This window comes from Streptomyces sp. NPDC090741, from assembly GCF_044769045.1.
Lineage (GTDB): Bacteria > Actinomycetota > Actinomycetes > Streptomycetales > Streptomycetaceae > Streptomyces.
In genome coordinates, this window is record NZ_JBIVXF010000009.1 from 169,755 (window position 1) to 225,177 (window position 55,423).

At 73.3% G+C, this 55,423-nt stretch carries 51 protein-coding genes and 4 pseudogenes (2 of these 55 only partly in view); 34 read left to right on the forward strand and 21 right to left on the reverse strand.

Annotated elements, in window-relative coordinates; all coding sequences use genetic code 11:
- The 10 genes and pseudogenes from ACIQU4_RS24445 to lgt form a co-directional block, all read left to right on the forward strand.
- Positions 1-68, forward strand: the final stretch of a protein-coding gene (locus ACIQU4_RS24445; protein WP_403734427.1) for an anthranilate synthase component I. Its footprint begins 1,438 nt before the window's first position; the window shows 68 of its 1,506 coding nt (coding positions 1,439-1,506); its start codon lies beyond the left edge, outside the window; its stop codon occupies positions 66-68.
- 22 nt (positions 69-90) lie between these two features.
- Complete coding sequence (locus ACIQU4_RS24450; RefSeq protein WP_403734430.1) at positions 91-738, forward strand: TIGR02234 family membrane protein; 648 nt, start codon at positions 91-93, stop codon at positions 736-738.
- Between the two features lie 98 nt (positions 739-836).
- The gene (locus tag ACIQU4_RS24455) at positions 837-1,088 is read left to right on the forward strand and encodes an HGxxPAAW family protein (protein WP_403734433.1); all 252 of its coding nucleotides are present in this window, start codon (positions 837-839) and stop codon (positions 1,086-1,088) included.
- 61 nt (positions 1,089-1,149) lie between these two features.
- Positions 1,150-1,635 (forward strand): DUF2752 domain-containing protein, encoded by a 486-nt coding sequence (locus ACIQU4_RS24460; protein WP_403734436.1) that lies wholly within the window; start codon positions 1,150-1,152, stop codon positions 1,633-1,635.
- Positions 1,636-1,807: 172 nt separating this feature from the next.
- The gene (trpC, locus tag ACIQU4_RS24465; RefSeq protein ID WP_134075034.1) at positions 1,808-2,617 is read left to right on the forward strand and encodes an indole-3-glycerol phosphate synthase TrpC; all 810 of its coding nucleotides are present in this window, start codon (positions 1,808-1,810) and stop codon (positions 2,615-2,617) included.
- Between the two features lie 8 nt (positions 2,618-2,625).
- Positions 2,626-2,850, forward strand: a complete 225-nt coding sequence (gene trpM, locus ACIQU4_RS24470) for a tryptophan biosynthesis modulator TrpM (protein WP_403734440.1) — start codon at positions 2,626-2,628, stop codon at positions 2,848-2,850.
- Between the two features lie 220 nt (positions 2,851-3,070).
- A complete protein-coding gene (trpB, locus tag ACIQU4_RS24475) occupies positions 3,071-4,324 on the forward strand; it encodes a tryptophan synthase subunit beta (protein ID WP_403734443.1) in 1,254 nt (417 codons plus the stop codon).
- Positions 4,321-5,133, forward strand: a complete 813-nt coding sequence (gene trpA / locus ACIQU4_RS24480) for a tryptophan synthase subunit alpha (protein ID WP_385591310.1) — start codon at positions 4,321-4,323, stop codon at positions 5,131-5,133. Before trpB ends, trpA begins: the two co-directional genes overlap by 4 nt.
- 142 nt (positions 5,134-5,275) lie before the next feature.
- Positions 5,276-6,067, forward strand: a pseudogene (locus ACIQU4_RS24485) (thioredoxin domain-containing protein); the annotation flags it as partial.
- 294 nt (positions 6,068-6,361) lie between these two features.
- Positions 6,362-7,378: a prolipoprotein diacylglyceryl transferase gene (lgt, locus tag ACIQU4_RS24490; RefSeq protein ID WP_403734447.1), complete on the forward strand. Its 1,017-nt coding sequence runs from the start codon at positions 6,362-6,364 to the stop codon at positions 7,376-7,378.
- Positions 7,379-7,451: 73 nt separating this feature from the next.
- On the opposite strand, the gene ACIQU4_RS24495 is transcribed toward lgt, so the two are convergent.
- The 7 genes and pseudogenes from ACIQU4_RS24495 to ACIQU4_RS24525 form a co-directional block, all read right to left on the reverse strand.
- Complete coding sequence (locus tag ACIQU4_RS24495) at positions 7,452-8,273, reverse strand: HpcH/HpaI aldolase/citrate lyase family protein (protein ID WP_403734450.1); 822 nt, start codon at positions 8,271-8,273, stop codon at positions 7,452-7,454.
- Positions 8,270-9,460 (reverse strand): annotated as a pseudogene (locus tag ACIQU4_RS24500) (CaiB/BaiF CoA transferase family protein); the annotation flags it as partial. The pseudogene ACIQU4_RS24500 and the gene ACIQU4_RS24495, both read right to left, overlap by 4 nt.
- 2 nt (positions 9,461-9,462) lie before the next feature.
- A complete protein-coding gene (gene rbsK / locus ACIQU4_RS24505; protein WP_403734452.1) occupies positions 9,463-10,398 on the reverse strand; it encodes a ribokinase in 936 nt (311 codons plus the stop codon).
- Complete coding sequence (locus ACIQU4_RS24510) at positions 10,395-12,059, reverse strand: ADP-ribosylglycohydrolase family protein (RefSeq protein WP_403734454.1); 1,665 nt, start codon at positions 12,057-12,059, stop codon at positions 10,395-10,397. Before ACIQU4_RS24510 ends, rbsK begins: the two co-directional genes overlap by 4 nt.
- The gene (locus tag ACIQU4_RS24515; RefSeq protein WP_403734457.1) at positions 12,056-13,201 is read right to left on the reverse strand and encodes an ADP-ribosylglycohydrolase family protein; all 1,146 of its coding nucleotides are present in this window, start codon (positions 13,199-13,201) and stop codon (positions 12,056-12,058) included. The genes ACIQU4_RS24510 and ACIQU4_RS24515 overlap by 4 nt, the downstream gene beginning before the upstream one ends.
- Before the next feature lie 7 nt (positions 13,202-13,208).
- Positions 13,209-14,471: an ADP-ribosylglycohydrolase family protein gene (locus tag ACIQU4_RS24520; protein ID WP_403734460.1), complete on the reverse strand. Its 1,263-nt coding sequence runs from the start codon at positions 14,469-14,471 to the stop codon at positions 13,209-13,211.
- Positions 14,468-15,454 carry an ADP-ribosylglycohydrolase family protein gene (locus ACIQU4_RS24525; protein WP_030155889.1) on the reverse strand — a complete coding sequence of 329 codons (987 nt, stop codon included), beginning with the start codon at positions 15,452-15,454 and terminating at the stop codon, positions 14,468-14,470. The genes ACIQU4_RS24520 and ACIQU4_RS24525 overlap by 4 nt, the downstream gene beginning before the upstream one ends.
- Before the next feature lie 280 nt (positions 15,455-15,734).
- Here ACIQU4_RS24525 and ACIQU4_RS24530 point away from each other — a divergent pair, with 280 nt between their 5' ends.
- The 3 genes from ACIQU4_RS24530 to ACIQU4_RS24540 all read left to right on the forward strand — a co-directional run bounded on the left by ACIQU4_RS24530 (position 15,735) and on the right by ACIQU4_RS24540 (position 22,801).
- On the forward strand, positions 15,735-16,466 hold the full coding sequence (locus tag ACIQU4_RS24530) for a VIT1/CCC1 transporter family protein (RefSeq protein WP_403734464.1): 732 nt from the start codon (positions 15,735-15,737) through the stop codon (positions 16,464-16,466).
- A gap of 343 nt (positions 16,467-16,809) precedes the next feature.
- Positions 16,810-21,348, forward strand: a complete 4,539-nt coding sequence (gltB, locus tag ACIQU4_RS24535) for a glutamate synthase large subunit (protein ID WP_403734947.1) — start codon at positions 16,810-16,812, stop codon at positions 21,346-21,348.
- Entirely contained in the window at positions 21,341-22,801 is a 1,461-nt protein-coding gene (locus ACIQU4_RS24540) for a glutamate synthase subunit beta (protein WP_403734467.1), read from the forward strand. The genes gltB and ACIQU4_RS24540 overlap by 8 nt, the downstream gene beginning before the upstream one ends.
- Before the next feature lie 289 nt (positions 22,802-23,090).
- Here ACIQU4_RS24540 and ACIQU4_RS24545 read toward each other — a convergent pair whose 3' ends face one another.
- On the reverse strand, positions 23,091-23,939 hold the full coding sequence (locus tag ACIQU4_RS24545) for a DUF2182 domain-containing protein (RefSeq protein ID WP_403734470.1): 849 nt from the start codon (positions 23,937-23,939) through the stop codon (positions 23,091-23,093).
- A 128-nt stretch (positions 23,940-24,067) separates the two neighbouring features.
- Here ACIQU4_RS24545 and ACIQU4_RS24550 point away from each other — a divergent pair, with 128 nt between their 5' ends.
- Complete coding sequence (locus ACIQU4_RS24550) at positions 24,068-24,724, forward strand: DUF1326 domain-containing protein (protein WP_403734473.1); 657 nt, start codon at positions 24,068-24,070, stop codon at positions 24,722-24,724.
- A gap of 325 nt (positions 24,725-25,049) precedes the next feature.
- On the forward strand, positions 25,050-26,348 hold the full coding sequence (locus tag ACIQU4_RS24555; protein ID WP_403734475.1) for a DUF1906 domain-containing protein: 1,299 nt from the start codon (positions 25,050-25,052) through the stop codon (positions 26,346-26,348).
- On the opposite strand, the gene ACIQU4_RS24560 is transcribed toward ACIQU4_RS24555, so the two are convergent.
- The 3 genes from ACIQU4_RS24560 to ACIQU4_RS24570 are packed head-to-tail and all read right to left on the reverse strand — an operon-like array spanning position 26,341 to position 28,192.
- Positions 26,341-26,853 carry a pyridoxamine 5'-phosphate oxidase family protein gene (locus tag ACIQU4_RS24560; protein WP_403734477.1) on the reverse strand — a complete coding sequence of 171 codons (513 nt, stop codon included), beginning with the start codon at positions 26,851-26,853 and terminating at the stop codon, positions 26,341-26,343. The genes ACIQU4_RS24555 and ACIQU4_RS24560 overlap by 8 nt on opposite strands.
- Before the next feature lie 20 nt (positions 26,854-26,873).
- On the reverse strand, positions 26,874-27,602 hold the full coding sequence (locus ACIQU4_RS24565; RefSeq protein WP_403734480.1) for a VWA domain-containing protein: 729 nt from the start codon (positions 27,600-27,602) through the stop codon (positions 26,874-26,876).
- Between the two features lie 14 nt (positions 27,603-27,616).
- On the reverse strand, positions 27,617-28,192 hold the full coding sequence (locus ACIQU4_RS24570; RefSeq protein ID WP_403734483.1) for a PadR family transcriptional regulator: 576 nt from the start codon (positions 28,190-28,192) through the stop codon (positions 27,617-27,619).
- 98 nt (positions 28,193-28,290) lie between these two features.
- Here ACIQU4_RS24570 and ACIQU4_RS24575 point away from each other — a divergent pair, with 98 nt between their 5' ends.
- Both ACIQU4_RS24575 and ACIQU4_RS24580 read left to right on the forward strand, forming a co-directional pair.
- The gene (locus ACIQU4_RS24575) at positions 28,291-29,016 is read left to right on the forward strand and encodes an SDR family NAD(P)-dependent oxidoreductase (protein ID WP_403734486.1); all 726 of its coding nucleotides are present in this window, start codon (positions 28,291-28,293) and stop codon (positions 29,014-29,016) included.
- A complete protein-coding gene (locus ACIQU4_RS24580) occupies positions 29,013-29,999 on the forward strand; it encodes an alpha/beta hydrolase (RefSeq protein ID WP_403734489.1) in 987 nt (328 codons plus the stop codon). Before ACIQU4_RS24575 ends, ACIQU4_RS24580 begins: the two co-directional genes overlap by 4 nt.
- Before the next feature lie 36 nt (positions 30,000-30,035).
- On the opposite strand, the pseudogene ACIQU4_RS24585 reads toward ACIQU4_RS24580, so the two are convergent.
- Positions 30,036-30,257: pseudogene (locus ACIQU4_RS24585) on the reverse strand (hypothetical protein); the annotation flags it as partial.
- Between the two features lie 55 nt (positions 30,258-30,312).
- Here ACIQU4_RS24585 and ACIQU4_RS24590 point away from each other — a divergent pair.
- The 3 genes from ACIQU4_RS24590 to ACIQU4_RS24600 all read left to right on the forward strand — a co-directional run bounded on the left by ACIQU4_RS24590 (position 30,313) and on the right by ACIQU4_RS24600 (position 31,795).
- Positions 30,313-30,639 carry a hypothetical protein gene (locus tag ACIQU4_RS24590; protein WP_403734490.1) on the forward strand — a complete coding sequence of 109 codons (327 nt, stop codon included), beginning with the start codon at positions 30,313-30,315 and terminating at the stop codon, positions 30,637-30,639.
- Positions 30,640-30,701: 62 nt separating this feature from the next.
- Positions 30,702-31,436 carry a class I SAM-dependent methyltransferase gene (locus ACIQU4_RS24595; protein ID WP_403734492.1) on the forward strand — a complete coding sequence of 245 codons (735 nt, stop codon included), beginning with the start codon at positions 30,702-30,704 and terminating at the stop codon, positions 31,434-31,436.
- Positions 31,433-31,795, forward strand: coding sequence for a DUF2568 domain-containing protein (locus ACIQU4_RS24600; RefSeq protein WP_403734494.1), 363 nt, complete (start codon positions 31,433-31,435; stop codon positions 31,793-31,795). Before ACIQU4_RS24595 ends, ACIQU4_RS24600 begins: the two co-directional genes overlap by 4 nt.
- On the opposite strand, the gene ACIQU4_RS24605 is transcribed toward ACIQU4_RS24600, so the two are convergent.
- A complete protein-coding gene (locus ACIQU4_RS24605) occupies positions 31,765-32,808 on the reverse strand; it encodes an acyl-CoA dehydrogenase family protein (RefSeq protein ID WP_403734496.1) in 1,044 nt (347 codons plus the stop codon). The two genes, ACIQU4_RS24600 and ACIQU4_RS24605, sit on opposite strands and share 31 nt — an antisense overlap.
- A complete protein-coding gene (locus ACIQU4_RS24610; RefSeq protein WP_403734497.1) occupies positions 32,808-33,953 on the reverse strand; it encodes an acyl-CoA dehydrogenase family protein in 1,146 nt (381 codons plus the stop codon). The genes ACIQU4_RS24605 and ACIQU4_RS24610 overlap by 1 nt, the downstream gene beginning before the upstream one ends.
- Before the next feature lie 112 nt (positions 33,954-34,065).
- Here ACIQU4_RS24610 and ACIQU4_RS24615 point away from each other — a divergent pair, with 112 nt between their 5' ends.
- From ACIQU4_RS24615 to ACIQU4_RS24635, 5 genes are all read left to right on the forward strand, one after another.
- Positions 34,066-34,848, forward strand: a complete 783-nt coding sequence (locus ACIQU4_RS24615) for an SDR family oxidoreductase (RefSeq protein ID WP_403734950.1) — start codon at positions 34,066-34,068, stop codon at positions 34,846-34,848.
- Between the two features lie 15 nt (positions 34,849-34,863).
- The gene (locus tag ACIQU4_RS24620; RefSeq protein ID WP_403734500.1) at positions 34,864-35,502 is read left to right on the forward strand and encodes a TetR/AcrR family transcriptional regulator; all 639 of its coding nucleotides are present in this window, start codon (positions 34,864-34,866) and stop codon (positions 35,500-35,502) included.
- 20 nt (positions 35,503-35,522) lie between these two features.
- Positions 35,523-36,680 carry an acetyl-CoA C-acetyltransferase gene (locus ACIQU4_RS24625; protein ID WP_403734503.1) on the forward strand — a complete coding sequence of 386 codons (1,158 nt, stop codon included), beginning with the start codon at positions 35,523-35,525 and terminating at the stop codon, positions 36,678-36,680.
- Positions 36,681-36,905: 225 nt separating this feature from the next.
- A complete protein-coding gene (locus ACIQU4_RS24630; protein WP_030707191.1) occupies positions 36,906-37,112 on the forward strand; it encodes a cold-shock protein in 207 nt (68 codons plus the stop codon).
- A 102-nt stretch (positions 37,113-37,214) separates the two neighbouring features.
- Entirely contained in the window at positions 37,215-38,894 is a 1,680-nt protein-coding gene (locus ACIQU4_RS24635; protein ID WP_403734506.1) for a DEAD/DEAH box helicase, read from the forward strand.
- A gap of 131 nt (positions 38,895-39,025) precedes the next feature.
- Here the strand turns inward: ACIQU4_RS24635 and ACIQU4_RS24640 are convergent, their stop codons facing one another.
- The 5 genes from ACIQU4_RS24640 to ACIQU4_RS24660 form a co-directional block, all read right to left on the reverse strand.
- Entirely contained in the window at positions 39,026-39,964 is a 939-nt protein-coding gene (locus ACIQU4_RS24640) for a tyrosine-protein phosphatase (protein ID WP_403734509.1), read from the reverse strand.
- Between the two features lie 29 nt (positions 39,965-39,993).
- A complete protein-coding gene (locus ACIQU4_RS24645) occupies positions 39,994-41,067 on the reverse strand; it encodes an NAD(P)H-dependent flavin oxidoreductase (protein WP_403734511.1) in 1,074 nt (357 codons plus the stop codon).
- Positions 41,068-41,083: 16 nt separating this feature from the next.
- Positions 41,084-41,782, reverse strand: a complete 699-nt coding sequence (locus ACIQU4_RS24650; protein ID WP_403734952.1) for a CoA-transferase subunit beta — start codon at positions 41,780-41,782, stop codon at positions 41,084-41,086.
- Between the two features lie 98 nt (positions 41,783-41,880).
- Entirely contained in the window at positions 41,881-42,732 is an 852-nt protein-coding gene (locus ACIQU4_RS24655; protein ID WP_403734514.1) for a CoA transferase subunit A, read from the reverse strand.
- A complete protein-coding gene (locus ACIQU4_RS24660) occupies positions 42,729-43,502 on the reverse strand; it encodes an enoyl-CoA hydratase family protein (RefSeq protein ID WP_403734516.1) in 774 nt (257 codons plus the stop codon). Before ACIQU4_RS24660 ends, ACIQU4_RS24655 begins: the two co-directional genes overlap by 4 nt.
- A 56-nt stretch (positions 43,503-43,558) precedes the next feature.
- On the opposite strand from ACIQU4_RS24660, the gene ACIQU4_RS24665 reads away from it, so the two are divergent.
- Together ACIQU4_RS24665 and ACIQU4_RS24670 are read left to right on the forward strand one after the other, a co-directional pair.
- Complete coding sequence (locus tag ACIQU4_RS24665; protein ID WP_403734519.1) at positions 43,559-44,323, forward strand: SDR family oxidoreductase; 765 nt, start codon at positions 43,559-43,561, stop codon at positions 44,321-44,323.
- A 1-nt stretch (position 44,324) separates the two neighbouring features.
- On the forward strand, positions 44,325-45,233 hold the full coding sequence (locus tag ACIQU4_RS24670) for an SDR family oxidoreductase (protein ID WP_403734522.1): 909 nt from the start codon (positions 44,325-44,327) through the stop codon (positions 45,231-45,233).
- 57 nt (positions 45,234-45,290) lie between these two features.
- On the opposite strand, the gene ACIQU4_RS24675 is transcribed toward ACIQU4_RS24670, so the two are convergent.
- Complete coding sequence (locus tag ACIQU4_RS24675; protein ID WP_403734524.1) at positions 45,291-45,773, reverse strand: MarR family winged helix-turn-helix transcriptional regulator; 483 nt, start codon at positions 45,771-45,773, stop codon at positions 45,291-45,293.
- A gap of 109 nt (positions 45,774-45,882) precedes the next feature.
- Between ACIQU4_RS24675 and ACIQU4_RS24680 the strand changes: the two genes are divergently transcribed.
- A complete protein-coding gene (locus ACIQU4_RS24680) occupies positions 45,883-47,319 on the forward strand; it encodes an MFS transporter (protein ID WP_403734528.1) in 1,437 nt (478 codons plus the stop codon).
- 186 nt (positions 47,320-47,505) lie between these two features.
- Here ACIQU4_RS24680 and ACIQU4_RS24685 read toward each other — a convergent pair whose 3' ends face one another.
- Positions 47,506-48,411: a hypothetical protein gene (locus ACIQU4_RS24685; protein ID WP_403734955.1), complete on the reverse strand. Its 906-nt coding sequence runs from the start codon at positions 48,409-48,411 to the stop codon at positions 47,506-47,508.
- Positions 48,412-48,542: 131 nt separating this feature from the next.
- Here ACIQU4_RS24685 and ACIQU4_RS24690 point away from each other — a divergent pair, with 131 nt between their 5' ends.
- The 6 genes and pseudogenes from ACIQU4_RS24690 to ACIQU4_RS24715 all read left to right on the forward strand — a co-directional run.
- Complete coding sequence (locus tag ACIQU4_RS24690; protein ID WP_403734530.1) at positions 48,543-49,316, forward strand: S1 family peptidase; 774 nt, start codon at positions 48,543-48,545, stop codon at positions 49,314-49,316.
- 250 nt (positions 49,317-49,566) lie between these two features.
- Positions 49,567-50,222 (forward strand): annotated as a pseudogene (locus ACIQU4_RS24695) (response regulator).
- The gene (locus tag ACIQU4_RS24700; RefSeq protein WP_403734533.1) at positions 50,219-51,385 is read left to right on the forward strand and encodes a sensor histidine kinase; all 1,167 of its coding nucleotides are present in this window, start codon (positions 50,219-50,221) and stop codon (positions 51,383-51,385) included. The pseudogene ACIQU4_RS24695 and the gene ACIQU4_RS24700 overlap by 4 nt, the downstream one beginning before the upstream one ends.
- A 68-nt stretch (positions 51,386-51,453) precedes the next feature.
- The gene (locus ACIQU4_RS24705) at positions 51,454-51,807 is read left to right on the forward strand and encodes a chorismate mutase (protein WP_403734536.1); all 354 of its coding nucleotides are present in this window, start codon (positions 51,454-51,456) and stop codon (positions 51,805-51,807) included.
- Positions 51,808-51,853: 46 nt separating this feature from the next.
- Positions 51,854-54,367, forward strand: coding sequence for an aminopeptidase N (gene pepN, locus ACIQU4_RS24710; protein WP_403734538.1), 2,514 nt, complete (start codon positions 51,854-51,856; stop codon positions 54,365-54,367).
- A 253-nt stretch (positions 54,368-54,620) separates the two neighbouring features.
- Positions 54,621-55,423 carry the 5' portion of a pyridoxal phosphate-dependent decarboxylase family protein gene (locus tag ACIQU4_RS24715; protein WP_403734540.1) on the forward strand. The gene runs 610 nt beyond the window's last position, so the window shows 803 of its 1,413 coding nt (coding positions 1-803); the start codon lies at positions 54,621-54,623; its stop codon lies beyond the right edge, outside the window.

A 55,423-nucleotide genomic window follows, 5' to 3' on the forward strand; every position in this document is an offset into this window, starting at 1 on the left:
AGTGCCGCAACAAGGCGGCCGCCGTGCTGCGCGCGGTGGGAGCGGCGAACCGGCTGAACGGCGCGTGACCCGGTAGGGGATAGTGGGTACGTGAGTGCCGTACCCCCACCCCGAACCGACGCCGACGCCTCCGCCGCTCCCGAGGCCCCGGACGGTCGCGGCGGCCGCCGCAGCGTGGCCGCCGCCCTGCTGCTCGGCGCGCTCGGAGCCACCGTCGTCCTGCTCGCCTCCGGCCGCGTCTGGGCCCGGGGCACCGCCGCCGTCGGGGGCGGCTCGCTGCCGCTCACCGCGGACGGGCGGGCCGTCACCGGGCTGCCGGCGGCTCTGGCCATCGTGGGCCTGGCGGCCCTGGTCGCCGTGTTCGCCGTACGCGGCAGGAGCCGGCTGCTGGTCTCCGGGCTGCTCGCGCTGAGCGGCCTGGGCGCGGCGCTGGCCGCCGTACTGGCCGCCGACGACCGGCAGGCGCTGGACGCGCAGGCCGCCCGTACGACGGCGGACACCGCGGCGCAGGTGGGGGCGCTGACCCATACGGCGTGGCCGTACGTCACGGCCGCCGGCGCGGCCCTGATCCTGGTCGCCGGACTGCTGGCGCTGCGGTTCGGCAGCGGCTGGCCCGCGATGGGCGGCCGCTACGAGCGGGACGGCAGCCCCCGTACCCGCAAACCGGCGGCGGTGGACCCCGACCGGCCCGAGGACCTGTGGAAGGCCCTGGACCGCGGCGAGGACCCGACCCGCTGACCATGCACCGCGCCCGGTGCGGGACAATGAGCACCGCGCATTCGACACGGACCGCGATTTCTGATCAGCACTGAGACAGAGCAAACGAGGAGCAACTCATGGCGGGCACTAACCACGGACACACCCCGGCCGCCTGGACCGGTGTCATCATCGCCTTCATCGGTTTCTGCATCTCCGGCGCCTTCATGGTGATCGCCAACCCGATCGGGTTCTGGGCCGGTCTCGTCGTCGTCGCGCTCGGCGGTGTGGTCGGCATGGCGATGAAGGCCGCGGGCATGGGTGCGCCGAAGGCCGCCCACCAGGACCTGGCCGTGGTCATCGCCGCCAACAGGGCCGCCGCCAAGGCCTGACCGGGCCGGTGCCGGTGAACGGTTTCGAAAGGCGCGGCCCCGTTGGGCTGCGCCTTTTGTCATGAGCGGAGAGAATCAGCGCGTGGACGCCCCTCGCAGCCCCTATGCCGTGCCCGCGCAGCCGCCGGTGCCGCCCGCGCCCGCGCAGAGCCGCGTCCGGCGGCTGGCCTCGCCGGGGCTCACGCTCGCCGCTGCGGCCCTGGCGTTTGCGTACGTGGGCACCGTGGATCCCAATGAACCCGGCCACTATCCGGTCTGCCCGCTATTTCGCCTGACCGGAATCCTGTGCCCCGGATGCGGTGGTCTGCGCAGCGCGCACGCGTTCGCCCAGGGCGACCTGATCACCGCTTTGGGGGCTAATGCCCTGGCCGTCGCCGGCTACTTCGTCTTCGCCGGCTTCATGATCCTTTGGCTGGTTCGCGCCTGTCGCGGCGGTCCGACCCCGCGTTTTGCCCTGCGGCGGCCGTACTGGTGGGCCATCGGGGTGCTCGCCCTGGTCTTCGTGGTGGTCCGAAACCTGCCGTTCGGAGCCGCGCTGGCCCCGTGAGAACCGGGAGATTCCCTTATGAATCCCGGATTCCGAATGTCCATTCCATGGGACGCCGTCAACCGCGTGCGGAGGGCAAGGCCTCCTGCGGATACCATTTGATTGCTGACCTTGCAGTTGTACGTGTCTGCAAGGCGGCCGACCGTCATCGACCCGGAAGGGGGCCGCTCGCGTGAGTGTGCTCGACGAGATCATCGAAGGGGTCCGCGAAGACCTTGCCGAACGGCAGGCCCGCGTGAGCCTCGACGAGCTCAAGGAGCGTGCCGCCAAGGCGCCCCAGGCCAAGGACGGCGTCGCGGCCCTGCGCGGCGACGGCGTCAAGGTGATCTGCGAGGTCAAGCGCTCCAGCCCCTCCAAGGGCGCGCTGGCCGCGATCGCGGATCCGGCCGGACTCGCCGCCGACTACGAGGCGGGCGGTGCGGCGGTCATCTCCGTCCTCACCGAGCAGCGCCGTTTCGGCGGCTCGCTGGCCGACCTGGAGGCCGTCCGCGCCCGCGTGGACATCCCGATCCTGCGCAAGGACTTCATCGTCACGGCGTACCAGCTGTGGGAGGCCCGCGCCTACGGCGCCGACCTCGTGCTGCTGATCGTCGCGGCCCTGGAGCAGGAGGCCCTCGTCTCCCTGATCGAGCGGGCCGAGTCCATCGGCCTCACCCCGCTCGTCGAGGTCCACGACGAGGACGAGGTCGAGCGCGCGGTTGCGGCCGGCGCCAAGATCATCGGCGTCAACGCCCGCAACCTCAAGGACCTCAAGGTCGACCGCTCCACCTTCGAGCGCGTCGTCGGCGAGATCCCGGCCCACATCGTCAAGGTTGCCGAGTCCGGCATCCGCGGGCCGCACGACCTGATCGCCTACGCCAACGAGGGCGCCGACGCCGTCCTCGTCGGGGAGTCCCTGGTCACCGGACGCGACCCGAAGGCGGCCGTGGCCGACCTCGTCGCCGCCGGCGCCCACCCCGCCCTGCGCCACGGACGGAGCTGACCCGTCCCATGGCCCTCAACCGCCCCTCCGTCCACACGCCGCACGTGCCGCAGGCAGCTCGCCGCGGCCCGGTCGGCGTGCCGACGGCGTACGCGCCCCTGGCGCGCGGCTGCCGCCCCCGCGGCTGCCGCGCCCCGGCCCGGCGGGTGCACGGGCGGCGGGTCCGGTACGTGATCGGCTCCGAGCCCGGTCAGGTCAACGGCATGCGATGGCGCACCGCAGGCGCGCTGTAACGAGGGCCGCCCGGGCCCGGTACGTCTGACGCCACCGTTTCGACGGTGACGGCGTACCTCCCCGCGGTACTCGCTTACGGTCCGTCGCCCCGGGCCGCCGGCTCCGGGCGCGGGCCGCTGCGCCCGTACGCATCCCCACCCCCGCAGCGGGGTGCGCGTGCGGCGGGCCCGCGGCGCAATACGGTGCACCCATCCCATCGCACCCGTAGGAGTACTGGCCATGTCCAGCAGCTCGTTCTTCATTCCGGACCCGGAGGGTCACGTCCCGAACGCCGAGGGTTACTTCGGCGACTTCGGCGGCAAGTTCATCCCGGAGGCGCTCGTCGCCGCCGTGGACGAGGTCGCCGTCGAGTACGAGAAGGCCAAGGGCGACCCGGCCTTCGCGGCCGAGCTCAACGACCTGATGGTCAACTACACCGGCCGGCCCAGCGCCCTCACCGAGGTGCCGCGGTTCGCCGAGCACGCCGGCGGCGCCCGGATCTTCCTCAAGCGCGAGGACCTCAACCACACCGGCTCGCACAAGATCAACAACGTACTGGGCCAGGCGCTGCTCACCAAGCGCATGGGCAAGACCCGCGTCATCGCCGAGACCGGAGCCGGACAGCACGGCGTGGCCACCGCCACCGCCTGCGCCCTCTTCGGCCTTGAGTGCACCGTTTACATGGGCGAGATCGACACCCAGCGCCAGGCCCTGAACGTGGCCCGGATGCGGATGCTGGGCGCCGAGGTCATCGCGGTGAAGTCCGGCTCCCGGACCCTCAAGGACGCCATCAACGAGGCGTTCCGCGACTGGGTCGCCAACGTGGACCGCACCCACTACCTCTTCGGCACCGTCGCGGGCCCGCACCCGTTCCCGGCCATGGTCCGCGACTTCCACCGGGTCATCGGCGTCGAGGCCCGCCGCCAGATCCTGGAGCGCGCCGGCCGGCTGCCCGACGCCGTCGCGGCCTGCGTCGGCGGCGGCTCCAACGCCATCGGCCTCTTCCACGCCTTCATCCCGGACGCCGGGGTCCGCCTGGTCGGTTTCGAGCCCGCCGGGCACGGCATCGAGACCGGCGAGCACGCGGCCACGCTGACCGCCGGCGAGCCCGGGATCCTGCACGGCTCCCGCTCCTACGTCCTCCAGGACGAGGAGGGCCAGATCACCGAGCCGTACTCGATCTCGGCCGGCCTGGACTACCCGGGCATCGGCCCGGAGCACTCCTACCTCAAGGACAGCGGGCGCGGCGAGTACCGCGCGGTCACCGACGACGCCGCGATGCAGGCCCTGCGCCTGCTCTCCCGTACGGAGGGCATCATCCCGGCGATCGAGTCGGCGCACGCGCTGGCGGGCGCCCTCGACCTGGGCAAGGAGCTCGGCAAGGACGGGCTGATCGTGGTCAACCTGTCCGGCCGCGGCGACAAGGACATGGACACGGCGGCCCGCTACTTCAACCTGTACGACGCCGACGCCTCCGAGGGGGAGACCAAGTGAGCGGCAACATCGAACTCCTCTCGGCCACCCTCGCCAAGGCGAAGTCCGAGGACCGGGCGGCCCTCGTCGCCTACCTGCCGGCCGGCTTCCCGACCGTCGACGGCGGCATCGAGGCCGTCAAGGCGGTCATCGCGGGCGGCGCGGACGTGGTCGAGGTCGGCCTCCCGCACAGCGACCCGGTCCTGGACGGCGCGGTCATCCAGACCGCCGACGACATCGCCCTGCGCGGCGGGGTAAAGATCGCCGACGTGCTGCGCACCGTGCGCGAGGCCCACGCGGCGACCGGGGCGCCGGTCCTGGTGATGACGTACTGGAACCCGATCGACCGCTACGGAGTGGAGCGGTTCGCCACCGAGCTGGCCGCGGCGGGCGGCGCGGGCTGCATCCTGCCCGACCTGCCGGTCCAGGAGTCCGCGCTGTGGCGCGAGCACGCCGACAAGCACGGTCTGGCGACCGTCTTCGTCGTCGCTCCGAGCAGCAAGGACGAGCGCCTGGCGACCATCACGGCCGCCGGTTCCGGTTTCGTCTACGCCGCCTCGCTGATGGGCGTCACCGGCACCCGCGAATCGGTCGGCAACGAGGCCCAGGAGCTGGTCCGCCGTACGCGTGCCACCACCGAGATCCCGGTCTGTGTCGGCCTCGGCGTCTCCAACGCCGTGCAGGCCAAGGAGGTCGCGGGCTTCGCGGACGGGGTGATCGTCGGCTCGGCCTTCGTGAAGCTGCTGCTGGACGCGCCGGACCTGCCGGCCGGGCTGGCCGCCGTACGGGCGCTGGCGGGCGAGCTCGCGGAAGGCGTCCGCAGGGGCTGACGGGCTGACGGGCTGACGAGCCCGTCGGGCGCCTTGCGCGTTCGATCGGCGGCGCGAACCCCTGAGCGGGTTCCGTAGCCCGATCGGGTGGAAGTGGGAGCGGGGAGGCACGCGAGTGCCTCCCCGCTTCGTTTGGCCGAACGTGAGCGAGAAGAACGACGGTGCGAACCGCGATGCGAAACGATCGGCCCGCGAGCGGCTCCAGGTGGAGCGCGAGCGCGAGAAGAAGAGGGAGAAGCGGCGGCGGACCATCGTCGTGGCCTCGGCCGTGGTCGGCGTCCTCGGCCTGGCGGCCGTCGTCGGCCTGATCGCGGCCAACACCGGCAAGGGCGACAAGTCCGCGGCCGGGGGCCCGGTGACCGCCCCCTCCGGGGCCACCGGCAAGGACGCGCTCGCCATCCAGGCCGGCAAGCCCGAGGCCAAGTCCACGCTGACGGTGTGGGAGGACTTCCGCTGCCCGGCGTGCAAGTCCTTCGAGACCAGCTACCGGGACACGATCCACGAGCTGGAGGCCAAGGGCCTGCTCAAGGTCGACTACCACCTGGTCACCCTGATCGACGGGAACATGGGCGGCAGCGGCTCGCTGAAGGGCGCCAACGCGGCCGCCTGCGCGCAGGACGCCGGGAAGTTCCCCGCGTACCACGACGTCCTGTTCGAGAACCAGCCGCAGGAGACGGACGACGCGTACGGGAACAACGCCAAGCTGCTGGAGCTGGCCGGCAAGGTGGACGGGCTGGTCACCCCGGAGTTCCGCAAGTGCGTCGAGGACGGGACGCACAACAGCTGGGTGAACAAGTCCAACGAGGCCTTCCGCGCCGGGAAGTTCCGGGGTACCCCGAGCGTGCTGCTGAACGGCAAGGACATCTTCGCCGACCAGGCCAACCCGGTGACCCCGCAGAAGCTCAAGGAGCAGGTGGAGGCCGCCGCCAAGGGCACCGGGGGCGCGAACGCCTCGCCTTCGCCGTCTCCGTCCCCGTCGCTCTCGTCCTCGCACTCCGCCTCGCCGAGCGCCTCCGCGAAGGGGGCGAAGACCGCGGGATCCGGATCGCCGTCGGCCTCTTCCTCGGCCGTGGCGAAGTCATCCTCCACCGGGACGGGATCGCGGGCCGGCTCGGCCGGGGCAGCGAAGGGGGCCGGCGAGGACTGATCCCCTCCCGTCTCGATTTGGCGCCAGGTTGCCGGGCGGGTTGCGGTCCGTACCGCCCGGCAGGGTAGCGTCGGCTCTGCCATGAACCTTGCCTATATCCCCAGCCCGTCGACCGGCGTGATCCATCTCGGACCGATCCCGCTGCGCGGCTACGCGTTCTGCATCATCATCGGCGTCTTCGTCGCCGTCTGGCTCGGCAACAAGCGGTGGATCGCGCGCGGCGGAAAGCCGGGCACCGTCGCGGACATCGCCGTGTGGGCGGTGCCGTTCGGCCTGGTCGGCGGTCGCCTCTACCACGTGATCACCGACTACCAGCTGTACTTCGGCGAGGGCCGCAACTGGGTCGACGCCTTCAAGATCTGGGAGGGCGGCCTCGGCATCTGGGGCGCGATCGCGCTGGGCGCGGTGGGCGCCTGGATCGGCTGCCGCCTGCGCGGCATCCCGCTGCCGGCCTGGGCCGACGCCCTGGCCCCCGGTATCGCGCTGGCCCAGGCCTGCGGCCGCTGGGGCAACTGGTTCAACCAGGAGCTGTACGGGCGGGCCACCGACCTGCCCTGGGCCGTCGAGATCAGCGACGGCCCCAACCGGGTCGCCGGCACCTACCACCCGACCTTCCTGTACGAGTCGCTGTGGTGCCTCGGCGTCGCCGCGCTCGTGATCTGGGCCGACCGCCGCTTCAAGCTCGGCCACGGCCGGGCGTTCGCCCTGTACGTCGCCGCGTACTGCGTGGGCCGCGGCTGGATCGAGTACATGCGGGTCGACGAGGCCCACCACATCCTCGGCGTCCGGCTGAACGTGTGGACCTCGATCGTGGTCTTCATCCTGGCGGTGGTCTACCTCGTGCTGTCGGCGAAGCTGCGGCCGGGCCGCGAGGAGGTCGTGGAGCCGGACCGCGGGCCTGCGGCATCCGACCCCGCGACCAAGGACGAGGCGGACGGCGAGACGAAGGACGAGCCGAAGGACGGCGCCGCCGAGGCGAAGGACTCCGGGGACGGGGAATCCGAGCCGAAGACGGACGCCGAGGCCGCTTCCGCCGAGGCGACCGAGGACGCCGGGACGGCGGACGCCGAGGCTCCGAAGACCGCAAAGAAGCTCTGACCGGGACTCCCGGACCACACGGGAGGGGCGCCGCGCACACCGCGCGGCGCCCCTCCCGTTCGTGCGTCCGGGGTCAGGAAAGGACGGGCGATTCCCGGCGCGCGAGGGCGACGACCCGTTCCGCGCCCGCCAGCACCGCCGGGTCGACGAAACGGCCGTCCGGCAGGGCCACCGCCCCCGGGGTGCGGCGGGCGGCCGCGACGATCTCCTCGGCGGCGGTGACCTCCGCGGGGCCGGGCAGGTAGGCCCGCTCGATCACCGGCAGCTGGCGCGGGTGGATCGCCGCCCGGCCCAGAAGACCCAGCGCCCGCCCGCGCGCACAGGAGACGGCCAGCGCCTCCAGGTCCCGGATGTCGGGGAAGACCGACTGCGCGGGCGGGGCCAGCCCCGCCGCCCGGGCCGCGATCACCACCCGGGAGCGCGGCCAGTCCAGCCCCGACTCGGCGCTGATGCCCAGATCGGCCCCGAGGTCGGCCTCGCCGAGGGAGAGCCCGCGCAGGGCGGGGTGCGCGCGGGCGATCTCGTACGCGCGCTCCACGCCCAGCGCCGACTCCAGCATGGCGTGGAGCGCCACCCCGCCGGTGCGGTGGGCGACGGCGGCGATCTGCTCCGGGGCCGTGATCTTCGGCAGCCGCAGCCCCGCCAGGCCGCGCAGCCCGGTCAGGGCGGTGAGATCGGCGCCGGCCCAGGGGGAGTCCAGGGCGTTGACGCGGACGAACACCGGGACCGGGGGCCGCTCGGCCAGCCGTTCCGCGGTGGCGGCGCGGGCGTACTCCTTGCGGGAGGCCGACACCGCGTCCTCCAGGTCGACGATGACGGCGTCGGCCCCGGAGTGCAGGGCCTTGGCGACCACCTCCGGGCGGTCGCCGGGTACGTAGAGCCAGGTCAGGATCACAGGGCCCCCTCCATCCGGAGTGCGCTGATCTCGGCCTCGGACAGGCCGAGTTCGGTGAGTACGGCGTCGGTGTCCGCGCCGTGCGGACGGCCGGCCCAGCGGATCCCGCCGGGGGTCTCGGACAGCCGGAACAGGACGTTCTGCATCCGGAGCGGGCCGAGTTCGGGGTCCTCGACCTCGGTGACGCTGTCCAGGGCCGCGAACTGCGGATCGGCCATGACGTCACGTACGTCGTAGACCAGGGCCACGGCGGCCTCGGCCTCCTCGAAGGCGGCGACCACGTCATCGGCCTTGTGGCGGCCGATCCAGCCGCCGACCGCCTCGTCGAGTACGGGCGCGTGCGCGGCCCGGCCGGAGCCGGTCGCGAACCACGGCTCGGCGATCAGCTCGGGCCGGCCGACGAGCCGCATGACGCGCTCCGCGATGGACTGCGCGGAGGTGGAGACCGCCAGCCAGCGGCCGTCGGCGCTGCGGTAGGTGTTCCGGGGGGCGTTGTTGGTGGAGCGGTTGCCGGTGCGCGGCTGGACGTAGCCGAGCTGGTCGTACCAGAGCGGGTGCGGGCCCAGCACGGTCAGGATCGGCTCGATGATGGCCAGGTCCACCACCTGCCCGTGTCCGGTGCTCTCGCGCCCGGCGAGCGCGGTCATCACGGCGTACGCGGTGGTCAGCGCGGCGATCGAGTCGGCGAGGCCGAAGGGCGGCAGGGTCGGCGGCCCGTCGGGCTCCCCGGTGATCGCGGCGAAGCCGCTCATCGCCTCCGCGAGGGTGCCGAAGCCGGGGCGGTGGGCGTACGGGCCCTGCTGGCCGAAGGCGGTGACGCGGGCCAGGACCAGCCGCGGGTTGGCGGCGGACAGCTCGGGCCAGCCCAGGCCCCACTTCTCCAGGGTGCCCGGGCGGAAGTTCTCGATGACCACGTCGGCGGTGGCGGCCAGCCGCAGCAGGGTCTCGCGCCCGCCGGGGGTGGACAGGTCGAGGGTCATCGTCCGCTTGTTCCGGCCGAGCATCTTCCACCACAGGCCGATGCCGTCCTTGGCGGGGCCGTGGCCGCGCGAGGGGTCGGGGCGCACGGGGTGCTCGACCTTGACGACGTCGGCGCCGAAGTCGCCGAGCAGGGTGGCGGCGAGGGGCCCGGCGAAGAGGGTGGCGAGGTCCAGCACCCGCACTCCCTGCAGGGGCCCCTGGCCGGGGGTCACGAGGAGGCTCCGGGGGCGGGTGCGGGTGCGGCCGCGGGGTCTGCCGCGGCGAAGGCGTCCGTCTCGGCGCGGGTCGGCATCGAGTCCTGGGCTCCCGGGCGCTGGACGGAGAGCGCGGCCGCCGCCGAGGCCCAGCGCAGCGCCTCCGGCATCGGGCGCCGCTCCCCGAGGGCCACCGCCAGCGCGCCGACGAAGGTGTCCCCGGCGGAGGTGGTGTCCACGGCCCGGACCCGGGGCGCGGGCACGGTCAGCGGCTCCCGCCCGCGGGCGGCGTAGAGGGAACCGGCCGCGCCGAGGGTGATGACGACCTCCGGGACCTGGTGGAGCAGGGCCTCGGCGGCCTGGTACGGGTCGGTGAGCCCGGTCAGGGCGGCGGCCTCGTGCTCGTTGGGGACCAGCAGGTCGGTGGCGGCGAGGAGCTGCGCGGGCAGCGGCTGGGCGGGGGCCGGGGTGAGGACCGTACGGACGCCGTGGGCGCGGGCGGCGAGCGCGCCGGCGAGGACGGCGGACAGCGGGAGTTCGAGCTGGAGGAGGAGGGAGTCGGCGGCGCCGATGCGGGATTCGTCACCGGCCTCCAGGCCGGTGACGTGGGCGTTGGCCCCGGGGATGACGATGATGCTGTTGCCGCCCTCGTCGTCGACGGTGATGTGCGCGGTGCCGCTGGCGCCCTCGACGGTGCGCAGGGCCGTCGTCTCGACCCCGGCAGCGGTGAGCGCGGAGCGCAGCCGTACGCCGAACCCGTCGGCGCCGACCGCGCCGATCATCACCACCTCCCCGCCGCTGCGGGCGGCGGCGACGGCCTGGTTGGCGCCTTTGCCGCCGGGGACGGTGCGGAACTCGTGGCCGGTGACGGTCTCCCCGAGGCGGGGGGCCTTGGGGACGTAGGCGACGAGGTCCATGTTGGTACTGCCGAGCACGGCGATGGCCGTCATGGGCGGGCTGCCTCCTGTGCGGTGAGGTGGGCGAGGGCGTCGAAGCCGATGCCGTCGAAGCCGGGGACGGTGGTGGCGAGGCGGTTCTTGAGGGGGGCGGACCAGCGGTGCGGGACGCCGCCCGGGTCGACGAGCGCGGCGAGGGAGCCGGCGGTGGCGCCGTTGGAGTCGGTGTCCCAACCACCGGACACGGCGCGGCAGACGGAGTGGGTGAAGTCCCCGTCGGCATGGGTGAGGGCGGCGGCGATGAGGGCGGTGTTGGGGACGGCGTGGACCCAGTGGTAGCGGCCGTACCGCTCGTGGAGGTGGTCGACGACGCGGTCGAAATCGGCGTACCGGTGCGCGGTGGCGATGGCGTGGCGGACGGCCTCGGCCAGGCGCGAGCGGGGCGGTACGACGGCCAGCCCGGCCCGGAGCGCGGTGTGGACGTCGGCCCGGCCGCCGGCGGCCTCGGCGACGGCGGCGGCGGTGAACAGGGCGGCGTACAGGCCGTTGCCGGTGTGGGTGAGGGCGGCGTCCCGGTACGCCTGGGCCGCGGCGGCGGCCGGGTCGCCGGGGTTGGTCCAGCCGTGGACGTCGGCCCGGACGAGGGCGCCGATCCACTCGCGGAAGGGGTTGTGGTGGGTGGCGGTGGCCGGGGGCTCCACCCCTTGGAGGAGGTTGCGGTACGCGAGGCGCTCGGCGGTGAAGGTCCGCCCGGCGGGCAGTTCGTCGAGCCAGAGCCGGCCGACGTCGGCGGTGGTGAAGCGCTTGCCGTGGCGCTGGAGCAGCCGGAGCCCGAGCAGGGGGTGGTCGAGGTCGTCGTCCTCGGGCATGCCGTCGATGTTCTCGGCGAGGGAGGTGGCGGCGGAACGCCGGTTCCAGGGATGGGCGGCCAGCAGCTCCGCGGGGACGCCGCGCGCGGTGAACCAGTCGTCCAGCGGCCAGTTGCCCGCGGCGCGCGCGAGGGCCCGGATGCCGGCGAGGGGCAGCTTCTCGACGGGTTTGCCCAGCAGACACCCGACGGCCCGCCCGGTCCAGGCCGCCTCCAGCATCCGGCACAAGTCCTGGCCGGCGGGTCCGGGGGCTGCGGCGCAGGCCGGTGCGGAGCCCGGGGGACCCGGCGGCGGGGCCGGGCCGTCCGGCCCGGCGCTCGCCCCCGTGGCCTGCGCGGGACCGGTGCGCTCCGGGGCCGGGTGGTCCGGGCGGCGGGGTCCGGCGTGGCCGGGCACCGTGTCCGGCGGCTGCGTGGTGGGCCCGGGCCAGGTCGCCCGGATGTCGGGCCAGAGGGTGGGCTCGTCCGGGGACAGGGGGGACGGGAGCTCCGCGAGCTCGTCCAGCAGGCGGGAGGCCAGCGTGCGCAGCTCCGGCGTGGCCGGGGCGGGGGAGGCGCCGGCCCGGTCGGGCGCCGGGGGCCCGCCGGCCGCGAGCCAGACGCGCAGCAGCGGCCCCGCGTCCCGCCCGTCCTCGGCGGCCTGGCGCAGCTCGTGCCCGACCAGGTCCTCCGGCTGGACCCAGGTGAGCCGTACGGCCGCGGCCCCCGGGGTTCCCGTGCCGGGGCACGGGGCCGGACGGGGAGCCGCCCGGCCCCGCCCGGCGCAGGGCGCGGGGTCCGGGCCGCCGCCCCGGGGCGGCTCGGTGGGTGGCGGCGCCGGCGCGGTGGCGGGGTCGCAGGCGGTCATCGCAGGTCCGCGAGGGCGAGGAAGGCCGATTCGTGGGCCCGGCGGCGGGCCCGGTCCTGCGTGAAGATCTCGTGGGTCACCGCCGCCAAGGCCGTCGCCGGGGCGACCAGGTCGAGGCGGCTGGCCTCGGCCACCTCCTTGGCCCAGGCCGGCGGGACCGCCGAGACGCCCGACAGGGCTCCGGCGATCGCCCCCGCCATCGTGGCGATGGAGTCGCAGTCCCGGCCGTAGTTGACGGCGCCGAGCACCGAGCCCTCGTACACCCCGTCGCAGACGACCAGCATGCCGAGCGCGATCGGCAGTTCCTCGATCGCGTGGAGGCGGGAGGGGCGGCGGGCGCCGAGCGAGGGGGCGCGGTAGTCCGGGCCGACCGAGTCGTACGGGGCCACCGCCGCGCGGAGCGGGGCCAGGGCCGATTCGAAGTCCCGGTGGCGCGAGGCCGCTTCGCACACCGCCGCGATCGCGGCCCGCGTGCCGTCCTTGGCCAGCGCGAGGGCCGTGTCCACCACCGAGGAGGCCGTCGCCCCCGGCACGCACGCCGCCGCCACCGCCGCCGCGAAGACGCCCGCCGCCTCCCGCCCGTACGAGGACTGGTGCGCCCCGGCGATGTCCAGCGCCTCCGCGTACGCGCCCGCCGGATTCCCCGCGTTGACGATGCCGACCGGCGCCATGTACATCGCCGCCCCGCAGTTGACGATGTTGCCGCTGCCCGCCTCGCGGGGGTCGACGTGCCCGTAGTGCAGGCGGCTCACGATCCACTTCTCCGCGAGGAAGATCCGCTGCAAGGGCAGCGCCTCCGCCTCCAGTTCGGGGATCCAGCGCGGGTTCGTCATCAGGTCGGGGACCAGGTGCTCGGCGATCGCGTACGCGTCCAGGTGGTCCCGTACGGTCTCGTAGACCCGTACCAGCGCATGCGTCATGAGGGTGTCGTCGGTGACGTGGCCGTCGCCCTTGTGGTACGGGGCGATGGGGCGGGCCGTACGCCAGTCCTCGTGCCACGGGCCGACGATGCCGTGGACGCGGCCGCCGTGCCGTTCCACGATCTGGTCCGGGGACCAGCCCTCCACCGGGCCGCCGAGCGCGTCGCCGACGGCGGCTCCGACGAGGCAGCCGGCCGCCCGGTCTTCGAGAGTGAGCGTCATGTCCGAATCATCCCTTGGGTGAGGTGAGTTCCGTACGAGCGAGCAGCGCGGCGAGTTCGACGAGATCGGTGCCGGCGAGGCGGGGGAGGGAGCAGCCGGAGAGGGTGCGGCAGGCCTCGCGCCAGGCGGCCGGGATCGAGTCGCCGCCGCCGAGGGCGCCGGTGAGCGCCCCGGCGAGGGCGGGTGCGGAGTCCGCGACGCGGGACAGGCAGGCGGCGGCCGGTACGGCCTCGGCGGCGCGGCCGCGGGCGGCGGTGGTGAGGGCGAGGGCGACGGGGACGGTCTCGGCGGCGGCGATGCCGTAGCTGTAGACGTGGTCCACGATCTCGTGTTCGAGGGTGGGGACGATGGCGAAGGCGCCGCCCTCGGCGTGGACGCGGGCGAGCTTGACGGCGTGGCGGGCGTTGCGGCCGATCTCGGTGGCCTCGGGGAGCTGGCGGAGGGCGGCGTCGACGGCGGTGTCGGTGTCGGCGCCGGCGAGGGCGGCCGCGATGGCGGCGGCCATGGCGCGGGCGCCGTGGACCCCGTCGCCGTCCTGGGTGTAGCGGGCGTCGAACTCGGCGAGGTCCGCGGCCGCGGCCGGGTCGCCGGGGTGGACGACGGCGAGGACGCAGGCGCGGACGCAGGCGGCGTCGTCGAAGTAGTGCGGGTTGTCGTGGCCGGTGGCGGGCGGGCGCAGGCCGGCGGCGAGGTTGCCGAGGCCGGCCCGGACGGAGATGCGGGCGCGCAGGGGCAGGACGGCGGACTCCACCTCGGGGGCGCGCTCCGCCGCCGCGGCGATCTCGCTGGCCAGGGCGTTCCAGGCGAGGTCGATGGCGGCCCGCATACGGCGGGACCGGCTGAGGTCGCTGAGCAGCACGCCGGCCGCGGTGAGTACGGATTCGGCGGCGAAGGCGGCCCATTCGGCGTCGTCGGAGGGGCCGAGGCGCAGGGGTTCAGGGGGCTGGTTGAGGGCGATGGGGACGGGGAGGGTGGTGGTCTGGTTGTGCTCGGCGAAGGTGTCGAGCTCGCGGGTGAGGCGGCGGGTCCACTCGGGCATGCGGCTGGCGCGGTGCCGGGCGGCGGGCCACCCGGCGGCGTCTCCCGCGGCGAGCCCGAGCAGCACCCCCTCGATCCGCCGGACCCCGGCGGGGGGCTGGGGAACGCGGGCCTCCCCGGCCCCGGGCCGGGGGCTGCGGGTCGGCGCGGCCCCGGCGGGGGCGGTACGCACCTCCGCGCCCGGTGCGGCGTCGATCGCCGGCGGGTTCGGGGGGACGGCGGGGGGCGTCATCGGGGGGTCTCGGATTCCGGGGTGAGGAGGTCCGCGATGTCCAGGACGTGGTAGCCGCGCATCGAGGGGAGGCAGGAGCCGCGGACCGGGCCGATGGCCTTGGCCCACTCCTCCGGGATCGCGGTGACGCCCGACAGGGCGCCGGAGAGGGCGCCCGCCACCGCCGCCGTGGTGTCCGCGTCCCGGCCCATGTTCACGGCCGTGAGGACCGAGGAGGCGAAGTCGCCGCCGCAGGTGGCGAAGGCGCCGAAGGCCAGGCCGACCGCCTCCGGGGCCAGGTCGGTCCAGGGGTAGCCGCCGATCACCACGGCGGAGCGCACGGCCCGCTCGCCGCGCGGGGCCGCCGTCACCGCCCGGCGCAGGGAGCGGGCCGTCCAGGAGTCGGACGGGATCACGGACAGGGCCGCGGAGATGACGGAGGCGGGCGAGCCGCCCGCCATGGCCGCCGCGACACCGGCCGCGACCGCCTGGCCGCCGTAGATGCCCTCCCCGTCGTGGCTGACCGAGCCGTCGATGGCGACGAGCCGGGCCGCTTCCGCCGGGCGGCCGGCCGCGAAGACGCCGAAGGGGGCCGCCCGCATGGCCAGGCCGTCCGACCAGGCGTGGCGGTGCTGGGCGGAGATGGGGGCGGCCAGGCCCCGGCGGAGGTTCTCCAGCGTGCCGCGCTCGCTGAAGCCCGCGCCCCGGAACGGCCCCTCGTCGAGGTCGGCGATCCAGTGGTGCCAGGCCCGCTCGACGTGCGAGACGGTCAGCGCCGACCCGTGGCGGGCCAGCAGCAGCCCCGAGAAGATCGCGTACTCGGTGTCGTCGGTGCCCGCGGGATCGTCCGACACGAAGCCCTCGATGCGGCCCCATTTCGCGCGGATCTCCGAGGGCTTCATGTTCTCGGCGGGGGCGCCGAGCGCGTCCCCCGCCGCGAGGCCGAGAAGAGCGCCCCTGGCCCGTTCGAGGAGGACCTGCGGATTGCATGCAATCAGCTTCATCGGCTCCATGGCGCGCCTCTCCCACTGTGGATGGGGCTCATCATGAGCCCTTGGGGGATTTGTGCCATGGCATGTGGTTTGTCGCTCGCCGCGAAACACCCCGCCCAGGCTCCCGTCACCCGGTCGCCGACCCGCGAAACCCCAGGTAAGTACGGCCTTCCTTGCTGGCGGGCGGCAGAAATCGTGCGTAGTTTCGAGGTGTTCCGGGGGAGTGGGTGCCCGCGCGTCGCGCAGGGCGTGGTTCCGCGTACCCGCTCGTACAAAAGGGGAGGAATCCGTCATGTCCATCATCGACATCGAAGCACCGCTGCACACCGCGCACCGCGACAACCACACCCACCGCGACGTCAACGGCGGATGGCTGCGACCTGCGGTGTTCGGTGCGATGGACGGGCTCGTCTCCAACCTCGCGCTGATGACCGGCGTGGCCGGCGGCGCCGTCGCCCCGCAGACCATCGTGATCACCGGGCTGGCGGGCCTCGCGGCCGGAGCCTTCTCGATGGCGGCCGGCGAGTACACCTCCGTCGCCTCGCAGCGCGAGCTGGTCCTCGCCGAACTTGACATAGAACGACAGCAGTTGCGCAAGCACCCCGTCGACGAGATGGAGGAGCTGGCCGAGCTGTACGTATCTCGCGGCGTCGAGCCGTCGCTCGCCCGCGAGGTCGCCATGCAGCTGTCCCGGGACCCCGAGCAGGCGCTGGAGATCCACGCCCGCGAGGAGCTCGGGATCGACCCCGACGACCTGCCGTCGCCGATGGTCGCCGCGGTCTCGTCCTTCGGCTCCTTCGCGCTGGGCGCGCTGCTTCCCGTACTGCCGTACCTGCTCGGCGCCACGTCCCTGTGGCCGGCGGTGCTGCTCGCGCTGGCCGGACTCCTCGCCTGCGGCGCGGTCGTCTCCCGGGTCACCGCGCGGAGCTGGTGGTACAGCGGCCTGCGGCAGCTGCTGCTGGGCGGCGCGGCCGCGGGTGTGACGTACGTCCTGGGAACCTGGATCGGCGGAGCCGTAGGCTGACCGCGCAGGCAGTGAGACACTATGCAGCCTGTGACATAAGTAGTCCGTTACTCGGCGGTTTCGATCCCGTGTCCGCCGGGCATCAGACCAGGGCGCCGCGCGCCGGGCAATGATGCCCGCCCCGCTGCGGAAGTCTTCATTTCTTTTGCGTGCAGTGTCCGCATGGTGAAACGCCGTATCCGCTTCTCGGGATTGCCGTCATCATGTAACCTGCACGAAATTTCGCAGAGGGCCAACGTCGTCCCTCGGCTATGACACATATGCCGCTACGACGACGGGAGAGCCGATGCGTTCCGCATCCACGCACTCCGCGACCGGCCTCAGCACCACCGCCTGGTCGCCCATGGACGGTCGCCCCGCCCAGCAGGGCATGTACGACCCGCGCAACGAGCACGACGCCTGCGGCGTCGGCTTTGTGGCCAACCTCAGCGGCGAGGCCAGCCACACGCTGGTCGAGCAGGCGCTGACCGTATTGCGGAACCTCGAGCACCGAGGCGCCACCGGATCCGAGCCCGACTCGGGCGACGGCGCCGGAATCCTGTCCCAGGTCCCGGACGCGTTCCTGCGCGAGGCGGCCGGATTCGAGCTCCCCGAGGCCGGCGCGTACGCCGTCGGCATCGCCTTCCTCCCCGCCGACGGCACCGCACAGGCCGTCGCCGTGGAGCAGATCGAGGCCATCGCCGCCGAGGAGAACCTGACGGTTCTCGGCTGGCGCGAGGTCCCGGTCACCCCTGACCTGCTCGGCAACGGCGCCCGCGCCACCATGCCGGCCTTCTCGCAGCTCTTCGTCAGCAACGGCAGCACGGGCATCGAGCTGGACCGCAAGGCGTTCGTGCTGCGCAAGCGCGCCGAGCGCGAGGCCGGGGTCTACTTCCCGTCGCTCTCCGCCCGCACCATCGTCTACAAGGGCATGCTGACCACCGGCCAGCTGGAGCCCTTCTTCCCGGACCTCTCCGACCGCCGCTTCGCCTCGACGCTGGCGCTGGTCCACTCGCGGTTCTCGACCAACACCTTCCCGTCCTGGCCGCTGGCCCACCCGTACCGCTTCGTCGCGCACAACGGCGAGATCAACACGGTCAAGGGCAACCGCAACTGGATGAAGGCCCGCGAGTCCCAGCTGGCCTCCGAGGTCTTCGGTGACGGCGCCCTGGAGCGGATCTTCCCGATCTGCACCCCGGACGCCTCCGACTCGGCCTCCTTCGACGAGGTCCTGGAGCTCCTGCACCTCGGCGGCCGCTCGCTGCCCCACGCGGTGCTGATGATGATCCCGGAGGCCTGGGAGAACCACACCTCCATGGACCCGGCCCGCCGCGCGTTCTACCAGTACCACTCCACGCTGATGGAGCCCTGGGACGGCCCGGCCTGCGTCACCTTCACCGACGGCACCCAGGTCGGCGCGGTCCTCGACCGCAACGGTCTGCGCCCCGGCCGCTACTGGGTCACCGACGACGGCCTCGTCGTCCTCTCCTCCGAGGTCGGCGTCCTCGACATAGACCCGGCCAAGGTCGTCCGCAAGGGCCGCCTCCAGCCCGGCAAGATGTTCCTCGTCGACACCGCCCAGAAGCGGATCATCGAGGACGACGAGATCAAGGCCGGTCTGGCCGCCGCCGCGCCGTACGCGGACTGGCTGGAGTCCGGCGAGATCGAGCTGACGGACCTGCCCGAGCGCGAGCACATCGTCCACACCCACGCCTCGGTCACCCGCCGCCAGCAGACCTTCGGCTACACCGAGGAAGAGCTGCGCGTCATCCTCGCGCCGATGGCCCGTACCGGCGGCGAGCCGCTCGGCTCCATGGGTACGGACTCCCCGATCGCGGCCCTGTCCGAGCGCCCCCGGCTGCTCTTCGACTACTTCACGCAGCTCTTCGCGCAGGTCACCAACCCGCCGCTGGACGCCATCCGCGAGGAGCTCGTCACCTCGCTGCTGTCCTCGCTGGGCCCGCAGGGCAACCTGCTGGACCCGACCGCCGCGTCCTGCCGCAGCGTCACCCTGCCCTTCCCGGTGATCGACAACGACGAGCTGGCCAAGCTCATCCACGTCAACGCCGACGGCGACATGCCCGGCATGAAGGCCGCCACCCTCTCCGGCCTCTACCGGGTCTCCGGCGGCGGCGAGTCGCTGGCCGCCCGCCTGGAGGAGATCCGCGGCGAGGTCGACGCGGCCATCGCCAACGGGGCCCACCTGATCGTCCTCTCGGACCGCCACTCGGACGCCGAGCACGCGCCGATCCCCTCGCTGCTGCTCACCTCCGCCGTGCACCACCACCTCATCGCCACCAAGCAGCGCACCCAGGTGGGGCTGCTGGTCGAGGCCGGTGACGTCCGCGAGGTCCACCACGTCGCGCTGCTCATCGGCTACGGCGCCGCCGCCGTGAACCCGTACCTCGCCATGGAGTCCGTCGAGGACCTGCTGCGCGCCGGTACGTTCCTGTCCGGCCTGGAGCCGGAGCAGGCCATCAAGAACCTGATCTACGCGCTCGGCAAGGGCGTCCTGAAGGTCATGTCCAAGATGGGCATCTCCACCGTCGCCTCCTACCGAGGCGCCCAGGTCTTCGAGGCCGTCGGCCTGAACGAGGAGTTCGTCGGGGCGTACTTCCAGGGCACCGCCACCAAGATCGGCGGCGCCGGCCTGGACGTCATCGCCCAGGAGGTGGCCGCCCGCCACGCCAAGGCGTACCCGGCCTCCGGCATCGCGGCCACGCACCGCGCGCTGGAGATCGGCGGCGAGTACCAGTGGCGCCGCGAGGGCGAGCCGCACCTGTTCGACCCGGAGACGGTCTTCCGCCTCCAGCACGCCACCCGCAACCGCCGGTACGACATCTTCAAGAAGTACACGGACCGGGTGAACGAGCAGTCCGAGCGCCTCATGACGCTCCGCGGGCTCTTCGGCTTCACGTCGGACCGCGAAGCCGTCTCCATCGACGAGGTCGAGTCGGTCGCCGACATCGTCAGGCGCTTCTCCACCGGCGCCATGTCGTACGGCTCCATCTCGCGCGAGGCGCACGAGACCCTCGCCATCGCCATGAACCAGCTGGGCGGCAAGTCCAACACGGGTGAGGGCGGCGAGGACCCGGACCGCCTGTACGACCCGGCGCGGCGTTCGTCGATCAAGCAGGTCGCCTCCGGCCGCTTCGGCGTGACGAGCGAGTACCTGGTCAACGCGGACGACATCCAGATCAAGATGGCGCAGGGCGCCAAGCCCGGCGAGGGCGGCCAGCTGCCCGGCCACAAGGTCTACCCGTGGGTCGCCAAGACCCGGCACTCCACCCCGGGCGTCGGCCTGATCTCCCCGCCGCCGCACCACGACATCTACTCCATCGAGGACCTGGCTCAGCTGATCCACGACCTCAAGAACGCCAACCCGGCCGCGCGCATCCACGTCAAGCTGGTGTCGGAGGTCGGTGTCGGCACCGTCGCCGCGGGTGTCTCCAAGGCCCACGCGGACGTCGTCCTCATCTCCGGCCACGACGGCGGTACGGGCGCCTCCCCGCTGACCTCGCTCAAGCACGCGGGCGGCCCCTGGGAGCTCGGCCTCGCCGAGACCCAGCAGACCCTGCTGCTCAACGGGCTGCGCGACCGCATCGTGGTCCAGACGGACGGCCAGCTCAAGACCGGTCGCGACGTGGTCATCGCCGCGCTGCTCGGCGCCGAGGAGTTCGGTTTCGCGACCGCGCCGCTCGTCGTCTCCGGCTGCGTCATGATGCGCGTCTGCCACCTGGACACCTGCCCGGTCGGCATCGCCACGCAGAACCCGGTCCTGCGCGACCGCTTCGCCGGCAAGCCCGAGTTCGTCGTGAACTTCTTCGAGTTCATCGCCGAGGAGGTGCGCGAGATCCTGGCCGAGCTGGGCTTCCGTACGATCGAGGAGGCCGTCGGCCACGCCGAGCTCCTCGACACCAGCAAGGCCGTCACGCACTGGAAGGCGCAGGGCCTCGACCTGGAGCCCCTCTTCCACGTGCCGGCGCTGCCCGAGGGCGCGGTCCGCCACGCCCTGATCGAGCAGGACCACGGTCTGGAGAAGGCCCTCGACAACGAGCTGATCAAGCTCGCGGCCGACGCGCTGAACGCCGAGACCGCCGAAGCCGCCCAGCCGGTCCGCGCGCAGGTCGCCATACGGAACATCAACCGGACCGTCGGCACCATGCTCGGCCACGAGGTCACCAAGAAGTTCGGCGGTGCGGGCCTGCCCGACAACACCATCGACCTGACCTTCACGGGCAGCGCGGGCCAGTCCTTCGGCGCCTTCCTGCCGCGCGGTGTGACACTGCGCCTGGAGGGCGACGCCAACGACTACGTCGGCAAGGGCCTGTCGGGCGGCCGGGTCGTGGTCCGCCCGGACCGCGGCGCCGACCACCTCGCCGAGTACTCGACCATCGCCGGCAACACCATCGGCTACGGCGCCACCGGCGGCGAGATGTTCCTGCGCGGCCGCACCGGCGAGCGCTTCTGCGTACGCAACTCCGGCGCCCTGGTCGTCTCGGAGGGCGTGGGCGACCACGGCTGCGAGTACATGACCGGCGGCAGCGCCGTCGTCCTCGGCGAGACGGGCCGCAACTTCGCGGCCGGCATGTCGGGCGGCGTCGCATACGTCGTCGACCTCGACCCGAACAACGTCAACGCCGGCAACGCGGGCGCCGTGGAGGTCCTCTCCGACACCGACAAGCAGTGGCTGCACGATGTGGTGCGCCGCCACGAGGAGGAGTCCGGCTCGACCGTGGCCGCGAAGCTCCTGGCTGACTGGGACGCCGCGGCGGCCCGCTTCAGCAAGATCATCCCAACCACGTACAAGGCAGTGCTCGCCGCCAAGGACGCCGCTGAGCTGGCCGGACTCTCGGAATCCGAGACCACGGAGAAGATGATGGAGGCGGCGACCCATGGCTGACCCGAAGGGCTTCCTCACCACCCCGCGCGAGACCGCCTGTTCCCGTCCGGTCGCCGACCGGCTGAAGGACTGGAACGAGGTCTACGTCCCGGGCTCGCTGCTCCCGATCATCAGCAAGCAGGCCGGCCGCTGCATGGACTGCGGCATCCCGTTCTGCCACAACGGGTGCCCGCTCGGGAACCTGATCCCGGAGTGGAACGACTTCGCGTACCGCGAGGACTGGTCGGGGGCGAGCGAACGCCTGCACGCCACGAACAACTTCCCCGAGTTCACCGGGCGTCTCTGCCCGGCCCCGTGCGAGTCGGCGTGCGTGCTCGGCATCAACCAGCCGGCCGTCACCATCAAGAACGTCGAAGTCTCGATCATCGACAAGGCCTGGGACAACGGCAACGTCACCCCGCAGCCGCCGGAGCGCCTGTCGGGCAAGACGGCAGCCGTCATCGGTTCGGGCCCGGCCGGTCTGGCCGCGGCCCAGCAGCTGACCCGGGCCGGCCACACCGTGGTGGTGTACGAGCGCGCCGACCGCGTCGGCGGGCTGCTGCGGTACGGCATCCCCGAGTTCAAGATGGAGAAGGTGCACATCAACCGCCGCATCGAGCAGATGCGCGCGGAGGGCACCAAGTTCCGCACGGGTGTGGAGATCGGCCGCGACATCACCGCCACGGACCTGCGCAAGCGGTTCGACGCGGTGGTCGTCGCGGCGGGCGCCACGGTCTCCCGCGACCTGCCGGTCCCGGGCCGTGAGCTGAACGGCATCCACTTCGCGATGGAGTACCTGCCGCTCGCGAACAAGGTGCAGGAGGGCGACTTCATGGCGCCCCCCATCACGGCCGAGGGCAAGCACGTGGTCGTCATCGGCGGCGGCGACACCGGCGCGGACTGCGTGGGCACCGCCCACCGCCAGGGCGCGGCCTCGGTCACGCAGCTGGAGATCATGCCGAGGCCGTCCGAGGACCGCCCCACCGGGCAGCCCTGGCCGACGTTCCCGATGCTGTACAAGGTCACCTCGGCGCACGAGGAGGGCGGCGAGCGGATCTACTCCGTCTCCACCACCCACTTCGAGGGCGACGAGGCCGGCAACGTCCAGGAGCTGCACCTGGTCGAGGTGGAGTTCGTCGACGGCAAGCTGGAGCAGAAGCCGGGCACCGAGCGGGTCCTCCCGGCCCAACTGGTCACCCTGGCGATGGGCTTCACCGGCACCGACCAGGCCAACGGTCTGGTCGACCAGTTCGGCCTGGAGCTGGACGCCCGCGGCAACATCGAGCGCGACGCCTCCTACACGACCAACGTGGACGGCGTCTTCGTCGCCGGCGACGCGGGCCGCGGCCAGTCGCTCATCGTCTGGGCCATCGCGGAGGGCCGCTCGGCGGCCCGAGGCGTGGACCGCTACCTGACCGGCACCAGCGCCCTCCCGTACCCGGTCAAGCCGACGGACCGCTCGCTGGTGGTGTAACCCGCCGACACCCCGCCCTCCGGGTCGGGACCCCTCATACGGTCCGTACAACGGCGTACGGAAACCTGACGCAGCGCCCGCCATGTCCCCGACCAGGGATGGCGGGCGCTGTGGCGTTGTGTAGCCACTCCGATGCATTCCGCGTTCCCGTGTCGCCCAGGACCAGGGTGTCGCCGTGCGGGATCTTGAGCTCTTCGCCAGGCGTGGGGAGGGGAGGGTGACGGTCCGCTCGGACAGGTCGTCCGGTCCACCCTCCAGCACTGCCTTGTTCGCCATGCTTACGGTCCCCTCACGAGGGTGTGGGGCCCAGCATCTGCTCCATGTGGTCCGTGTCCATCGGCGAGTGCGAGGTCTCGAGGCCCGGGAGCAGCCAGTCGTGGAACGGCGCGAGCAGCGCCAAGGCCAGGAAGGCGACGCCGACCGCCCAGGCGAGCCACGGGCCCTGCCGCCACAGCTTCTCCAGGAAGATCACGGCGGACAGCCCCGCCATGGCGGCCACGTTCATCACCCCGAGCGGAATCAGGATGATCATCAGCCCCCAGCAGCAGCCGACGCAGTACATCCCGTGGTGCGCCCCCACGCGCAGGTCCTTGGCTCGGGGGCGGAAGCGGGAGTACCGCAGCAGCTGGAACATCGGGCTGCGGCAGTGCCGCAGGCAGACCGACTTCAGGGGCCCGAACTGCTGGACGGCCGCCAGCATGAAAACGCCCGCACCGATCCAGCGGCCCGCCCCCGGACGGGCGTCGAGCAGCCGGTCGGTCGCGGCGAGCAGCCCGTACGCGACCAGCCCGAACGCCGTCCACGCGAGCAGGTAGCCGAGGAGGAACTCGCCGGTCCGGACTGCTCGGACCGGGCCGGCGGACGTACGGCCGATGGCCCGTACCCAGGTCACGGCGACCGGCGCCACCGACGGCAGCATCATCGCCGCCATCATGACCACCCACAGCAGCAGGAACAGGGGCAGAGCCATGCCCATCGTGCCGGAGCCGGTGCCCGTCTCGCGGGACTGTGCGACGGTCAGAGCCCAGGCCAGCGCGGCGAGCACGGTCAGCAGGATCCAGGCGAAGGCCAGCTCGCGCCTCGTCAGGAGGACGCCCGGCCCGGTGGGGGCCGGTGGCGCCAGTCGGATGTGCGGCATGGCACTCCTCCCGAACGCGCGAGGACACCTCCAGCACAGCACAGAACCGCGGCCGGTGCCCGCCCGGCCTGGTCTGCCCGCCGTACAGGGTGGAGAATGGTCCCAGGGACCTCCTGAGGAGGCGGGCCATGCCCGAGACCACGGCGACCGTTCCGAGATGGCACGTTGCAGGGGACTGGTTCGATACGTGCAGGTGCAATGTGCCCTGCCCCTGTACCTTCGCGCAGCCGCCCACCTTCGGGGCGTGCGACGGCGTCCTCGCCTGGCACGTCAATGCGGGGAGCTACGGCGACGTGCCGCTGGACGGGCTCAACGTGCTGATGCTCTCCTCCTTCGTCGGCAACGTGTGGGGCGAGCACTCCGACGCGTACGCGGCTGTCTTCCTCGACGAGCGCGCGGATGAAGCGCAACGCACGGCGCTTCAGATGATTTTCGGCGGCCAGGCCGGCGGCTGGCCCACACAGCTGGTGGGCATGCTCGGGCCCGAGATGCGCGGCATGGACTTCGCCCCCATCGAAGTCGAGGTCGACGAGGACCTCGGCGGCTGGCGGGCCGCGATCCCGGGCCGGGTGGAGGCCGGTGCCGTGGCGCTCGATGGGCCGACGACACCGGAGGGCGCGCGCGTCCAGTCGGTCAACATGCCGGGCTCCGAGACCGGCCCGGGCCAGGTCGTGACGTGGGGCCGGGCGACGGTGGACCGGGCCGACGCGTTCGGCTTCCGGTGGAGCCGCGAGGGCCAGTCCAGCAAGCACATCCCCTTCGACTGGAGCGGCCCCGATTCCTGATGGGCTGTCAAGCGGTTGGTGTGAGGGGCGGTATGGGGTCGTAGCACCGTCCGTCACGGGAGGGCCCGTCAGGGGGCGGCGACAGGGACGCGGTGCGGGCGGCGTCGGCGGGCCGGCCGGGCTCGGACAGTGCAGGGTCGACCGTCACCGACGCCCTGGGCGCGGCCCGGCGTGATTCGCTCGTGTGGGTGATGCGTGCCGAGGGCGGTGGGCGCCCCGGAGCCGTGGATCTTCGGGGCGGACGCCTCTTTGTAGGCCGTACGGACCATCTGCGTTGTCGCGCAGCGCAGTTGAGGAGCAGAGCGGTCTGGTAACTGTGGGGCGCATGCCCTCCAAGATGATGTTGTCCTGCCTGCTCGGAGCCGCTCTGCTCTCGCCCGCCTCGCCCGCCTCGCCCGCCGACTCCGACGGGCGGACCGTCGACTACCACGGGCTGCGGGTCACCGTGCCGGGGGACTGGCGGGTCGTCGACCTCGACCGGAATCCCGGCGCCTGCCTGCGGCTGGACCGGCCCACCCTGTACCTCGGGCATGCCGGTACGCAGGGCGAGTGCGCCGGGCGGGCCGTGCGGCGGCGCGCCGACACCCTGCACCTGGAGCCGCTCGACGGCGCCCCGCAGCGGGCCGACATCCCGACCCTGGGGGTCGACGGGGTCGACGGGGTCGGCGCGATCCCCGAGGCGGAGGGGGACAGCCGCGAGGTGCGGTACGCCCTGCGCGGGTCCGGGGTGATGGCCACGGTTTCGTACGGGGGAGCGTCCGACGCCGTACGTGAGGTGCTCGCGCGGGCCGGCAGGAGCGCCGGCCATGGTGCCCCCGCGGATCCCGCGTCGGCCGTCACCGCGTCGGCCGTCACCGGCCCGAAGCCCGTCCGCGCCCAGGAGCCCTTCACCGGCGCCGGCTTCGACGCCTGCACCGCCCCGACCCAGAGCGCCATGGACAACTGGCGGGCCGCCTCCCCCTTCGGCGCCGTCGGCATCTACATCGGCGGCCGTGCCCGGGCCTGCGCCCAGCCGCGGCTCACCGCCGGCTGGGTCCGGCGGCAGGCCGAGGCGGGCTGGCACCTCATGCCGCTCTGGGTCGGCCCGCAGCCCTGGAACAACCCGGCCACCGGCCTGTCCACCGACCCCTCCCAGGCGAACCAGGAGGGCATGGAGGCCGCCGAAGGCGCCGTCACGGCTGCCCGGTCCCTGGGCCTGGCGGAGGGGACGGTGCTCTACAACGACCTGGAGAACTACACCGACCGCACCACCTGGGACCCGCCGGTCGTCGCGTACCTCACCGCCTGGACGGTCCGGCTGCACGAGCTCGGCTACAGCGCCGGTGCCTACGTCGCGGCGAGCTCCGGCGCAAAGGCCCTGAGCGACCACCACGACCAGGCCCCGGAGGCCATGCCCGACGTGCTGTGGGTCGCCGTCTGGAACGGCAGGGCCTCGGTCGCCGATGCCGACACGAGCCTGCCCGCCGGTACGCACCGGTGGGCAGGCCGCCGCCGCGCCCACCAGTACCGCGGCGACCACGACGACACGTACGCCGGGGTCACCATCAACATCGACCGGAGCTGGGTCGACATCGACCCCGCGGTGCTGAGCGGCCCCGCCCGGGGCCGGTCCCTCTTCAGCTAGCCGGGTCCTCGCGCGGGGGTTCGTCGTCGTTGCCTCGGCGGATGGTGCGCAGGCCGTGTGCCGGGGTCCACGTGCGGACCACCAGGTCGTCGCCGTCGATGCCGATGTGGACCACCTCCGTCAGGTCCGCGTGGAAGAGGTGGAAGGGGTGCGGGGTCTCCGTCTCCTCCGCGTACCGGTGCAGCTCGGGCGGGTCCAGCAGCTCGATCGCGCGCCCGGAGATCCGTACGTCCCCGTCCGGCATCGCCTCGCCGTCGCCGGGGTTGGTGTGCAGGGTGAAGCGCGGGTCGCGCTGGAGGTCCTTGGCCTTCATCGAGCCCGGCATCATCCCGAGCCACAGCTCGCCGCCGCGGATGTCGACGTTCAGTCCGGCCAGCCGCGGGGAGCCGTCCTTGCGGAGCGTGCCGAGGACGTGGTGCGGGTACTGCGCGAAGCGGGCCTGGACGGCCGCCGCGAATTCCGGTTCCTGATTCTCGAACGCTGCCCAGTTGTGCGTGGTCGTCATACGTCCATCAAAGCGCCTGCTCAGGTGCGTACGATGCCCGCCGCGCGGGCCGATGCCAGCCAGGACGGGAACTCCATCACCAGGCGGTCGAACAGCACCGGGTCCGGGACCTCCCGGGGGTCCGGGCCCGCGTGGAAATAACCCGCGTTGTCCACCACCCGCCGGGCCGGCACGGGCAGTTCGTCCATGCGCCGCAGGAAGTCGAACTGCGAGCTGTGCGTCTGTCCGAAGCCGACGAACTGCCAGAACAGCGGGAGCCGGGCCGCCTTGCACAGGTACCGCTCCGCCGCCGGCTTGTTCATCGGACCGCCGTCCGTCTGGAAGACGACGAACGCCGGATCGGCCGACCCCGAATCCAGGTAGTGGTCGATCACCGCGTCCATCGCCGCGTCGTACGCCGTCTTGCCCATGTGGCCCAGGCGGGAGGCGATCGCGGCGATCCGCCCCTGGTGCCCGGCGAGCGCTATCTCCTCCACCGCGTCGACCTCGGTCGAGAAGAACACCGCCGGCACGCGCCCGTCGTCGTCGAGGTGCGCCGACAGGCCGAGCACCCGGTCGGCGAAGGCCTGCACGGTGCCGTCCCGGTAGTACGGGCGCATCGATCCCGAGTGGTCCAGGACCAGGTACACCGCGGCGCGCACGCCCTCCAGGCCGTGCTTGCGGAGCGAGATCCCGGCGCTCTTGTAGAGGTTCACGAGCGCGGGAGCGGTCGATTCCATCGTGCGGAGGTCGATCGCGCTGCCCGTCATGGCCCGAGGGTACGTCAGCCGCCGCTCTCCAGGGCCGTGATGTCGTCGAGCATCGCGGCCGCGAGGGCGCCCTCGGAGGCGTAGTAGCGCTCCGCCCATTTGAGGGTGAGCGTGGGGTAGGCCCAGGCGGGGTCGTCCAGGGAGGCCTCCGCGTCGGCCACCGCGCGCAGGCGCATCTCTTGCGCGAACTCCTGGTGCCGGAGCAGGACTTCACGCATCTGGCCCGGCTCAAGCAGGTGCCCGAGCCACAGCCGCAGCATCGGCCCGTGCTTGAGGACGGGCGGGTCGACCGAGGTGTCGCGGGCCCATTCCCGTACGGCCGCCATGCCCTCGTCGGTGATCCGGTACACCCGCTTGTCGCGGGTGCCCGTCTCCTGGGCGACCAGTCGGGAGGAGGCGTAACCGGCCTTCTCCAGGCGCTTGAGCTCGCTGTAGATCTGGCTGAAGGAAGGGCTCCAGTAGAAGAAGCGCAGGGACCGGTCCGACCACTTCTTCAGGTCGTAGCCGGAGAGTTCCTCCCCGAAGGAGAGCAGCCCGAGCACCGCCCAGCTGGTCGCCGGGAGCGTGCGCTTGTTCTTCTCGTCTGCCACGCGGCGCAGTCTACGACCGGTGTCCGTGCCATCCCTTCCTTCGTTTGTGTGTGACTGCTAGAAGTATTTCTATTAGACCTATCGGGAGAGGTGCGCGGATGGTCTCGCTGGACGGGAAGGTCGTCGTCATCACGGGCGCCGGCCGCGGGCAGGGCGCGGCCGAGGCCCGGTTGTGCGCGGAGGCCGGCGCGCGGGTGGTCGTCACGGACGTACGGGAGGAGGAGGGCCGGGCGGTCGCGTCCTCGCTGGGGGACCAGGGGCTGTACGTACGGCACGACGTGGCCGAGGCGGACGGCTGGACGGCGGTCGTGCGGGAGGCCGTACGGGCCTTCGGCACGATATCGGCGCTGGTCAACAATGCGGCGGTGTGGCGCACGGCCCACGTGGAGCGGCAGCGGCCCGAGGAGTTCGAGGCGCTGCTGCGGGTGAACCTGCTGGGGCCGTTCCTCGGCATCCAGGCGGTGGCGCCGGTGCTGCGGGCGGCCGGGGGCGGCTCGATCGTGAACATCTCTTCCACGGCCGGACTGGTCGGCATCCCCGGCCACGCGGCGTACGGGTCCACCAAGTTCGGGCTGCGCGGGCTGACCCGCTCGGCGGCGCTGGACCTGGCGGGGGACCGGATCCGGGTCAACTCGGTGCATCCGGGGGCGATCGACACGCCGATGGTGTCGGCGGTCGCCGGGCAGGACTGGTCGCACGTGCCGCTGGGGCGGATGGGGCGGCCGGAGGAGGTCGGGGAGCTGGTGCTGTTCCTCTGCTCGGACGCGTCCTCGTACGTGACGGGCACGGAGTTCGCGGTGGACGGGGGGATGACGGCGCGATGAGCGGGGGCGTGGTCGGCGAGGGCGTGGTGAGCGGGGGCGTGGTGAGCGGGGGTGTGGTCGGTGAGGGCGTGGTGAGTGACTCCCTGGCCCCCGCGGCCCGGGCGCTGTGCGATGCGATGGCGGCGGCCTTCCCGGGGCCGGGGGACGTGACGGCCCTGCGGGCGGCGGCCGTGGGCGGCCGGTCGGCGGGACCGGAGGTGGCCTCGGTCCGGGACGCCGAGGCCTCGGGCGTCCCGGTCCGGGTCTACGATCCCGCGCCGGGCGGGGCGGGCCGGCCGCTGGTGGTGTTCTTCCACGGCGGGGGCTGGGTGATGTGCACGCTCTCCACGTACGACGCGACGTGCCGGTCCCTGGCCGCCGGGTCGGGTGCGGTGGTGGTCTCCGCCGACTACCGCCTGGCCCCCGAACACCCCTGGCCGGCGGCGCCGGACGATGCACTGACCGTACTGCTGTGGGCGAGGGCGCAGGCGGTCGCGCTGGGCTGCGATCCGGGCCGGGTGGTGGTGGCGGGGGACTCCAGCGGGGGCAACCTGGCGGCGGTGACCGCGCTGCGGGCGCCGGAGCTGGTGGCGGGGCAACTGCTGGTGTACCCGCCGCTGGATGCGGCGATGACGGCTACCGCGGTCGCGACCGCGACCGCGACCGCGACCGCGTCCACGGCCGCGTACGGCGAGGGCCACTTCCACACCGCGGCCCACATGGCCTGGTACTGGGAGCAGTACGGCGGCGACCCCGCGCACCCGTACGTCTCGCCGCTGCGCGCCCCCGACCTGTCGGGCCTCCCGCGCACGCTGCTGGTGCTGGCGGACTGCGATCTGCTGCGGGACGAGGGCCTGGCGTACGCGCGCCGGCTGGGCGCGGCCGGGGTGGACTGCGCGGTGCACCTGTACCCGGGGGTCTTCCACGGATTCCTGGGCCTGCCGCTCCCGGCCGGGCGGGCGGCCCTGACGGCCGCCGCGGCCTGGCTGCGGGTCACGGAGTAGGGGGGGCGGGGCGGGGCGGACCGCCGCGACGGGCTCCTACCGCGAGGTCTCCGGCGCCGCCTGAGTGGCCGGCTTCCGTACGGGCAGCTCCCGTTCGGCGACCTCCCGGAAGCTGCGGGGCGGGCGGCCGGTGAGGCGCTCGACGGTATCGGTCGTACGATCCTCCGCTCCCCCGGCGATGGCGCGGTCCATGTCGGCCGGCATCGCGGCGAACTCCGGCGGGATGACCGCGGCCAGCCGTTCCCGCATGGCTTCGTAGGGGGAGGAGGGTGCGGGTGATTGCGGGCGAGGTGCCCGCGGGCATGATGTGCTCATGTCGATGTTGCTCCGCAACGTGCTTGTCCTGGCGGTGGAGTTCGGCGCCGCGCTGATGCTGCGCGAGCCGGAGGCGCCGTGGATCCCGGTGCTGCTGGCCGTCTTCGTCGTCGGCTCGGGCGTCCTGCACGGCACCGAGGCCGAGTTCGTACCCCGCTTCCTGGTCGCGCTGACCGCGGTGGGCGCCGCCGAACTGGGCAGCCGGGCCTGGGCCTCGCCCGACGCCCTCCCGACGGCCGGAACCGGAGCCGCGATCCTGCTGGCCGTCCAGACGCTGCTCCTGGTCCGCTACTCCCTCCGCCGCCCCCGCCGCCGCCCCGCCTGACCCGAACCCGGAAGGGCCGCCGGGGTCTGGTCCGGGGGGCCGTGATCGAAAACAATGGTGGTATGACGTCCACGCCCCGCATCCGTGCCCGGTCCTTCGACGCCGCCGCCGCGCTGTACTCGGCGAACCGGCCCGGGTATCCCGGGGAACTGTTCGACGTCCTGGAGGCGCTCGCCGGGCGGGGGCTGCGCGGGGCCAGGGTGGCCGACGTGGGGGCCGGGACCGGGATCGCCACCGGTCTGCTGCGCGCCCGCGGGGCGGACGTGGTCGCCGTCGAACCCGGCGACGGCATGGCCGCCGAGTTCCGGCGGGCGAACCCCGGGATCCCGCTCGTGCGCGGGGACGGTGACCGGCTGCCGCTCGTCACCGCCGGGTTCGACTTCCTCACGTACGCCCAGGCCTGGCACTGGACCGACCCCGCCCGCTCGGTCCCCGAGGCCCGCCGCGTGCTGCGGCCCGGCGGCGCGCTCGCGCTCTGGTGGAACGACATGGACCCCGCCGTCCCCTGGATCGCCGAGCAGGACGAGCGGATCCGGACCCTGTTCGACGCCGACGGGCTCGCCTATCGCACCCTGCCTCCCGGGTTGGCGTTCACCACGCGCGAGGTCCGCTGGTCGCGCCGGATCCCGCTCGACGTCCACCTCGCGAACCACGCCAGTCATTCCGCCTTCCTGATGCTCGGCCCGGCCGGCACGCAGGAGTTCCTCGACGCGGAGCGGGCCCGGCTGGCCGCCCTGTTCCCCGACGGGAGGGTCGAGGAGCGCTACGTCGTCACCCTCGGCGTGGCCGTCGTATGAGCGGTGTGACGCGGCCCGGCGCGCGGTCGTTCTTCCTCGTCAACGAGGGCCTCGCCTTCGTACTGGAGGTCGTGGCGCTCGGCATCCTCGCCTGGTGGGGCTCCACCGCCGCCCTCTGGCTCGCCGTGGCCGCGCCGCTCGCCGCCGCCGTGCTGTGGGGGGCCTTCGCCGCGCCCAAGGCCCGGTTCGCCGTCCCGCTCGCCGCACAGCTCGCGGTGAAGGCGCTGGTGTTCGGCGCCGCCGCCCTCGCGCTCCTCGCGCTCGGGCAGCGGGCCGTCGGCCTCTGGTTCGCCGGGACCGTCCTCGTGAACACCGCTCTCGCGACGTACTACCGCTCTCGCTCCCGTTCGCGTTCCTGAAGCACAGCCGCCCGGCACGCCGCCGGCGAGCCCCACGCGTCGCGCAGCGGCCGCGCCTTGCGCAGCCACAGGGAGAGGTCGAGCTCCTCCGTGTAGCCGACGGCCCCGTGGAGCTGCAGCGCCGTCATGGCCGCCGCGTACGCCGCCTCGCCCGCCGCCAGTTTCGCCGCCGCGACCTCCCACGGCGCCAGGCCCAGCGCCGCCGCCCACACCAGCGGCCGCGCGAACTCCACGGCCAGGAGCGTGTCCGCCAGCCGGTGCTTCACGGCCTGGAAGCCGCCGATCGGCGTGCCGAACTGCGTGCGCTGCTTCACGTACCGCACCGTGCTCGCCAGCAGGGCCTCGCCCACCCCCAGGCACTGGGCCGCCGTCAGGAGCCGCGCCCAGCCCAGGGCCGTCCCCGCCGCCGCCACGACCCGGGGGCCGGCGGCCAGCAGCTCCCCGTCCGCCGCGGGCCGGGACAGCCGGCGCGCCGGGTCCGTGGACCTCAGCGGTTCACCGGTGCCGGTGCCGGTGCCGGTGCCGGTGCCGGCGCCACGCGCCAGCCGGAGCTCGCCCGCCGCCGACACCGTGAAGCAGTACGCCGCCGCGTCCGCGTCCAGGGCGTACGGACTCCCGCCCGGGAGGGTCAGCGTGGCCAGGGCCTCACCCGCCACCAGCCCCGGCAGGAAGCGTTTCGCCGGCCCGTCGTCCCCCTCCTCCCCGAGCCGCGCGAGTTCCGACAGCAGCACGGCCGCCGCGGCCGTCTCCACCACCGGCCCCGGCACCCCCGCCCGCCCCAGCTCCACGAAGCCGAGCGCCAGTTCCACCGGCAGCAGCCCCGCCCCGTGATGGGCCTCGTCCGCCGCCAGCGCGAACAGGCCCGTCCCCGCGAGCCGCGACCACAGCGCCCGCCCCGGTCCGTGCTCCCCGGCGCCCCAGGCCCGTACGGCCGCCGGGACCTGCGAGGCGGCGAGCAGGCCGTGCAGCGTACGGGCGAAGTCCGACTGTTCGCCGGTCGGCAGGAAGCGCATCAGCGGCGGCCCTTCGGGAGGCCGAGCAGCCGCTCGGCGATGATGTCGCGCTGGATCTCGTTCGTGCCCGCGTAGATCGGCCCGGCCAGCGAGAAGATCCAGGGCTCCGCCCACGCCCCCTCCGCCAGCTCCGCGTCCGGGCCCAGCAGGTCCAGCGCCGTCTCGTGCAGCGCGATGTCGTACTCCGACCAGAACACCTTGTTCAGGCTGGACTCGGCGCCGATCCGCTCGCCCGCCGTGAAGCGGGAGGCGGCCGCCCAGGTGAACAGCTCGTACGCGCGCGCCCCGACCACCGCGTCCGCCACCCGGCCGCGCAGCGCGGTGTCCGCCGGATCCGCCCGCGCCCGCCACAGCGCGAGCAGCCGGTCGGCCGCCGCCAGGAACCGCCCCGGCGAGCGCAGCGTCAGCCCGCGCTCGTTGCCCGTCGTCGACATGGCGATCCGCCAGCCCTGCCCCGGCTCACCGATCACGTCCGCGTCCGGTACGAAGACCTCGTCCAGGAAGAGCTCCGCGAAGGCGGGCTTCCCGTCCAGCCGGCCGATGGGCCGCACCGTCACTCCCGGCGCGCGCAGGTCGAACATCAGGTACGTCAGCCCCTGGTGCGGCTTCCCGGCCCCCGGATCCGTACGGAAGATGCCGAACGCCCGGTCCGCGAAGGCCGCCCGCGAGGACCAGGTCTTCTGCCCCGACAGCAGCCAGCCGCCCCCGGTGCGCACCGCCCGCGACTTCAGCGAGGCCAGGTCCGAGCCTGACTCCGGCTCCGACCAGGCCTGCGCCCAGATCACCTCGCCGCTCGCCATCGGCGGCAGCACCCGTGCCCGCTGCTCGGCGCTCCCGTGGTCGAAGAGGGTCGGCGCGAGGAGGCTGATGCCGTTCTGCGAGACCCGGCCGGGCGCGCCCGCCGCCCAGTACTCCTCCTCGAAGACCAGCCACCGCTCGATGTCCACGCCCCGCCCCCCGTACTCGGCGGGCCAGGACACCGCCGACCAGCGGTCCGCGTGCAGCCGGGCCTCCCACGCGCGGTGCGCGGCGAAGCCCTCCGCCGTCTCCAGGGAGGGGAGGGGGGAGTCCGGGACGTGCCCGGCGAGCCAGGCGCGGGCCTCGGCCCGGAAGGCCGTCACCTCCGGTGCGTGGGTCAGGTCCATCAGCTGTCCGCCTCCGTCGCAGGGGCCTTCGTGCGCGTTCCCTCAACACGTCGAGTTCCCTCGACAAGTGTTCCCTAACAAGTGTTTGGTAGGTTAACGTACGGCCATGAGCATGAACACCCCCGACTACGTGCCGGGTCACGGGCTGCTCCAAGGCCGCACGGCCGTCATCACCGCCGCCGCCGGAGCCGGGATCGGCGGGGCCACCGCCCGCCGCTTCCTGGAGGAGGGCGCCCGCATCGTCATCGGCGACGCGCACGCCCGCCGCCTGAAGGAGAGCGAACAGGCCCTCGGCGCCGAGTTCGGCGCCGGCCGCGTCACCTCGCTGCCCTGCGACGTCACCGACGAGGACCAGGTCAGGGCCCTGTTCGCGCTCGCCGAGCAGACCCACGGCGGCCTGGACGTCGTCGTCAACAACGCCGGTCTCGGCGGCACCGCCGCCCTCGTCGACATGACCGACGAACAGTGGGGCAAGGTCCTCGACGTCACCCTGAACGGCACCTTCCGCTGCACCCGCGCCGCCCTGCGCTCGCTGAAGGCCTCCGGCCGGGGCGGGGTCGTCGTCAACAACGCCTCCGTCGTCGGCTGGCGCGCCCAGACCGGCCAGGCCCACTACGCCGCGGCCAAGGCCGGGGTGATGGCGCTGACCCGCTGCGCCGCGCTGGAGGCGGCCGAGTTCGGCGTACGGGTCAACGCGGTCGCCCCGAGCCTGGCCATGCACCCGCACCTGGTGAAGGTCACCAGCGAGGAACTGCTGGCCGAGCTCACGGCCCGCGAGGCCTTCGGCCGGTACGCCGAGCCGTGGGAGGTCGCCAACGTCATCGTCTTCCTGGCCAGCGGCTACTCGTCGTACATGACGGGCGAGACCGTCTCGGTCAGCAGCCAGCACGCGTAGGCCCAGAATGGGCCCGTGCCAACGAACAAGCCGACAGCCGAGCCGACAGTCAAGAAGAAGCCCCAGGTGAGCGCCTCGCCCGAGCGCCGCCGCGAGCTCCTCGACACCGCAGCCGAGGTCTTCGCCGCGCAGGGCTACAACGCCACCACCGTCCGCAAGATCGCCGACGCCGCCGGCATGCTCGCCGGCAGTCTCTACTACCACTTCGATTCCAAGGAATCGATGCTCGACGAGATCCTCTCGACCTTCCTGAACGAGCTGTGGCAGGGCTACGACACCGTCCTCGCCGCAGGCCTCGGCCCCCGGGAGACCATCGAGGCCCTCGTCACCGAGTCCTTCCGGGAGATCGACCGGCACCGCGCCGCCGTCGCGATCTACCAGAAGGAGTCCCGGCACCTGTCCGCGCAGCCCCGCTTCCACTACCTCGCCGACTCGCAGCAGAAGTTCGAGAAGGCCTGGCTGGGGACGCTGGAGCGCGGGGTCGCCGCCAAGGTCTTCCGGGCCGACCTCGATATCCGCCTCACCTACCGCTTCGTCCGCGACACGGTGTGGGTGGCGGCGTCCTGGTACCGGCCGGGAGGACAGCACAGCCCCGAGGAGATCGCCCGCCAGTACCTGTCGATGGTGCTGGACGGGATCGCCGTACGCAGCTGACCCCCGAAGGAGCACCCGTCATGCCCGAGGCCTACATAGTCGAAGCCGTACGCACCCCCGTGGGCCGGCGAGGAGGAGGCCTGTCGGGCGTCCACCCGGCCGACCTGGGCGCGCACGTCCTGAAGGCGCTGGTGGAGCGCTCCGGGGTGGACCCGGCCGCCGTCGAGGACGTGGTCTTCGGCTGCCTGGACACGGTGGGCCCGCAGGCCGGGGACATCGCGCGGACGGCGTGGCTGGCGGCGGGGCTGCCGGAGGAGGTGCCGGGGGTCACGGTGGACCGCCAGTGCGGCTCCTCGCAGCAGGCCGTCCACTTCGCGGCGCAGGGCGTGCTCTCCGGGACCCAGGACCTGGTCGTCGCGGGCGGGACCCAGAACATGTCGATGATCCCGATCGCCTTCGCCTCGCGGCAGGCGGCGGAGCCGCTCGGCCTCACGCAGGGCCCGTACGCGGGCAGCGAGGGCTGGCGGGCCCGGTACGGGGACGCGCCGGTGAACCAGTTCCACGGCGCGCAGCTGATCGCGCAGAAGTGGGGGATCACCCGGCGCGACATGGAGGAGTTCGCGCTCCGCTCGCACCAGCGGGCGATCCGGGCCGTCGACGAGGGCCGTTTCGCGCGCGAGACGGTGGCCTACGGGGACGTACGCGTCGACGAGGGCCCCCGCCGGGACACCACCCTGGAGAAGATGGCGGGCCTGAAGCCGGTGGTCGAGGGCGGCACGATCACCGCGGCCGTCTCCTCGCAGGTCTCCGACGGCGCGGCGGCGATGCTGATCGCCTCCGAGCGGGCGGTGGCGGAACACGGCCTGCGGCCGCGGGCCCGCATCCACCACCTGTCCGTACGGGGCGAGGACCCGATCCGGATGCTCTCGGCCCCGATCCCGGCCACGGCGCACGCCCTGAAGAAGACCGGCATGTCGCTGGACGACATCGACCTGGTGGAGATCAACGAGGCCTTCGCCCCGGTCGTCCTGGCCTGGCTGAAGGAAACGGGCGCCGATCCCGAACGGGTGAACGTCAACGGCGGAGCCATCGCATTGGGCCATCCGCTGGGCGCCACGGGGGTGAAGCTGATGACCACCCTGCTCCACGAACTGGAGCGCACGGGCGGCCGGTTCGGCCTCCAGACCATGTGCGAGGGCGGCGGCCAGGCCAACATCACCATCATCGAGCGGCTGTAATCGGAAGCCGGCCGGGGGCGCTCCGGGGGCAATGCCCCCGGATCTTTCCGCCCCAGGTGCAGGCGGGGCTGGGTGTCGACGCCGAGGTGTGCTAGCTTGGAGAGCGTTGCAGTTGTGGTACCCATGAACTTTATGTGCGCCTGACGGGAATGTTCCTCAGGCGCTTTTATTGTTTTGCCGGAATCTCCGGATGGGGCCCTTTGCCGCCTATTCAGGAGATTTAAAATGGCACTTGGCACCGTGAAGTGGTTCAACTCGGAAAAGGGCTTCGGCTTCATCGAGCAGGACGGTGGCGGCCCGGACGTCTTCGCCCACTACTCGAACATCGCCACCCAGGGCTTCCGTGAGCTCCAGGAGGGCCAGCGCGTGTCCTTCGACGTCACCCAGGGCCAGAAGGGCCCCCAGGCGGAGAACATCCTCCCCGCCAACTAAGTAGTTCAGCTTGCCGGGGTCCGCACCGCAAGGTGCGGGCCCCGGCTTGTCTGCTGTTTCGACCTTTGTTTTACCTTGCCGGTTTCAGGAGGGCTTTCTCGCATGACCAGCTCCAGCTCCGCACGACCCAGCCGCCGCCCCACCCGGGGTCGAGGTGCGGCACAGGGACGTCCGAAGGCTGGCGCGGGACGGCAGAAGTCCGCCCCCGTCGCCAGGCCCCAAGAATTCACCATGCCCGAACCGCTGACCCCGGCCCTGGAGCCGGTCGCCGCGTTCGGGGACATGGGCATGCCCGAGGCGCTGCTGAAGACCCTCGCCGCCCAGGGCGTCACCGAGCCGTTCCCGATCCAGGCCGCGACGCTGCCGAACTCGCTCGCCGGCCGTGACCTGCTCGGCCGCGGCCGTACCGGCTCCGGCAAGACGCTGGCCTTCGGCCTGGCGCTGCTGGCCCGTACCGCCGGCCGCCGCGCCCAGCCGAAGCAGCCGCTCGCGCTGGTCCTCGTACCGACCCGTGAGCTCGCACAGCAGGTGACCGACGCGCTGGCGCCGTACGCCACGTCCGTCAACCTGCGGATCGCGACCGTCGTCGGCGGCATGTCGATCAACCGGCAGTCCGGCGCCCTGCGCCGCGGCGCCGAGGTGCTCGTCGCCACCCCCGGCCGCCTGAAGGACCTCATCGACCGCGGTGACGCCGACCTCTCGCAGGTCGCGATCACGGTCCTCGACGAGGCCGACCAGATGACCGACATGGGCTTCATGCCGCAGGTCACCGCGCTGCTCAAGCAGGTCCAGCCCGAGGGCCAGACCATGCTGTTCTCGGCGACCCTCGACAAGAACATCGACAAGCTCGTCAAGATGTTCCTGCACGACCCGGTCGCCTTCTCCGTCGACCCGTCCGCCGGTGCGGTCAGCACGATGGAGCACCACGTCCTGTACGTCATGGACGAGACCGACAAGAAGGCCGTGGCGACGCGCATAGCCGCTCGCGACGGCCGGGTGATCATGTTCGTGGACACCAAGCGCGGTGTCGACCGCATGGTCAAGAAGCTCCTGGCGGACGGCGTCCGCGCCTCCGGCCTGCACGGCGGCCGCTCGCAGCCGCAGCGCAACCGGACCCTGGACTGGTTCAAGACGGGCGAGGTCACCGCGCTGGTCGCCACCAACGTGGCCGCCCGCGGCATCCACATCGACGACCTCGACCTGGTCGTCAACATCGACCCGCCCACCGACCACAAGGACTACCTGCACCGCGGCGGCCGTACCGCGCGCGCCGGCGAGTCCGGCAGCGTGGTCACCCTGGTGCTCCCCGACCAGAAGCGGGACATGTCCCGCCTGATGTCGGACGCCGGGATCTCCCCGCGCACCGCGCAGATCAAGTCCTCCGACGCGGAGCTGTCCCGGCTCACCGGCGCCAAGGAGCCCTCGGGCATCCCCGTGGTGCTGGAGGTGCCGCAGCAGCCGGCTCCCGCAGGCCGGCGCTCCGGCGGCCAGGGCGGCGGCAGCGGCCGTTCCGCGAACCCGCGCCGTCGCTCCGGCGGCTCCTCCGCCGCGCAGGGCGGCGGTACGCCGGCCGGTGCGGGCGAGAGCCGTCCGCGTCGGGCCCGCTCCGGTGCGGGTCAGGGCGGTGGCGCCCAGACCGGTGCGCGCGGCCAGGGCGGCCAGGGCGGCGCCCGTGGTCAGGGCGGTCAGGGCGGCGCCCGTGGTCAGGGCGCCGGCGGCCAGGGCGGAGCGCGCCGTCGCTCCGGTGGCGGGCGTCCCGCGGCGGGGCGTACGAGCTCCTGAGGCTCTGACAGGCATTCCGGTACGCCGGGCGGCGCGAGGTGCGCTGCCCGGCGTTCTGCTGTCCGGAGCCCTGTCCGCAGCCCGCCCGCAGCCTGTCCGGCTGCTGTCCGGCTGCCGTTCGGGCCGCCGCGCTATCGGACCAGCTTCGTCCGGAGCTTCGCGAGCGTCCGCAGGTCCAGGCCGAGGCCGTCCGTGAGGTAGCCGTAGAAGCTGCCGTAGTCCGCGGCCATTTGCGCGGTCGCCGCGTCCAGGTAGTCCTGGCGGACCTCCTGGAGCGGGATCAGCAGGTCCGGGTTCTGCATCCGCCCCGACTGCTTCAGGCCCGCCCGCACCTGGGCGTCGTACGCGGCGCGGTAGGTGTTCGACGCGAGGTAGTCGCGCGTGGCCGCGTCCTCGGGGACGGTCAGGGCGCGCAGCAGGACGTAACTCATCCAGCCGGTCCGGTCCTTGCCCGAGGTGCAGTGGAACAGGAGCGGGCCCTGGCTGCCGTCCGCGATCTCCCGCAGCGTCGTCGCGAACTGCGCCCGGTTCTCGGGGCTGGTCACGAAGGTGCGGTAGATGTCGCGCATGTAGGCCTCGGCGCGGCCGCCGCCGAGCATCCGCTCCTGCGTGGCGGGGTCGCCGCTGGATATCGCGCCGAGCAGGGTTCCGTACAGGCCGAGGTCGCTGACGGGGCGGGACGTGGCGGTGAGTCCGGCGGGCAGCCGGTCGGCGCCGTCGTACTGGAGCTCCATGGGGATGCGGAAGTCGACGACCTTCGCCAGGCCGAGGCCGGAGAGGGCGGTGGTGTCCGCCGGGGTCAGCTTGGCGAGCGCGTCGGAGCGGTAGACCAGTCCCTGGCGGACCTGGCCGCCGGTCCAGGTCCGGTAGCCGCCCAGGTCGCGGACGTTGACCGCGCCCTGGAGGGGGATCTGGCGAATCGTTTCCGCCTGCTGGTGGTACCGGCCGGCGGTGGTGGGGGTGGCGGTGGTGCTGTGCGCCGGCGCGGCGTGCGCGGCGGCGGGCAGGGTCCCGATGGCGAGGGCGGACGCGAGCACCGCGATCGCCAGGCGGATTCGGGCACGGCTCATCTGGCTGCTCCTGCAACGGAGAAGGAGGGTCACCCTGGTGGTGGCAGGGCGTCGAGCGACTGCAGGTGTGCGAGCACACCGTGTGCCTCGGCCATGACGCGGGCGACGAGCTCCGCACAGGACGGCAGATCCTCGATCACGCCCGCGACCTGGCCCGATGCCATGACGCCGAGGTCCGTACGGCCCTCGACCATGGACGCCTTGAGGAGCATGGGGGTGTTCGCGGCGAGCAGGACCTGGCTCCAGGACAGGTCCTTGCCGTGTTTCATCGCGAGACCGTCGCGCACCAGCTGCGGCCAGGACAGGCCCGACAGCTTGCGGAAGGCCGCCGCGTGCCGGACCGCCCGGGCCAGCGCCCGCGTACGGCCGGCCCGCTCCAGGGACGCGACGAGCTCGGTGCGGAGCATCCGGTGCGGCAGCCCGTCCACGGCCGTCGTGACGGTGACGTCCTTGACCCCGGCCGCCAGGTACCGGGCCTTGACCGCGTCCGGGACGGTGGAGTCCGAGGTCAGCAGGAAGCGGGTGCCCATGGCGATGCCCGCGGCCCCGTACGACAGGGCGGCGACCAGGCCGCGGCCGTCGTGGAAGCCGCCCGCCGCGATCACCGGGATGTCCACCGCGTCGACCACCTGGGGCAGCAGCACCGTCGTGGCCACGTCCCCGGTGTGCCCGCCGCCCTCGCCGCCCTGCACGATCACCGCGTCGGCCCCCCAGGCCGCGACCTTCTCGGCGTGCCGGCGGGCCCCGATCGAGGGGATCACCACCACGCCCGCGTCCTTGAGCCGGGCGATCAGCTCCTTCGACGGAGCGAGCGCGAACGAGGCCACCCGTACGCCCTCGTCGATGATCAGCCGGACCCGCTCGGCGGCGTCCCCCGCGTCCGCGCGCAGGTTCACCCCGAACGGGGCGTCCGTACGGGACCGGACCTCGCGGACCGCCGCGCGCAGCTCGTCCACGGTCATCGTCGCCGAGGCCAGGATGCCCAGGGCGCCCGCGCCCGCGGCGGCCGAGACCAGCCGCGGGCCGGCCACCCAGCCCATGCCCGTCTGCACGATCGGGTGCTCGACACCGACCAGTTCGGTGAATGCCGTCCGTATCGCCATCGCCGTCGCCATCCCCTCAGGCCCGCACTTCGCGGTCGCGCAGCCCCTTCGGGTCGATCACCTCGCGGATCAGCCGCAGCTCCTCGGCGGTCGGCTCCCGCGTGTACGGGACCTCGCCGGTGACCGCCGGCTCGAACCCGGTGGCCGCCCGTACCTGCTCGACGGTGACGCCCGGGTGCACGGAGGCCAGCCGCATCGAGTGGTCCGGGCCGGTGAAATCGAAGACGCCGAGATCGCTGACCACCCGCGGGAGCCGGTGGAAGCGGGTCACCCCGGCCGCCTCGGCCCGGTCGTAGCCCACCCCGCTCACCATGTCGACACGCTCGACGAACACCCGCGGCGAATGCCTCGGGATCCAGTAACTCACCGGATTGTTCAGCGTGTTGACGGGCGCGCCGCGCACCCCGAGGAGCTGGCGGGCGGGCCGGGCCCAGTCGCCGATGCAGGAGATGTTCTGGTTGCCGAACCGGTCGATCTGGCTGGCGCCCATCATCACGTGCCGCCGCCCGCCGGTGACCATCGCGAGGTGGCGCCGGTACGGGAGCCAGCCCTCCGTCTCCCCGTCGAGACCGACGAGCAGGGCTTCGCCGTCGGTCAGCAGGAGGTCGGGGGAGAAGGTCCGCTTCGCCAGCCGGGCCCCGAAGGACGGGATCAGGCCCATCGGGCTGGCGAGCACCTCCCCGTTGTCACGCCAGGCCTCGGCGCAGGCGATCACGCAGTACTCCGCCCGGGAGACGTCCGCCGGCGTACCCGCCGTACCCGCCGTACCCGCCGTACCCGCCGTACCCGCCGCACCCACTGGATCCACCGCGCTCACCGCTGCTCCTCGTGCCAGGCCCGGACGGCCGACTGGTAGGCGTGCTCGCTGCCACCGGAGAGGAAGCGGGCGGAGAACTCCGGCCAGGAGGTGGCCGCGTACAGCTTCTGGAAGGCCTCGTCGCGCCCGTAGTCGGGGGCGCAGGAGGTGAAGTGCGCGCCGTTCGGGGTCTCGACGACGCCCGTGACGGAGTGCCGGCTGACCAGCAGGGACTGCGGGGGCCCGGCCTTGGAGAGCTCGGCGGTCTCCACGAGCTGCTCGCAGGAGACGTACGCGGCGTCGGCGGCCTCGCAGAACAGGTCGTCGAAGTACGGGTCCGGGCCCAGGTACTGGGCGTTGCCGAGGCGGTCGGCGCGGTTGAGGTGGACGAGGGCGGCGTCCATCCGCAGGGCGGGGACGGCGACGAGCTCCTCGCCGTCGGCGTAGGGGGAGGTGACGGTCCGCAGCTCGGGATTGACCCGCATGACGTCGGAGCCGAGGCCGGCGCGGACGGGGAGGAAGGGCAGCCGGTTGGCGGCGGCGTGCAGGCCCCACATGAACATGGCCTCGTCGTACTCGGTGAGGGTGAAGGCGCCGCTCTCGCGGGCGGCCCGGAAGTGCGGCTCCAGCGGGATCGAGTCGAGCGTGGCGAAGGGGGCGACGAGCCGGCGGATCCGGCCGGCGGCCGCGAGCACGCCGACGTCGGGGCCGCCGTAGGAGACCACGGTGAGATCGGTGATCTCGGTACGGAGCAGTGCCCGCACCAGGGCCATCGGCTTGCGCCGCGATCCCCAGCCGCCGATGCCGAGGGTCATCCCGCTGCGCAGCTGCCCGACCACCTCTTCGGGGGTCATCGTCTTGTCGGTCATGAGCGTTCCTTCCCCGCGGTCGCTCCCGCCGCGGACTCTCCGAAGGTGTCGCGGACCCGGTCGGCGACCCCGCTGAGGTTGGCCTCGAAGGTGAACCCCTGCTCGAAGCGGTAGCTGCGCCGTACGTCGACGGGGTCGATGCCGTTGATGGCCGCCTTGGCCAGCCGGATCAGGTAGCCGTCCTTCCGCGCGATCTCGGCGGCCAGCTCCAGGGCCGCGTCCCGCAGCTCCGCGCGCGGGACCACCTTCCACACCGAGCCGTGCGCGTGCAGTTCGGCGGCGGTCGCGGTGCGGGAGGTGTAGTAGAGGGCGCGCATCAGGTGCTGCGGGACCAGGCGGGCCAGGTGGGTGGCGGCGCCGAGCGCGCCCCGGTCGAGCTCGGGGAGCCCGAAGGTCGCGTCCTCGCTGGCCACGATCGCGTCGGCGTTGCCGACGAGGCCGATGCCGCCGCCCAGGCAGAACCCGTGCACGGCCGCGACGACGGGCACCTCGCACTCGTACACGGCGGCGAAGGCCTCGTAGCAGCCGCGGTTGGCACCGATGAGGGCGCCGTGGCCGGTGTCGCGCTGCATCTCCTTGATGTCGACGCCGGCGTTGAAGCCGCGGCCCTCGGCGGCCAGGACGACGCACCGGGTCCCGGGGTCGCGGCCGGCGGCGCGCAGGGCGTCGGCGAGCTCGTACCAGCCCCGTACGGGAAGGGCGTTGACGGGCGGGAAGTCGACCGTGACCAGTGCGACGCCCTTGTCGGGGCTTGAGGTGGAGACACCCATGAGAGGATCAGCTACCTTTCCACCAAACATTTGTTAGGTGAGGAAGGTAGCAGCCTATGGAGCTCGACGGGAGGGTTGTCGTCGTCACCGGCGGAACCCGCGGCGTCGGCGCCGGCATCGCCCGGTCGTTCCTCGAAGCGGGCGCGGAAGTTGTCGTCTGCGCCCGCCGCCCGCCGCGCGAACCGGTGTCCGCAGACGGGCGCACGGCCTCGTTCGCCGCGCTGGACCTGCGCGATCCCGCCGCCGTCGAAGAGTTCTTCGGGGCGGTCGAGGGCCGGTACGGGCGGCTCGACTGCCTGGTCAACAACGCGGGCGGGACCCCGTACCGGCTACTGGGGGAGGGCGAGGCGCAGCGGCACGCACGGGTCGTCGAGCTGAACCTGCTCGCCCCGATGACGGCCTCGCTGGCGGCGTACCCGCGGCTGCGCGAGACGCGGGGATCGGTGGTGATGATCGGCAGCGTCAGCGGAACCCGGCCATCGCCCGGGACGGCGGCGTACGGGGCGGCGAAGGCGGGGCTGGAGAACCTGGCCCGGTCCATGGCCGTCGAGTGGGCGCCCGAGGTACGGGTGAACTCGCTGGTCCTGGGCATGGTGCGGACCGAGCTGGCGCACCTGCACTACGGGGACGAGGCAGGGATCGCGGCCGTCGGGGCGACGGTTCCGCTGGGCAGGCTGGCGGAGCCCTCGGACGTCGGGGCGGCGGCGGTGTTTCTGGCCTCCGGCCGGGCGGGGTATGTCAGCGGGGCGAGCCTGCTCGTGCACGGGGGCGGGGAGCGCCCGGCGTTTCTGGATGCGGCAACGGTCAACAAGGAGAGCTGAGATGGGACTTGCCGAGGGTCGAGTGGTCATCGTGACGGGTGCGGGGCGGGGGCTGGGCAGGGCCCACGCGCTGGCCTTCGCGGCCGAGGGGGCCAAGGTCGTGGTCAACGACCTGGGGGTGGGCCTGGACGGGCAGCCGGGGGAGGACAGCCCGGCCGGGCAGGTGGTCGCGGAGATCCGGGCGCTGGGCGGCCAGGCGGTGGCCCACGGCAAGGACATCGCGTCCCCGGAGGGCGCGTCCTCGCTGGTCGGGGCGGCCCTGTCGGCGTTCGGCCGGCTGGACACGCTGGTCAACAACGCCGGGTTCCTGCGGGACCGGATGCTGGTGAACCTGGAGGAGGCGGACTGGGACGCGGTGATGCGGGTGCACCTGAAGGGGCACTTCCTGCCGCTGAAGTACGCGGCGGCGCACTGGCGGGCGGAGGCGAAGGCGGGCCGGGCGGTGGCGGCGCGGGTGGTCAACACCTCCTCGGGGGCGGGTCTGCTGGGCTCGGTCGGGCAGGGCAACTACAGCGCGGCGAAGGCCGGCATCCTCGGCATGACGCTGGTCGCGGCGGCGGAGATGGCCCGGTACGGGGTCCAGGTCAACGCGATCGCCCCGGCGGCGCGGACGCGGATGACGGAGCAGGCGTTCGCGGAGACGATGGCCGAGCCGGGGGAGGGGGCCTTCGACGCGATGGCCCCGGAGAACGTGTCGCCGCTGGTGGTGTGGCTGGGCTCGGACGCCTCGGCGGGGGTCACGGGCAGAGTCTTCGAGGCGGAGGGCGGCCGGATCACGGTGATGGAGGGCTGGCGCCCGGGCCCGACGGCGGACCGCGGAGCCCGCTGGACCCCGACGGAGGCGGGCGAGGCGGCCACGGAGCTCCTCGCGGAATCCGAACCCCCGCACCCGGTCTACGGGGCGGAGTAGCCGAGGCCGGGCCGGGTTCACGGCCGGGGCCGCGTCGGCTCGGGCCGGGGCCGGGGGTCAGGACTCCGACAGGCGGGCCGCCGCGCGCAGTTGGCGGGCGTTGGAGCCCTGGAGGAAGCGGATCACCGTTTCCAGTTCCGCCGTCGTGAACTCCTCGCACAGCTCCGCCACCTCGCGGGCCCAGTCGTCGAACAGCGGCCGGATCTCCTCCAGCCGCTCCGGCATGGCCTCCACCAGGACCCGCCGCTTGTCCGTCGGGTGCTTGACCCGGCGGACGCAGCCCTTGCGCTCCAGCCGGTCGACCAGGCCCGTCACCGAGGCCGGGGCCAGCCCCGAGTGCTGGGACAGCTCCTTCGCCGTGAGCGGCCCGCGCCGCATGAGGAGGTCCAGGGTCTTCGTCTCGGTCGCGCTGAGGCCCTGCTTCGCGGCCGCCGCCTCGTGGAACACCACGGTCGCCGCGCTCGTCTCCCGGCCCGTGCGGTTCAGCTCGGCCAGCACCGCTTCCCGGCGGGGGTCCTTCTCCTCGGTCATGTCGGTCATGCACCCACCGTACCAAGTATTTAGTTCGTCCGAACGAAAGACTTGCGATGGGGCATGCCTCCGTGCAAGTCTTTCGTTCGTCCGAACGAAATACATATGGAGGCCCGCCTTGACTCCGACCCCCTGTCCGCGCCGCTGGGCCGCCGCCGTCGTCATGATGGTCGCCGCGCTCATGGACCTGCTCGACGTGACCGTGGTCAACGTCGCCATCCCCTCCATCGGCCGGGACCTGCACGCCTCGCAGAGCGCCCTCCAGTGGCTCGTCTCCGCCTACCTCCTCGGCTTCGCCGCCACCCTGATCGTCTCCGGGCACCTCGGCGACCGGTACGGCCGCAAGGCCCTCTTCCTCGCCGGAACCGCCGGCTTCGGCCTCGCCAGCCTCGGCTGCGGCCTTGCCCAGAGCCCCGGCCAGCTGATCGCCGCCCGCGCCGTGCAAGGCGTCATGGCCGCCCTGCTGATGCCCCAGGTGCTCGGCTCGTTCCGCACCCTGTTCCAGGGCAAGGAACGCGGCGCCGTCTTCGGGGTGTACGGGGCCGTCGGCGGCTTCGCCGCCACCGTCGGACTGCTGCTCGGCGGCCTGCTCACCGACGCCGACCTGTTCGGCTGGGGCTGGCGGTCCATCTTCCTCGTCAACGTGCCGGTCGCCGCGGCCGCCTGCCTGGCCGGAGCCGTCCTCGTCCCCGCCACCCGCGAGCGCGGCGCCGGCCGGCCCGACCTGACCGGCAGCCTCGTCCTGGCCGCCGCCCTGAGCGCCATCGTGCTGCCGCTGGTCCAGGGCGAGGCCAACGGCTGGCCGCTGTGGGGCTGGCTGTGCCTGGCCGCCGGGGTGCTCGCCGTCATCGGCCTCGGCTTCCTCGAAGCCCGCCGCCGCGGGACGGAGACCGTACCGCTGCTGCCCGCCCGCGCCTTCCGGCTGCCCGCCTTCTCCGTCGGCCTCGCCGTCCAACTGCTCTTCGCCGTCGGCATGCAGGGCTTCTTCCTGGTCTTCGCGATCTGGCTCCAGGGCGGCGAGGGCTACACCCCCATGCAGGCCGGAGTGGTCACCGTCGCCTTCTCCGCCGGCGGCTTCCTCACCGCCCCCGCCGCCGATTCCCTCGCCGTCCGCTTCGGCCGCCTCGTCCTCGCCGGCGGCGCGCTGCTGATGGCGGGCGGGTTCGCCGGGGTCTGGTACGCAGCCTCCGCGGCCGGCCCCGCGCACACCGCGGCATGGCCGCTCGTCCCGGGCCTGCTCGTCGCGGGCGCCGGGCTCGGCTTCCTGGTCGTACCGCTGGTGAACGTCGTGCTGTCCGCTGTCCCCGCCGACATCGCGGGCGGGGCCTCCGGGATCTTCTCCACCGCCCAGCAGTTCGGCGGCGCGCTGGGCGCGGCCGTCATCGGCAGCGTCTTCTTCGGCGCCCTCGCGGACGGCAGCCCCACGCATGCCCTGACCACCGCGATGCCCTGGGTGTGCGCCGGGTTCCTGCTCAGCGCGGTGCTCTGCCTGGCCCTGCCGCGCGCGGCGGTGTCCCCCGAACCGGCCCCGGCCGCCGAGCCGGTGACGGCGTAACGGGTCCTCGGTGAGGGGCCGTGACGCAGGAACGGCCCCGGCCCCCTGGCGGGGGGGTCGGGGCCGGATCCTTCACTCGTGCGATGGGATATGACTACCCACGCCTGCCGCGCTTTGAACCGCTCTCAGCCCCACAACTTGTCCCTCGTTCGCGCCGCGTTCGCCAAGCCCCGGCCCCGGCCCCGGTCAGGTGTCGCAGTCCAGCACCGTGCGGCACAGTCCGCACCGGGCGCGCACCGGCCCGCGCACGGGCAGCCGCAGCCGCTGCCCGCACACCGGGCAGGGGAAACTCACCCGCGTCCCCGTCCCGGTCCCCGTCCCCGCCGGGTCCGGTTCGAAGCGGTACGCGGCCCCCGGCGCCGCGGCGCCGGCCCGCCGGTCCCGGGCGTAGCGGCGCCGCTCGGCACGGTCCGCGGCCGCCAGCGGGGCCCGGCGCAGCTCCCGTTCGGCGAGCGCGCGGCCGCGCACGTACGCCTCGTACGCCTGCGGGCTGGTGAACCAGGCGGAGAGGTCCTCGCCGAGCAGCAGGGCGCGCCGGGCGAGGACGTAGCCGAACTCCTCGGGGGTGAGGTAGCCGAGCTTCTGGTGGGTGAGCTCGTCCTCGCGGTAGGCGTCGAGGAGCAGCCAGCCGGCCCCGAGGTAGGCGGCGGCGGTGTCGGTGAGGATCTCGTTGTCGGCGGTGGCCGGGAAGCTCAGGTCCAGCCGGTGGAGCAGGACGTGCGTGACCTCGTGCGCCAGGGCGGCCGCCAGATCGCGGCGGTGGGTGCGGAAGCGGTCGTTGACCTCGATGAAGTACTCCGGTCCCGCGGTCAGTTCGACGGTGGCCGCCTGCTCCATCGCCCGGAAGCAGACCACCATCCGGGCGTCGGGCAGCCGCAGCGCGCCCACGATCGCGGAGGCCACGCGGTGCGCGCCGAGGTGGAGGTCCTCGTCGGCGGCGAAGGCGGCGTCGGCGGGGGAGAAGCTCGTGTCGTAGGTCCGGATCCCCTCGTACGACAGCCGCCGGAACAGGGCGGTGACCGCGGCGCGGACGGTGTCGAGATGCGGAAATCCGTGCTCGACGGGGCTGGTGCGCCGGCCGTTCCACGTCATGCCGTCCCCCACGCCGCTGATTGTCCGAAAACGCGTTCTTGATGTCCGGCAAGCGAGAGGTGTGACATGTACGTGTCATTCACCCGATGACGCGCACAGCCCAACCCCCCACGAAAGGCAGTGTGTTGACCATGTCCACCCTTGCCACGTTCCTCAAGCGCACCCTCGCCGTCGGCGCGGTGGCGCTCGCCGCCGTCAGCCTCCAGCCCGGCGCGGCCAACGCCTCCCAGGCCCCCGTCGTCGGCGGCACCCGCGCCGCCCAGGGCGAGTTCCCCTTCATGGTCCGCCTCTCCATGGGCTGCGGCGGCGCCCTCTACACCCAGCAGATCGTCCTCACCGCCGCCCACTGCGTCAGCGGCTCCGGGAACAACACCTCCATCACCGCCACCGCCGGAGTCGTCGACCTCAACAGCTCCAGCGCCGTCAAGGTCAAGTCCACCAAGGTCCTCCAGGCCCCCGGCTACAACGGCAAGGGCAAGGACTGGGCCCTCATCAAGCTCGCCAAGCCGATCAACCTGCCCACCCTCAAGATCGCCGACACCAAGGCCTTCGACAGCGGCACCTTCACCGTCGCCGGCTGGGGCGCCACCCGCGAGGGCGGCGGCCAGCAGCGGTACCTGATGAAGGCCACCGTGCCGTTCGTCTCCGACGCCAGCTGTCAGAGCTCGTACGGCAGCGACCTCGTCCCCGGCGACGAGATCTGCGCCGGGCTGCCCCAGGGCGGCGTCGACACCTGCCAGGGCGACTCCGGCGGCCCGATGTTCCGCCGCGACGACAACAACGCCTGGATCCAGGTCGGCATCGTCAGCTGGGGCGAGGGCTGCGCCCGGCCCAACTTCCCCGGCGTCTACACCGAGGTCTCCACCTTCGCCACCGCCATCAAGAACGCGGCCGCGACCCTCTGAGCCCAGGGCCCTCAGCGCCTCCAGGGCCCCCAGCACCCCAGGCACCCCCTGCGCCCCTTCCGCCTCGTCCTTCCGGCCCAATGCACCCGGGCCGGAAGGACGAGGCGCCGGCCGCCGTACGTGCGTAACGTCGGCCGCAGTGGCACACGGCCGGCACCCCGCCGGCCCCGCCCCGCCCGGTTGCGGGCCGACGCGCCCGCCGGTCCCATGGGAGGGCACGAGCAGCGGTCGACAGTGGGGCAGGCAGCGCATGGCGATCAGAGTGGTCATCGCCGACGACCAGGAGATGGTCAGGACCGGATTCCGGATGATCCTCGAAAGCCAGCCGGACATCGAGGTCGTCGCCGACGCCGCCGACGGCGAGGCCGCGCTCGCGGCCGTCGCCGCACACCGGCCGGACGTCCTCCTCCTCGACATCCGCATGCCGAAGCTCGACGGCCTCGAAGTCACCCGCAGACTCGCCGACCGGGACGGTCCGCGCATCGTGATCGTCACCACCTTCGACCTCGACGAGTACGTCCACGCCGCGCTCCACGGAGGAGCATCGGGCTTCCTCCTGAAAGACGCCAGCCCCGCGATGCTGGTTGAGGCGGTCCGCGCGGCAGCCGTCGGCGACTCCCTCGTCTCACCCGCCATCACGGTACGGCTGCTGCGCGAAATGGCGCCCCGGGCCACCGGCGCCCACGCCGCCCGCCGCCCCTCCGAGCCCCTGACGGAACGCGAACAGGACGTCGTACGGTGCGTCGCCCGCGGCCGTACGAACGCCGAGATCGCGGGAGAGCTCTACGTCTCCCTGTCCACGGTCAAAACCCACCTGGCCAACGTCCAGACCAAACTCGACGCCCGCAACCGCTGGAAATCGCCGCCTGGGCCTGGGAATCGGGCCTGGCCGCGCCCCCGACGTGAGCCCGCTCGCCACCTGGGCCCGACGCCATCCCCACGCCGCCGACGGGGTCCGGCTCACCCTCTCCCTCGTCCTGCTCGCCCTCGTCACCTTCGAGGGCGTCGTCCTCGCCCGCCAGCCCAGCCTCCCGCACGCCGCCGTGTGGATCTCCGGCATCCTCGTCTGCCTCAGCGCGGCGCCCTGGCCCGCCATCCCCCTTCTCGCCCGCGCCTGGTTCGCCGCCGCCGTCACCTGGACCGTCACCCTCCTGCTCATCTTCGGCAACCACCCCCTCGTCGTCTGGGGCGGCGGCGAGGCCATCGCCCTCCTCGTCCTGCTCTCCCAGGTCCTGCTCCGAGCCCCCGCCCGCACCGCCGCCGTCCTCGGCCCCCTCCTCGGCCTCGGCTGCATGGCCGTGCCCGTCCGCGACACCGACCCCGGCCGGTTCACGCTCCTGTTCTCCGTCCTGGCCGTCGTCGTCGGCGCGTACTCGCTCCTGCTGCGCCTCCAGTCCGTCCAGCGCGTGCGCGAGCTGCGCGCCGTACGCACCGCGGAACGCCTGGAGCTCGCCCGCGAGCTCCACGACCTCGTCGCCCACCACGTCACCGGCATCGTCGTCGAGGCCCGCGCCGCCCGCTTCACCCAGGTCCCCGCCGAACGGGCCGTCGAGATCTTCGGCCGCATCGAGACCGCCGGGGACGAGGCCCTGGGCTCCATGCGCCGACTCGTCAAGATCCTCCGCGAGAGCGAGGAGCAGCCACCCGGCGGTGGCGGCCGCCCCGGCACCGCGCCCGTCGCCGGCCTCGCCGACATCCGCACGCTCACACAGCGGTTCTCCGCCACCGGCCCGCCCGTCGCCCTGTACGTCGAGGAAGGGCTGGCGGACCGGCTCCCCGGCGACGTCGCCGCCACCGCCCACCGCATCGTCCTCGAAGCCCTCACCAACACGGCCAAACACGCCGCGACCGCCACCGCCGTCCGCGTCGGCCTGCGGACCGTCCCCGCCGGACTGGAGGTCCGTATCGCCGACGACGGAGGCCGCCCGGCCCGCCTCTCCGAGACCGCCCGGGGCGGCGGCTACGGCCTCGTCGGCATGGCCGAACGCGCCGAGGCCCTCGGCGGCTCCCTCACCGCCGGACCCGCCCCGGAGGGAGGCTGGCTGGTCACCGCCGTCCTCCCGCTCTAAGAGGTGCCCCGTCTCACGGATCGGCTCGTCGAGGAACCACACCCGCCCGCCACGTATTCTCGGGAACCATGAACAACAGCGCCCCCGACGAAGCCGCCACCGCAGCCACCGCCACCCCCGGCGCCGTCGACGAGACCGTCGCCGCCGAACTGGCCCGCCTGCGCGACAGCATCGACAACATCGACGCGGCCGTGGTCCACATGCTCGCCGAGCGCTTCAAGTGCACCCAGCAGGTCGGCCACCTCAAGGCCAAGCACCAGCTGCCCCCGGCCGACCCGAACCGCGAGGCCAACCAGATCGCCCGGCTCCGCCAGCTCGCCGAGAACGCCAAACTCGACCCCGCGTTCGCCGAGAAGCTCCTCAACTTCATCATCGCCGAGGTCATCCGCCACCACGAGACGATCGCCGCCGGCGAAGAGTAGGCAGGAGCCGACGACCGGGGCCCGGCCTTCGGGCAGCATGGGCCCCATGTCCGCACTGACGCGCAACGAAGCGCAGCTCCGAGCCCAGCTCCTCGACGTCCAGCACTACGCCGTCACCCTCGACCTCACCGGCGGCGAAGACACCTTCGAGTCCACGACCGTCATCCGCTTCACCGCCCGCAGCGCCGCGGACACCTTCGTGGAGCTGAAACCGGACGAACTGCACTGGGCCGAACTCGACGGCAGCCCCCTCGACCCCGCCGCCCTCGCCGACAACCGCCTCCCCCTCACCGGCCTCGGCGAAGGCCCCCACGAACTGCGCATCGCCGCCCGCATGCGCTACTCCCGCACCGGCGAAGGCCTGCACCGCTTCACCGACCCCGCGGACGGCGAGGCGTACGTATACAGCCAGATGTTCATGGACGACATCCAGCGCGTCTTCCCGGCCTTCGACCAGCCCGACCTCAAGGCCGTCTTCGAGTTCACCGTCACCGCCCCCGCCCACTGGACCGTCCTCGCCAACGGCATCACCGAACGCGTCGGCGACCGCACGGGAGATCCGTCCGGCGACGGCGCCGGCATCTGGAAGTCCGCCCCCACCCCCGTCATCTCCACCTACCTCGCCGCCGTCGCCGCCGGCCCCTGGCACAGCATCCGCACCGAGCACGCCGGACTGCCCTTCGGCATCCACTGCCGCCAGTCCCTCGCCCCCCACCTCGACGCCGACGCCGAGGAAATCCTCTCCATCACCACCGACTGCTACGACCGCTACCACGAGAAGTTCTCCGAGCCCTACCCCTTCGACTCCTACGACCAGGCCTTCGTCCCCGAGTTCAACGCCGGCGCCATGGAGAACCCGGGCCTCGTCACCTTCCGCGACGAATTCGTCTTCCGCTCCGCCGTCACCGACACCGAACGCCAGACCCGCGCCATGGTCATCGCCCACGAGATGGCCCACATGTGGTTCGGCGACCTCGTCACCCTGCGCTGGTGGGACGACATCTGGCTGAACGAGTCCTTCGCCGAGTACATGGGCTACCAGACCCTCACCGAAGCCACCCGCTTCACCGGCACCTGGACCGAATTCGGCGTCACCCGCAAGTCCTGGGGCTACGACGCCGACCAGCGGCCCACCACCCACCCCGTCGCCCCCGACCCCGACGCCGTACCCGACACCGCCAGCGCCCTCCTCAACTTCGACGGCATCTCCTACGCCAAGGGCGCCTCCGCGCTGCGCCAACTCGTCGCCTGGCTCGGCGAGAAGGACTTCCTCGCCGGCATCAACACCCATTTCACCCGCCACAAGTTCGCCAACGCCTCACTCGCCGAATTCGTCGACTCCCTCGCCGCGCACACCGACCGCGACGTCCACGCCTGGGCCGAGATCTGGCTGCGCACCACGGGCATCGACACCCTCACCCCGCTCATCGAGGAGAGCCACGGCGGCTGGACCCTCACCGTCGACCGCCAGGGCACCCGCCCCCACCACATCGGCGTCGGCCTCTACGACCGCGACCCCGACAACACCCTCGTACCCCGCGAACTCCTCACCCTCGACGTCCCCTCCGACGAGATCGTCTCCGTCAGCGGCGCCCGCCCGGCCCTCCTCATCCTCAACGACGGCGACTTCGGCTACGCCAAGGTCCGCCTCGACGAGACCTCCGTCGAGACCGCCCTGCGCGAGCTGTCCGCCATCCCCGGCCCCCTCACCCGGGCCGTCGTCTGGAACTCCCTGCGCGACATGGTCCGCGACGGCGAACTGGAACCCGCCGCCTACCTGGCCACCGCCGGCGCCCACCTGCCCGCCGAGGCCGACCTGGCCATCGTCCAGGGCGTCCTCGCCTTCGCCCGCCACCACATCGCCGACCGCTACCTCGCCCCCGAGGGCCGCGCCGAGGCCCTCGCCACCCTCACCTCCATCGCCCGCACCCTGCTGCGGCGCACCGAGGACGGCTCCGACCCCGGGCTGCGGCTCGCCGCCGTACGCGCCCTCATCGACGCCGCCACCCAGCCCGACACCCTCACCGCCTGGATCGAGGACGACACCGTGCCCGGCGGCCCCGAACTCGACCCCGAGCTGCGCTGGCGCATCCTCGCCCGGCTGTCCGTCCTCGGCGCCGTCGGCGAGCGCGAGATCGACGCGGCACTGGCCGCCGACCCCAGCGCCACCGGCGAGGAAGGCGCCGCCCGCTGCCGCGCCGCCCTGCCGACCGCCGAGGCCAAGGCCGCCGCCTGGGAGCGCCTCTTCCAGGACGACTCCCTCTCCAACTACCTCTTCAGCGCCACCGCCCAGGGCTTCTGGCAGCCCGAACAGGCCGAGCTCGTACGGGAGTACGTACCGCGCTTCTACACCGAAGCCATCGCCCTCGGCGCCCGCCGCGGCCCCGCGATCGCCGAAGCCGCGGGCCGCTACGCCTTCCCCGGCCACGCCGTCGACGAGGACAACCTGCGGGCCGGCCGCGCCGGCATCGACGACCCCGCCATCGTCCCCGCCCTGCGCCGCAAGCTCGTCGACCAGCTCGACGACCTGGCCCGAGCCCTCCGCGTCCGCGCCTCCTGACGCCCGGTCCCGCGCCGCGTCCCCCCGGCCGCCGCCCCCGCCCTCACCGGCGGGAGCGGCGGCCGGCCCCGTTCCGGGGGACCACCGGGCGCCACACGAAAATCAACAAGCGGACAAACCCCGACGGTTACCCCATTCGGGTCTGATCGTTGTACCGGTCGGGCCCCCAGGCTGTCACCACAGCACCGCCCCGCCAGGCACCCCACGACAGGGCCGGCCCCCTGCCGCAGACCCGTTCCCGTGAGGACACCGCATGACCGCGCCGCCCGGCACCCCGCCCCCGCAGCCCGCACCCCCCTCGCACCCGCTCGCCGGCGGCCGCCTCGGCGCCGAAGCCCTGCGGCCCCTCCTCGGCACCGTCCTCGAAGCCCTGCACAGCGGAGCCGCGGAGCGCGGCGGGCCGATTCCGGCCGGCGGCCCCGACGCCGTCGCGGCCCGCGTCGCCGCCGCACTGGGCGACGTACTCCCCGAAAAGGGCCACGGCGACCACGAGGCGCTGCGGACCCTCGTGCACACCCTCGCCGCAGGAGCCGCCGACCCCGCCGACCCCCTGTGCGCCGCCCACCTCCACGGCCCGCCCCTCGCCGTCGCGGCCGCCGCAGACCTCGCCGCCTGCGCCCTCAACCCCTCCCTCGACTCCTGGGACCAGGCTCCCGCCGCCTCCGCGATCGAAGCCCTCCTCACCCGCACCCTCGCCGCCGAGTTCTACGACACCCCCCAGCCCGACGCCCTCGTCACCACCGGCGGCACCGAAGCCAACCAACTCGCCCTGCTCCTCGCCCGCGAACGCCACGGACCCGACCTGACCGTCCTGCACGGCGCGAGCGCCCACCACTCCGTCCCCCGCGCCGCCTGGCTCCTCGGCCTGCCCCCCGCCACCTCCCTGCCCACCCCCGCAGGCACCCTCGACCCCGCCCGCCTCGCCGAAGCCCTCGCCACCGCCCGCGGGCCCGTCCTCGTCACCGCCACCGCCGGCACCACCGACGCCGGCCTCATCGACCCCCTCGAACCCATCGCCGACCTGTGCGAGCAGTACGGCGCCGACCTCCACATCGA

Coding starts and splice junctions, on each gene's coding strand:
- ACIQU4_RS24560 (WP_403734477.1), bottom strand. CDS start 26,853: ATGACGACCACGCACAACTGGGCAGCGTTCGAGAATCAGGAACCGGAA.
- ACIQU4_RS24670 (WP_403734522.1), top strand. CDS start 44,325: ATGGGACTTGCCGAGGGTCGAGTGGTCATCGTGACGGGTGCGGGGCGG.
- ACIQU4_RS24595 (WP_403734492.1), top strand. CDS start 30,702: ATGACGTCCACGCCCCGCATCCGTGCCCGGTCCTTCGACGCCGCCGCC.
- ACIQU4_RS24520 (WP_403734460.1), bottom strand. CDS start 14,471: ATGACGCCCCCCGCCGTCCCCCCGAACCCGCCGGCGATCGACGCCGCA.
- ACIQU4_RS24530 (WP_403734464.1), top strand. CDS start 15,735: ATGTCCATCATCGACATCGAAGCACCGCTGCACACCGCGCACCGCGAC.
- ACIQU4_RS24635 (WP_403734506.1), top strand. CDS start 37,215: ATGACCAGCTCCAGCTCCGCACGACCCAGCCGCCGCCCCACCCGGGGT.
- trpB (WP_403734443.1), top strand. CDS start 3,071: ATGTCCAGCAGCTCGTTCTTCATTCCGGACCCGGAGGGTCACGTCCCG.
- ACIQU4_RS24705 (WP_403734536.1), top strand. CDS start 51,454: ATGAACAACAGCGCCCCCGACGAAGCCGCCACCGCAGCCACCGCCACC.
- ACIQU4_RS24555 (WP_403734475.1), top strand. CDS start 25,050: ATGCCCTCCAAGATGATGTTGTCCTGCCTGCTCGGAGCCGCTCTGCTC.
- ACIQU4_RS24525 (WP_030155889.1), bottom strand. CDS start 15,454: ATGAAGCTGATTGCATGCAATCCGCAGGTCCTCCTCGAACGGGCCAGG.
- gltB (WP_403734947.1), top strand. CDS start 16,810: ATGGACGGTCGCCCCGCCCAGCAGGGCATGTACGACCCGCGCAACGAG.
- ACIQU4_RS24690 (WP_403734530.1), top strand. CDS start 48,543: ATGTCCACCCTTGCCACGTTCCTCAAGCGCACCCTCGCCGTCGGCGCG.
- ACIQU4_RS24590 (WP_403734490.1), top strand. CDS start 30,313: ATGTCGATGTTGCTCCGCAACGTGCTTGTCCTGGCGGTGGAGTTCGGC.
- ACIQU4_RS24460 (WP_403734436.1), top strand. CDS start 1,150: ATGAGCGGAGAGAATCAGCGCGTGGACGCCCCTCGCAGCCCCTATGCC.
- ACIQU4_RS24550 (WP_403734473.1), top strand. CDS start 24,068: ATGCCCGAGACCACGGCGACCGTTCCGAGATGGCACGTTGCAGGGGAC.
- ACIQU4_RS24630 (WP_030707191.1), top strand. CDS start 36,906: ATGGCACTTGGCACCGTGAAGTGGTTCAACTCGGAAAAGGGCTTCGGC.
- ACIQU4_RS24565 (WP_403734480.1), bottom strand. CDS start 27,602: ATGACGGGCAGCGCGATCGACCTCCGCACGATGGAATCGACCGCTCCC.
- ACIQU4_RS24515 (WP_403734457.1), bottom strand. CDS start 13,201: ATGACGCTCACTCTCGAAGACCGGGCGGCCGGCTGCCTCGTCGGAGCC.
- pepN (WP_403734538.1), top strand. CDS start 51,854: ATGTCCGCACTGACGCGCAACGAAGCGCAGCTCCGAGCCCAGCTCCTC.
- ACIQU4_RS24455 (WP_403734433.1), top strand. CDS start 837: ATGGCGGGCACTAACCACGGACACACCCCGGCCGCCTGGACCGGTGTC.
- ACIQU4_RS24615 (WP_403734950.1), top strand. CDS start 34,066: ATGAACACCCCCGACTACGTGCCGGGTCACGGGCTGCTCCAAGGCCGC.
- ACIQU4_RS24625 (WP_403734503.1), top strand. CDS start 35,523: ATGCCCGAGGCCTACATAGTCGAAGCCGTACGCACCCCCGTGGGCCGG.
- ACIQU4_RS24640 (WP_403734509.1), bottom strand. CDS start 39,964: ATGAGCCGTGCCCGAATCCGCCTGGCGATCGCGGTGCTCGCGTCCGCC.
- ACIQU4_RS24655 (WP_403734514.1), bottom strand. CDS start 42,732: ATGACCGACAAGACGATGACCCCCGAAGAGGTGGTCGGGCAGCTGCGC.
- ACIQU4_RS24675 (WP_403734524.1), bottom strand. CDS start 45,773: ATGACCGACATGACCGAGGAGAAGGACCCCCGCCGGGAAGCGGTGCTG.
- ACIQU4_RS24665 (WP_403734519.1), top strand. CDS start 43,559: ATGGAGCTCGACGGGAGGGTTGTCGTCGTCACCGGCGGAACCCGCGGC.
- ACIQU4_RS24605 (WP_403734496.1), bottom strand. CDS start 32,808: ATGCGCTTCCTGCCGACCGGCGAACAGTCGGACTTCGCCCGTACGCTG.
- lgt (WP_403734447.1), top strand. CDS start 6,362: ATGAACCTTGCCTATATCCCCAGCCCGTCGACCGGCGTGATCCATCTC.
- ACIQU4_RS24600 (WP_403734494.1), top strand. CDS start 31,433: ATGAGCGGTGTGACGCGGCCCGGCGCGCGGTCGTTCTTCCTCGTCAAC.
- ACIQU4_RS24610 (WP_403734497.1), bottom strand. CDS start 33,953: ATGGACCTGACCCACGCACCGGAGGTGACGGCCTTCCGGGCCGAGGCC.
- rbsK (WP_403734452.1), bottom strand. CDS start 10,398: ATGACGGCCATCGCCGTGCTCGGCAGTACCAACATGGACCTCGTCGCC.
- ACIQU4_RS24540 (WP_403734467.1), top strand. CDS start 21,341: ATGGCTGACCCGAAGGGCTTCCTCACCACCCCGCGCGAGACCGCCTGT.
- ACIQU4_RS24660 (WP_403734516.1), bottom strand. CDS start 43,502: ATGGGTGTCTCCACCTCAAGCCCCGACAAGGGCGTCGCACTGGTCACG.
- ACIQU4_RS24645 (WP_403734511.1), bottom strand. CDS start 41,067: ATGGCGATACGGACGGCATTCACCGAACTGGTCGGTGTCGAGCACCCG.
- trpM (WP_403734440.1), top strand. CDS start 2,626: ATGGCCCTCAACCGCCCCTCCGTCCACACGCCGCACGTGCCGCAGGCA.
- ACIQU4_RS24510 (WP_403734454.1), bottom strand. CDS start 12,059: ATGACCGCCTGCGACCCCGCCACCGCGCCGGCGCCGCCACCCACCGAG.
- ACIQU4_RS24580 (WP_403734489.1), top strand. CDS start 29,013: ATGAGCGGGGGCGTGGTCGGCGAGGGCGTGGTGAGCGGGGGCGTGGTG.
- ACIQU4_RS24685 (WP_403734955.1), bottom strand. CDS start 48,411: ATGACGTGGAACGGCCGGCGCACCAGCCCCGTCGAGCACGGATTTCCG.
- ACIQU4_RS24575 (WP_403734486.1), top strand. CDS start 28,291: ATGGTCTCGCTGGACGGGAAGGTCGTCGTCATCACGGGCGCCGGCCGC.
- ACIQU4_RS24545 (WP_403734470.1), bottom strand. CDS start 23,939: ATGCCGCACATCCGACTGGCGCCACCGGCCCCCACCGGGCCGGGCGTC.